Source organism: Pseudomonas yamanorum (assembly GCF_013386765.1).
Taxonomy (GTDB): domain Bacteria; phylum Pseudomonadota; class Gammaproteobacteria; order Pseudomonadales; family Pseudomonadaceae; genus Aquipseudomonas; species Aquipseudomonas yamanorum_A.
Genome location: NZ_JACARE010000007.1, coordinates 1 through 57,671 on the forward strand (window position 1 = coordinate 1; position 57,671 = coordinate 57,671).

47 protein-coding genes (1 of these 47 running past the window's edge) are annotated in these 57,671 nt (G+C 60.2%); 30 read left to right on the forward strand and 17 right to left on the reverse strand.

Features of this window, described 5'->3' with window-relative positions; translation table 11 throughout:
- Window positions 1-189 precede the first annotated feature (189 nt).
- Window positions 190-825, reverse strand: a complete 636-nt coding sequence (locus HX875_RS04380) for a TetR/AcrR family transcriptional regulator (protein ID WP_177041984.1) — start codon at window positions 823-825, stop codon at window positions 190-192.
- Between the two features lie 92 nt (window positions 826-917).
- Here HX875_RS04380 and HX875_RS04385 point away from each other — a divergent pair, with 92 nt between their 5' ends.
- The 3 genes from HX875_RS04385 to HX875_RS04395 all read left to right on the forward strand — a co-directional run bounded on the left by HX875_RS04385 (window position 918) and on the right by HX875_RS04395 (window position 5,914).
- Window positions 918-2,018: an efflux RND transporter periplasmic adaptor subunit gene (locus HX875_RS04385; RefSeq protein WP_177041986.1), complete on the forward strand. Its 1,101-nt coding sequence runs from the start codon at window positions 918-920 to the stop codon at window positions 2,016-2,018.
- A 6-nt stretch (window positions 2,019-2,024) separates the two neighbouring features.
- The gene (locus HX875_RS04390; protein WP_177041988.1) at window positions 2,025-5,090 is read left to right on the forward strand and encodes an efflux RND transporter permease subunit; all 3,066 of its coding nucleotides are present in this window, start codon (window positions 2,025-2,027) and stop codon (window positions 5,088-5,090) included.
- 593 nt (window positions 5,091-5,683) lie between these two features.
- On the forward strand, window positions 5,684-5,914 hold the full coding sequence (locus HX875_RS04395; RefSeq protein WP_177041990.1) for a type III secretion protein: 231 nt from the start codon (window positions 5,684-5,686) through the stop codon (window positions 5,912-5,914).
- 106 nt (window positions 5,915-6,020) lie between these two features.
- Here the strand turns inward: HX875_RS04395 and HX875_RS04400 are convergent, their stop codons facing one another.
- Genes HX875_RS04400 through plsB form a run of 3 tightly spaced genes read right to left on the reverse strand, consistent with a single transcriptional unit; the run spans window position 6,021 to window position 9,696 of the window.
- Window positions 6,021-6,710, reverse strand: coding sequence for a DUF4197 domain-containing protein (locus tag HX875_RS04400; RefSeq protein ID WP_010176773.1), 690 nt, complete (start codon window positions 6,708-6,710; stop codon window positions 6,021-6,023).
- A gap of 28 nt (window positions 6,711-6,738) precedes the next feature.
- Window positions 6,739-7,140, reverse strand: a complete 402-nt coding sequence (locus HX875_RS04405) for a YbaY family lipoprotein (RefSeq protein ID WP_017479432.1) — start codon at window positions 7,138-7,140, stop codon at window positions 6,739-6,741.
- 51 nt (window positions 7,141-7,191) lie between these two features.
- Window positions 7,192-9,696, reverse strand: coding sequence for a glycerol-3-phosphate 1-O-acyltransferase PlsB (gene plsB / locus HX875_RS04410; RefSeq protein WP_177041992.1), 2,505 nt, complete (start codon window positions 9,694-9,696; stop codon window positions 7,192-7,194).
- 193 nt (window positions 9,697-9,889) lie between these two features.
- On the opposite strand from plsB, the gene HX875_RS04415 reads away from it, so the two are divergent.
- Complete coding sequence (locus HX875_RS04415; protein ID WP_003219353.1) at window positions 9,890-10,099, forward strand: cold-shock protein; 210 nt, start codon at window positions 9,890-9,892, stop codon at window positions 10,097-10,099.
- Between the two features lie 172 nt (window positions 10,100-10,271).
- Here the strand turns inward: HX875_RS04415 and HX875_RS04420 are convergent, their stop codons facing one another.
- From HX875_RS04420 to HX875_RS04435, 4 genes are all read right to left on the reverse strand, one after another.
- Window positions 10,272-10,649: a hypothetical protein gene (locus HX875_RS04420; protein ID WP_177041994.1), complete on the reverse strand. Its 378-nt coding sequence runs from the start codon at window positions 10,647-10,649 to the stop codon at window positions 10,272-10,274.
- A 78-nt stretch (window positions 10,650-10,727) separates the two neighbouring features.
- Window positions 10,728-11,537: a putative RNA methyltransferase gene (locus tag HX875_RS04425; protein ID WP_177041996.1), complete on the reverse strand. Its 810-nt coding sequence runs from the start codon at window positions 11,535-11,537 to the stop codon at window positions 10,728-10,730.
- Window positions 11,537-12,688 (reverse strand): succinyl-diaminopimelate desuccinylase, encoded by a 1,152-nt coding sequence (dapE, locus tag HX875_RS04430; protein WP_063032923.1) that lies wholly within the window; start codon window positions 12,686-12,688, stop codon window positions 11,537-11,539. Before dapE ends, HX875_RS04425 begins: the two co-directional genes overlap by 1 nt.
- Before the next feature lie 91 nt (window positions 12,689-12,779).
- Window positions 12,780-15,371 carry a glycosyltransferase gene (locus tag HX875_RS04435; RefSeq protein ID WP_177041998.1) on the reverse strand — a complete coding sequence of 864 codons (2,592 nt, stop codon included), beginning with the start codon at window positions 15,369-15,371 and terminating at the stop codon, window positions 12,780-12,782.
- A gap of 218 nt (window positions 15,372-15,589) precedes the next feature.
- Between HX875_RS04435 and tcdA the strand changes: the two genes are divergently transcribed.
- Entirely contained in the window at window positions 15,590-16,399 is an 810-nt protein-coding gene (tcdA, locus tag HX875_RS04440; RefSeq protein ID WP_177042000.1) for a tRNA cyclic N6-threonylcarbamoyladenosine(37) synthase TcdA, read from the forward strand.
- A 120-nt stretch (window positions 16,400-16,519) separates the two neighbouring features.
- Here the strand turns inward: tcdA and HX875_RS04445 are convergent, their stop codons facing one another.
- The 4 genes from HX875_RS04445 to HX875_RS04460 form a co-directional block, all read right to left on the reverse strand.
- Window positions 16,520-16,930, reverse strand: a complete 411-nt coding sequence (locus HX875_RS04445) for a SufE family protein (RefSeq protein WP_177042002.1) — start codon at window positions 16,928-16,930, stop codon at window positions 16,520-16,522.
- Window positions 16,927-18,132, reverse strand: a complete 1,206-nt coding sequence (locus HX875_RS04450; protein ID WP_177042004.1) for an aminotransferase class V-fold PLP-dependent enzyme — start codon at window positions 18,130-18,132, stop codon at window positions 16,927-16,929. Before HX875_RS04450 ends, HX875_RS04445 begins: the two co-directional genes overlap by 4 nt.
- Before the next feature lie 69 nt (window positions 18,133-18,201).
- Window positions 18,202-19,236: a 2,3,4,5-tetrahydropyridine-2,6-dicarboxylate N-succinyltransferase gene (gene dapD / locus HX875_RS04455; protein ID WP_010176763.1), complete on the reverse strand. Its 1,035-nt coding sequence runs from the start codon at window positions 19,234-19,236 to the stop codon at window positions 18,202-18,204.
- A gap of 33 nt (window positions 19,237-19,269) precedes the next feature.
- On the reverse strand, window positions 19,270-19,632 hold the full coding sequence (locus HX875_RS04460) for an ArsC family reductase (RefSeq protein WP_053137275.1): 363 nt from the start codon (window positions 19,630-19,632) through the stop codon (window positions 19,270-19,272).
- Window positions 19,633-19,845: 213 nt separating this feature from the next.
- Between HX875_RS04460 and HX875_RS04465 the strand changes: the two genes are divergently transcribed.
- On the forward strand, window positions 19,846-21,489 hold the full coding sequence (locus HX875_RS04465) for a Na+/H+ antiporter (RefSeq protein ID WP_177042006.1): 1,644 nt from the start codon (window positions 19,846-19,848) through the stop codon (window positions 21,487-21,489).
- A 158-nt stretch (window positions 21,490-21,647) separates the two neighbouring features.
- On the opposite strand, the gene dapC is transcribed toward HX875_RS04465, so the two are convergent.
- The 3 genes from dapC to map form a co-directional block, all read right to left on the reverse strand.
- Window positions 21,648-22,847, reverse strand: a complete 1,200-nt coding sequence (dapC, locus tag HX875_RS04470; RefSeq protein WP_177042008.1) for a succinyldiaminopimelate transaminase — start codon at window positions 22,845-22,847, stop codon at window positions 21,648-21,650.
- 136 nt (window positions 22,848-22,983) lie between these two features.
- Window positions 22,984-25,686 (reverse strand): [protein-PII] uridylyltransferase, encoded by a 2,703-nt coding sequence (locus tag HX875_RS04475; RefSeq protein ID WP_177042009.1) that lies wholly within the window; start codon window positions 25,684-25,686, stop codon window positions 22,984-22,986.
- 62 nt (window positions 25,687-25,748) lie between these two features.
- A complete protein-coding gene (gene map, locus HX875_RS04480) occupies window positions 25,749-26,531 on the reverse strand; it encodes a type I methionyl aminopeptidase (RefSeq protein ID WP_003219332.1) in 783 nt (260 codons plus the stop codon).
- Between the two features lie 385 nt (window positions 26,532-26,916).
- On the opposite strand from map, the gene rpsB reads away from it, so the two are divergent.
- From rpsB to ispD, 23 genes are all read left to right on the forward strand, one after another.
- Entirely contained in the window at window positions 26,917-27,654 is a 738-nt protein-coding gene (gene rpsB / locus HX875_RS04485) for a 30S ribosomal protein S2 (RefSeq protein ID WP_003219330.1), read from the forward strand.
- 192 nt (window positions 27,655-27,846) lie between these two features.
- Window positions 27,847-28,710 (forward strand): translation elongation factor Ts, encoded by an 864-nt coding sequence (gene tsf, locus HX875_RS04490; RefSeq protein WP_088423000.1) that lies wholly within the window; start codon window positions 27,847-27,849, stop codon window positions 28,708-28,710.
- A gap of 210 nt (window positions 28,711-28,920) precedes the next feature.
- Window positions 28,921-29,664: a UMP kinase gene (pyrH, locus tag HX875_RS04495; protein ID WP_003219327.1), complete on the forward strand. Its 744-nt coding sequence runs from the start codon at window positions 28,921-28,923 to the stop codon at window positions 29,662-29,664.
- On the forward strand, window positions 29,661-30,218 hold the full coding sequence (gene frr / locus HX875_RS04500) for a ribosome recycling factor (RefSeq protein WP_177042011.1): 558 nt from the start codon (window positions 29,661-29,663) through the stop codon (window positions 30,216-30,218). Before pyrH ends, frr begins: the two co-directional genes overlap by 4 nt.
- A 17-nt stretch (window positions 30,219-30,235) precedes the next feature.
- Window positions 30,236-30,991 carry a polyprenyl diphosphate synthase gene (gene uppS, locus HX875_RS04505; protein ID WP_177042013.1) on the forward strand — a complete coding sequence of 252 codons (756 nt, stop codon included), beginning with the start codon at window positions 30,236-30,238 and terminating at the stop codon, window positions 30,989-30,991.
- Window positions 30,991-31,797 carry a phosphatidate cytidylyltransferase gene (locus tag HX875_RS04510; protein WP_177042014.1) on the forward strand — a complete coding sequence of 269 codons (807 nt, stop codon included), beginning with the start codon at window positions 30,991-30,993 and terminating at the stop codon, window positions 31,795-31,797. Before uppS ends, HX875_RS04510 begins: the two co-directional genes overlap by 1 nt.
- The gene (gene ispC, locus HX875_RS04515) at window positions 31,794-32,984 is read left to right on the forward strand and encodes a 1-deoxy-D-xylulose-5-phosphate reductoisomerase (RefSeq protein ID WP_177042017.1); all 1,191 of its coding nucleotides are present in this window, start codon (window positions 31,794-31,796) and stop codon (window positions 32,982-32,984) included. The genes HX875_RS04510 and ispC overlap by 4 nt, the downstream gene beginning before the upstream one ends.
- A gap of 53 nt (window positions 32,985-33,037) precedes the next feature.
- Window positions 33,038-34,390, forward strand: coding sequence for a sigma E protease regulator RseP (rseP, locus tag HX875_RS04520; RefSeq protein WP_177042019.1), 1,353 nt, complete (start codon window positions 33,038-33,040; stop codon window positions 34,388-34,390).
- A gap of 74 nt (window positions 34,391-34,464) precedes the next feature.
- On the forward strand, window positions 34,465-36,852 hold the full coding sequence (gene bamA / locus HX875_RS04525; protein ID WP_177042021.1) for an outer membrane protein assembly factor BamA: 2,388 nt from the start codon (window positions 34,465-34,467) through the stop codon (window positions 36,850-36,852).
- Window positions 36,853-36,897: 45 nt separating this feature from the next.
- Window positions 36,898-37,401 (forward strand): OmpH family outer membrane protein, encoded by a 504-nt coding sequence (locus HX875_RS04530; RefSeq protein WP_003219314.1) that lies wholly within the window; start codon window positions 36,898-36,900, stop codon window positions 37,399-37,401.
- Window positions 37,402-37,404: 3 nt separating this feature from the next.
- Window positions 37,405-38,460 carry a UDP-3-O-(3-hydroxymyristoyl)glucosamine N-acyltransferase gene (gene lpxD / locus HX875_RS04535; RefSeq protein ID WP_177042023.1) on the forward strand — a complete coding sequence of 352 codons (1,056 nt, stop codon included), beginning with the start codon at window positions 37,405-37,407 and terminating at the stop codon, window positions 38,458-38,460.
- Window positions 38,461-38,570: 110 nt separating this feature from the next.
- Window positions 38,571-39,011: a 3-hydroxyacyl-ACP dehydratase FabZ gene (fabZ, locus tag HX875_RS04540; RefSeq protein ID WP_003219309.1), complete on the forward strand. Its 441-nt coding sequence runs from the start codon at window positions 38,571-38,573 to the stop codon at window positions 39,009-39,011.
- Entirely contained in the window at window positions 39,008-39,784 is a 777-nt protein-coding gene (gene lpxA / locus HX875_RS04545) for an acyl-ACP--UDP-N-acetylglucosamine O-acyltransferase (RefSeq protein WP_177042025.1), read from the forward strand. Before fabZ ends, lpxA begins: the two co-directional genes overlap by 4 nt.
- Window positions 39,785-39,786: 2 nt before the next feature.
- Window positions 39,787-40,926, forward strand: coding sequence for a lipid-A-disaccharide synthase (gene lpxB, locus HX875_RS04550; RefSeq protein WP_177042027.1), 1,140 nt, complete (start codon window positions 39,787-39,789; stop codon window positions 40,924-40,926).
- A complete protein-coding gene (gene rnhB / locus HX875_RS04555) occupies window positions 40,923-41,555 on the forward strand; it encodes a ribonuclease HII (RefSeq protein ID WP_177042029.1) in 633 nt (210 codons plus the stop codon). Before lpxB ends, rnhB begins: the two co-directional genes overlap by 4 nt.
- 76 nt (window positions 41,556-41,631) lie before the next feature.
- Window positions 41,632-45,153, forward strand: a complete 3,522-nt coding sequence (dnaE, locus tag HX875_RS04560) for a DNA polymerase III subunit alpha (protein ID WP_177042031.1) — start codon at window positions 41,632-41,634, stop codon at window positions 45,151-45,153.
- A 140-nt stretch (window positions 45,154-45,293) separates the two neighbouring features.
- Entirely contained in the window at window positions 45,294-46,241 is a 948-nt protein-coding gene (locus HX875_RS04565; RefSeq protein WP_177042033.1) for an acetyl-CoA carboxylase carboxyltransferase subunit alpha, read from the forward strand.
- Between the two features lie 190 nt (window positions 46,242-46,431).
- The gene (gene tilS / locus HX875_RS04570; protein ID WP_177042035.1) at window positions 46,432-47,751 is read left to right on the forward strand and encodes a tRNA lysidine(34) synthetase TilS; all 1,320 of its coding nucleotides are present in this window, start codon (window positions 46,432-46,434) and stop codon (window positions 47,749-47,751) included.
- A 273-nt stretch (window positions 47,752-48,024) separates the two neighbouring features.
- Complete coding sequence (locus tag HX875_RS04575) at window positions 48,025-49,656, forward strand: CTP synthase (protein ID WP_076015820.1); 1,632 nt, start codon at window positions 48,025-48,027, stop codon at window positions 49,654-49,656.
- A 5-nt stretch (window positions 49,657-49,661) separates the two neighbouring features.
- Complete coding sequence (gene kdsA, locus HX875_RS04580; protein WP_177042037.1) at window positions 49,662-50,507, forward strand: 3-deoxy-8-phosphooctulonate synthase; 846 nt, start codon at window positions 49,662-49,664, stop codon at window positions 50,505-50,507.
- Window positions 50,508-50,664: 157 nt separating this feature from the next.
- A complete protein-coding gene (gene eno, locus HX875_RS04585; protein ID WP_177042039.1) occupies window positions 50,665-51,954 on the forward strand; it encodes a phosphopyruvate hydratase in 1,290 nt (429 codons plus the stop codon).
- Between the two features lie 171 nt (window positions 51,955-52,125).
- Window positions 52,126-52,404, forward strand: a complete 279-nt coding sequence (gene ftsB, locus HX875_RS04590; RefSeq protein WP_003219292.1) for a cell division protein FtsB — start codon at window positions 52,126-52,128, stop codon at window positions 52,402-52,404.
- A complete protein-coding gene (gene ispD / locus HX875_RS04595; protein WP_177042041.1) occupies window positions 52,401-53,111 on the forward strand; it encodes a 2-C-methyl-D-erythritol 4-phosphate cytidylyltransferase in 711 nt (236 codons plus the stop codon). Before ftsB ends, ispD begins: the two co-directional genes overlap by 4 nt.
- Before the next feature lies 1 nt (window position 53,112).
- Here ispD and HX875_RS04600 read toward each other — a convergent pair whose 3' ends face one another.
- Together HX875_RS04600 and HX875_RS04605 are read right to left on the reverse strand one after the other, a co-directional pair.
- The gene (locus HX875_RS04600) at window positions 53,113-56,160 is read right to left on the reverse strand and encodes a membrane-targeted effector domain-containing toxin (RefSeq protein WP_177042043.1); all 3,048 of its coding nucleotides are present in this window, start codon (window positions 56,158-56,160) and stop codon (window positions 53,113-53,115) included.
- A gap of 66 nt (window positions 56,161-56,226) precedes the next feature.
- Entirely contained in the window at window positions 56,227-57,126 is a 900-nt protein-coding gene (locus tag HX875_RS04605) for a LysR substrate-binding domain-containing protein (RefSeq protein ID WP_177042045.1), read from the reverse strand.
- Window positions 57,127-57,234: 108 nt separating this feature from the next.
- Here HX875_RS04605 and HX875_RS04610 point away from each other — a divergent pair, with 108 nt between their 5' ends.
- Window positions 57,235-57,671 carry the 5' portion of an S-(hydroxymethyl)glutathione dehydrogenase/class III alcohol dehydrogenase gene (locus HX875_RS04610; RefSeq protein ID WP_010176741.1) on the forward strand. The gene runs 676 nt beyond the window's last position, so only the first 437 of its 1,113 coding nucleotides appear in the window; the start codon lies at window positions 57,235-57,237; its stop codon lies beyond the right edge, outside the window.

Sequence of the window (57,671 nt, forward strand, 5' to 3'; positions counted from 1 at the left end):
GCCGCGACGGGGCGTCACTGCCCCGTCGCGGCGGCCCGCTTCGTGCTACCGGAGTGCGGGCACACCGAGCCTAGGCGAGGTGCCGAGTGGTGGGGCAAGAGCGTTTTGCTTACTTTTGCGCTGTTCAAAAGTGAGCCGCTGTAAGAGCGGAACCCTAAGCGGCCGTTACCGCAGCAACGGATATGTACATCAAACCCGATAAGCCCGCATAAACAACCCCACCACCTCCTGCACATGCTCCTCAGCCGCCTCGGCACTCAACTGCCCCCCGCACCCATACAACAAGCAAAAATTCGCCGTACCCTTCAGCAGGCAAAAAAAGTGCTCAGCGGCAGTGAGCGGCTTGGGAATACTCAGCGCGCCACTCTGGTCGATCTTGCTCAGCAGCCGCTCCATCCCCTGCAACATGCGCATCGGCCCCGCCTCGAAAAAGATCTGCGACAACTTCGGATCCTGACTCCCGGAGGTCATCATCAACCGGTGCAGGTTCACCGACTCCTCGCTATTGATCAGCACATGAAACCCACGCGCAATATTGAGCAGCACCTTCTCCACCGGCACATCTGCCGGCAGTTCGAAATACATCACCGGTAACTGCTCTTCGCACTTGGCAACCACCGCCGCCGAGAACAGCGTCTCCTTGTCGGTGAAATGACTGTACACGGTCAGCTTCGATACCCCGGCCTCCACCGCCACCGCATCCATGCTGGTGCTCGCATACCCATTACTCAAGAACAGGATCTTCGCCGCTTCGAGGATCGCCTGGCGTTTTGCCATGTCCTTGGGACGCCCGGGGCTATTGGTGTTCACAGGATTGTCGGACATTTTCACTTTATTACTGGACTGGTGAGTTTGGTATTAATAACATACTGGCCAGTATAATTATTCCTACAACTATTAGCGAAAGGTCCTTCAGCATGCGCAGCTATTTCCTGCCATTCGCGTTGCCTGCCAGCTTGCTGTTCCTGTTGGCTGCCTGTGGCCATGAAGAAGCGGCGCAGACTACCGTCCGCCCGGCCATGGTGGTTCAGCCAGAGCCTTCGGCGCAGGCTTCCGACAGCTACCCGGGTGAGGTGCGTGCCCGCTATGAACCCGACCTGGCCTTTCGCATTGGCGGCAAAGTCAGCCGACGACTGGTCGAGGAGGGCGAGCGCGTCAAGGCCAACCAGCCCCTGGCAGAACTCGATCCGCAGGATGTGCGCCTGCAACTGGAAGCCACCCGCGCCCAGGTCGCCGCCGCCGAAGCCAACCTGAGCCTGGTGCGCGCCGAGCGTGACCGCTACAAGACCCTGATGGACCGTCAGATGGTCAGCCGCTCCCAGTACGACAATTCCGAAAACCTCTACCGTTCAGGTGAAGCCCGTCTCAAGCAGATCAAGGCCGAATTCGACGTGGCCAATAACCAGGCCGGGTATGCCGTGCTGCGCGCGCCCCAGGATGGCGTGGTGGCCAAGCGTGCGGTGGAAGTGGGCCAGGTGGTATCGGCCGGCCAGACCGTATTTACCCTGGCCACCGATGGCGAGCGGGAGGTGCTGATCAGCCTGCCGGAGCAAAGCTTCGGGCGCTTCAAGATTGGCCAGCCGGTGTCCGTGGAACTGTGGAGCCAGCCGGACCAGCGCTTCAACGGCCGCATTCGCGAACTATCACCCGCCGCTGATCCCAAGTCGCGAACCTTTGCCGCCCGCGTCGCTTTCACCGGCGGCAAGGTGCCTGCAGAGCTGGGGCAGAGCGCTCGCGTATTCATACAGGCCGACGGCGTGATTCCCCTGGCGGTGCCACTGTCGGCCCTCAGTGCGGAGAACGGCGCGTCCTACGTCTGGGTGGTGCAGCCCGACAATACCCTCAAGCGCACACCGGTGCGGATCGGTGCCTTTGGCGAGAAAACCGTACCGGTGCTGGAAGGCCTGAGCCCTACCGATTGGGTGATCGCAGCCGGCGTGCATGTACTCCATGAGGGCCAGCAAGTGCGCCCGGTGGATCGCGCCAACCGCGTGGTAAGCCTGGCGGCCAAGGAGTAGTCCCCGATGGGTTTCAATCTTTCCGAATGGGCGTTGCGCAATCGCCAGATCGTACTGTTCCTGATGATCCTGCTGGCAGTGGTAGGCACCTTGTCCTACACCAAGCTGGGACAAAGCGAAGACCCGCCGTTTACTTTCAAGGCCATGGTGATCAAGACCAACTGGCCGGGGGCGACTGCCCAGGAAGTCTCGCGCCAGGTCACCGAGCGTATTGAAAAGAAATTGATGGAGACCGGCGACTACGAGCGCATCGTGTCGTTCTCGCGCCCTGGCGAATCCCAGGTCACCTTCATGGCTCGGGACTCGATGCATTCCGCGCAGATCCCGGACCTCTGGTACCAGGTGCGCAAGAAGATCAGCGATATTCGCCAGACCCTGCCGCCGGATATCCAGGGCCCGTTTTTCAACGATGAGTTCGGCACTACCTTTGGCAATATCTACGCCCTGACCGGCGACGGCTTTGACTATGCCGTGCTCAAGGACTACGCCGACCGCATCCAGATTCAGCTGCAACGGGTGCCGGATGTGGGCAAGGTCGAACTGCAGGGTTTGCAGGACGAGAAGATCTGGATCGAACTGTCCAACCTCAAGCTCGCCACCCTCGGCCTGCCGCTGGCCGCGGTGCAGCAGGCGTTGCAGGAGCAGAACGCGGTATCGACCGCCGGCTTCTTTGAAACCCCGAGCGAGCGCGTGCAGTTACGGGTGTCCGGCAACTTCAAGACCGTTAAGGAAATCCGCGACTTCCCTATCCGCGTTGGTGACCGCACGTTCCGTATCGGTGACGTGGCCGAGATTCACCGCGGCTTCAACGACCCGCCGGCACCGCGCATGCGGTACATGGGCGACGATGCCATCGGCCTGGCCGTGGCCATGCGCGATGGGGGCGACATCCTGGTACTGGGCAAGGCCCTGGAAAGCGAATTCGCACGCCTGCAGAAGAACCTTCCTGCCGGCATGGAGCTGCGCAAGGTGTCGGACCAGCCGGCAGCGGTGAAAACCAGTGTCGGCGAATTCGTCCAGGTGCTGGCGGAAGCCTTGGCGATTGTGTTGCTGGTGAGCTTCTTCTCCCTGGGCGTACGCACCGGCATGGTGGTGGCCCTGGCAATCCCGCTGGTGTTGGCCATGACCTTCGCCACCATGTACTACCTCGGCATCGGCCTGCACAAGATTTCCCTCGGTGCATTGGTGCTCGCACTGGGCTTGCTGGTGGACGACGCGATCATCGCCGTGGAAATGATGGCGATCAAGATGGAGCAGGGCTACGACCGGCTCAAGGCCGCCAGTTTCGCCTGGACCAGCACCGCGTTCCCGATGCTCACCGGTACGCTGATCACGGCGGCGGGTTTCCTGCCGATTGCCACGGCGCAATCGAGCACCGGCGAATACACCCGTTCGATCTTCCAGGTAGTGACCATCGCGCTGCTGGCCTCCTGGGTCGCAGCGGTGGTGTTCGTGCCGTACCTGGGGGAAAAACTCCTGCCGGACCTGGCGAAGATTCATGCGGCCAAGCATGGCGCCGATGGGCCGGATCCCTACGGTACGCCGTTCTATCAGCGTGTAAGACGCCTGGTGGAATGGTGCGTGCGTCGGCGCAAGACGGTGATTGTCCTGACCTTGCTGCTGTTTATCGGCTCGGTGGCGCTGTTCCGCTTTGTGCCCCAGCAGTTCTTCCCGGCTTCCGGGCGGCTGGAGCTGATGGTCGACCTCAAGCTGGCTGAAGGTGCGTCCCTGAGCAACACGGCAGACCAGGTCAAACGCCTTGAAGCGTTGCTCAAGGAACATGCCGGTATTGAGAACTATGTGGCCTACGTCGGCACAGGTTCGCCACGTTTCTACCTGCCCCTGGACCAGCAACTGCCCGCGGCCAGCTTTGCCCAGTTTGTGGTGTTGGCCAAGACCATCGAGGAGCGCGAAAGCCTGCGCACCTGGCTGATCGAGACCCTCAACGAACAGTTCCCGGACCTGCGCTCGCGGGTCACGCGGCTTGAGAACGGCCCGCCCGTTGGCTACCCCGTGCAGTTCCGGGTGACGGGCGAGCACATCGAAGAAGTCCGGGCCCTGGCGCGGAAAGTGGCGGCCAAGGTTCGCGAAAACACCCATGTGGTCAACGTACATCTCGACTGGGAAGAGCCGAGCAAGATCGTCTACCTCAACGTCGATCAGGACCGCGCCCGCGCCCTTGGTGTGAGCACCGCCAACCTGTCGAAATTCCTCCAGAGCTCCCTCACCGGCTCCAGCGTCAGCCAGTACCGCGAGGACAACGAGTTGATCGAAATCCTGCTGCGCGGCACCGTTCACGAGCGTACCGAGCTGTCGTTGCTGCCAAGCCTGGCAGTGCCCACCGACAACGGCAAAAGCGTGGCGCTGTCGCAGATCGCGACCCTGGAATACGGCTTTGAAGAAGGCATCATCTGGCACCGCAACCGCCTGCCGACCGTGACCATCCGCGCCGATATCTATGGCAAGGAACAACCGGCAACCCTGGTGCAGCAGATCCTGCCGACACTGGAAGGCGTGCGCGCTGAATTGCCCGACGGTTACCTGCTGGAAGTTGGCGGCACGGTGGAGGATTCCGCCCGTGGACAGAACTCGGTCAAGGCCGGCGTGCCGCTGTTTATCGTGGTGGTGCTGACGTTGCTGATGCTGCAGCTGCGCAGTTTCTCACGCACGGCCATGGTCTTTCTTACGGCGCCACTGGGGTTGATCGGGGTGACGCTGTTCCTGTTGGTGTTCCGCCAACCCTTTGGGTTCGTGGCGATGCTGGGAACCATCGCCCTGTCGGGGATGATCATGCGCAACTCGGTGATCCTGGTGGACCAGATCGAGCAGGACATCAAGGCCGGGCTGGCGCCCTGGCAGGCGATTATCGAGGCGACGGTGCGACGCTTCCGGCCGATCGTGCTGACAGCGCTGGCGGCGGTGCTGGCGATGATCCCGTTGTCACGCAGCGTGTTCTTCGGGCCGATGGCTGTGGCGATCATGGGCGGGTTGATTGTGGCGACGGCGTTGACGCTGTTGTTCCTGCCGGCGTTGTATGCGGCGTGGTTCAGGGTCAGGAAGGACGCTGTGTAAGTCTGCGAGCGGCAGGGATGTCCTGTAAGGAAGTTCCTTTTGTCATTCACATGTAGACGCAAAGTGCAGTGTTGGCCGGTGGAACGTTTGTACGTGGTGCTCCACTCAGAATTGTCTGATTGACAGGCATGGTTGTCGGAGCCGCAGGCAGCGGCTCCGATGAACAATAATGAGTTCATGGAGCGTCATATGTTTATTTTGTCTGCCATTGCTGGAATTGCTGCGTTCAAAGGAGCCCTCCTGGGATCATTATTCGGCAATATGGTCACCCCGAAAGGCGCTGATAAGGGCCCCCCGCAAAAGCCGGGGCATGGACGCCGCGGCTTTGACCGGCACCGCCCATCACTGCCAACCTTGCGTCCTGTGCTGCAAGACGGGCACCGCCAGTATCTCCCTGCCGTGAGCGAGATCCATCAGCCCTACAGGCCATCCCATGGGCTTCTCCCGCTGAGTCGATGACATCCTGAAGGCCAATGAAATGCTGGTCCTGTCTCAGCCTCGCCGGGCTGGAACCTTTTTTTCACGGGAGCCACATAGAGTTACCTGATAGGCAGGTGTGTTTTTCTGTCGGAAACTTATAGAGGCGACACAAGATGCTTTTACAAGCGTTAGGCAACTTTTACATGGGCGTGGGCATGTTGTTGGGAGGTGGTTCTGCTAGCCAACCAATAAACCAGCATTGCGATAAATCCAAACGCGGCGAGCCTGCAAGCCGGCGCGAGCTTGAAGCAAGACTGGCGAATCTTGAATCCGTTCAATACAGCCATTCGCAGCCGCGAAACAGCATTACGATTAATAACAGCAACACCCTCGTCAGTCGCTGAGTGCGTAGATCGAGCGCGTGTTTGTTTATATTTTATATCGAGTCAATGCAAACGCCCCGCAGATTGCGGGGCGTTTGCATGTTTACGATCAGCCAAAGCCGCGGGTTTACAGCGCCCCGAAGACCTTCTTCGCCAGGCTGGTAGCAGCCGCTGCGGGGTTCTTGCGAATCGTCTCTTCCTGCTGGGCGATCATCTTGAACAACCCGTCCAGCGCCTGCTCGGTCACGTAGCTTTCGACGTTGGCGCTCTTGGCATCAATGGCACCAAAGCTGGCCGCCTTGCCTGCGAGGGCGTTGTACTGCTGGGCAACGCCAACCTTGTCGGTAGCCGCCTTGACGATCGGCAGGAACTTGGCCCGGATCTCGTCACGGCTGCTTTTGTTCAGGTACTGGGTGGCCGAGTCCTGGCCGCCGGTTAGGATGCCCTTGGCGTCGGTCACGCTCATGTTTTTCACGGCGTTTACCAGGATCGGCTGGGCCTGGGTCACGGCAGACTCGGCGGCCTTGTTCATGCTGGCTTCAAGCTGGTTGACCTGGTCACCCATGCCGAACATTTTCAGCTTGTCGGCGACTTTACCCAACTTGCCCGGCAGGCCGATTTTCACTTCCGGGTTGTTACTGAAACCACCGGGAACCCCCAGTTGTTTGACGGCAATCTGCGCGCCTTGGGTCAGTGCGTCCTTGAGGCCGCCGGTGGCGTCGCCCTGGGACAGGCTGCCAAGGGACAAGGCCATGGCGTTGGCACCGAGCAGCAGGCCGGCACACAGGGCAGTGAGGCGAAGGGAGTTGCGGAGCATGGGCGCTTCCTTATGTTCGATATCTTAATCAGTGTGCAACCGCGTCCACGCGTACGCGCAGCGGTTGTGGATCCTGGCCGTTCAACTGCACGGAGTGCCGTTCGGTGGTGATAAACAGTAGCTTGCCATCCAGTTCGATGCGAGCGCTGACCGAGTAACTGTGGCCAGGTTTGACTTGGGCCGGGTCGTAGCTCAAGTGAAACGGCAGCGGCACCTGGCCTTTCACCGGGCCTTTCTGCTCGGCCAGGGTCACGGCCGGGGCGTCCATCAAGGACACGTCTTGCAGGGTCACACTCAAGGTGGCAGCGGGCGGCAGGGCGATGCGTTGCAGGTAGAACACTTCGCCATCAAGGCTGGCTTTGGGGGCGGGGCTCATGGTCTGGCAGGCTCCCAGCAGGGCGGTCAGGCCCAGGAGAATGATTTTTTTCATGGTGCAGCTCCTTGTCAACGGCGCCAGAAACACCCTGGCGCCTTGGTCACTCTAGTGTGTTTCTTCTGGGACGACGGGCTTGTCTGCCGCCTCTTCACTGCGATGCAGGGCCACCTGGCGAATCGACATGCGAATCTCCGCCGGCAACACGCGCTTGGCCGCGCCTTCGGCCAACTCACCCAGCAGTGGGTGATAGCTCAGCTTTCCGGCCTCGTCGCGGCGTAGCACATCTTGCTCCAGCAACGTCTGGATAAAATGTCGGAAAAGGCTCTTGTCGAAGAACTCCGGTGCATTCAAACCATGCAGGATCGACAGGCGCTGGGCCATGACGGTACACAGGTCTTCCAGCTCCTCGGCACTGATGCTGTGCTGGCCGCTGTTGAGCAGCAGCGAGATTGCCATGTAGAAGCGTTGCAGGGTCTGGGCGATGCTTTTGGACAGCAGCGTCAGCAGTACAAAGTGCCGGGAGCTCGGGGCCGGGCGCAGGTACACCTCGTTCTCGAAACGCAGCAGGCCTTGTTCGACGAAGGCTTCCAGCCACTGGTCGACTACCGCGTCCAGCTCGTCCAGGGACCAGCGGATAAACAGCTCTGATTGCAGGTACGGGTAAAGCGCGCGGGTGTAGCGCAGGATCTGTTCGCGGCTCATGCGCGAGCTGCTCTGGAAGAAACTCGCCAGCAGCGCTGGCAAGGCAAAGATGTGCAGCACGTTGTTGCGGTAGTAGGTCATCAGGACGGCATTCTGCTCGTCCAGATAGAGGATCTTGCCCAGGGCGTCACTCTGTTCCGACAGCAGGTCCATGTCCTTGACGTGCTTGATCAGCGCCAGGCCGTCACCTTCGGGCAAGGTGGTGTGGGGCGAGTAGGGCACCTTGCGCAGCAAGGCCAGGTACAGATCAAGCTGGCGTGCCATCGCTTGCTCGTCCAAAGCCAGGCGCGTGGTGGACAGCAGCGCCAGGGCCACCAGGTTCACCGGGTTGATCGCCGCCGCTTCGTTCAGGTGTTGCGCCACCCGCTCGCCGAGGCGATTGGTGGTTTCGTTGAGCCACGCCGGCTTGTAGTTCGGCCCCAGCTCCTGGGAACGCCAGTCGGGCTGCTCGCTGTCGAGAAATTCCGCCAGCTTGATCGGTTCGCCGAAGTTCACCGCCACCTGGCCAAAGCGCTGCTTGAGGGCGCCGACCACTTTGAAAATATCGAAAATCGACTCTTTTTTCTTGCTCGCACCGCGCAGCTCGCCGAGGTAAGTACGGCCTTCCAGCACGCGCTCATAGCCGATGTACACCGGCACAAACACGATGGGCATGCGCGAGGAGCGCAGGAAACTGCGCAGGGTGATTGCCAGCATCCCGGTCTTCGGTTGCAGCATGCGCCCGGTGCGCGAACGTCCGCCTTCGACGAAATACTCCACCGGGAAACCCTTGGTGAACAGGGTGTGCAGGTATTCGTTGAACACCGAGGTGTACAGCGGGTTGCCCTTGAACGTGCGGCGCATGAAAAACGCCCCGCCACGGCGTAGCAGGCTGCCGATCACCGGCATGTTGAGGTTGATCCCGGCGGCGATGTGCGGCGGGGTCAGGCCGTTCTTGAACAGCAGATAGGACAGCAGCAGGTAGTCGATGTGGCTGCGATGGCACGGCACATAGATCACCTCGTAACCCTGGGCGACCTTTTGCACACCTTCGATGTTGTTGACCTTGATGCCGTCGTAGATCTTGTTCCAGAACCAGCTCAGCACCACTTCGAGGAAGCGGATGGCGGTATAGGTGTAGTCCGAAGCAATTTCATTGCCGTAGCGCAGGGCCTGGGCCTTGGCTTTCTCGGGGGTGATTTTCTCGCGTTCGGCTTCGTCGAGAATCGCCTGGCGCACCAGCGGCATGTTCACCAGGCCTTTGACCAGGTTGCGCCGGTGGGACAGGTCGGGGCCGATCACCGCGGTTTTCAGGTTGCGAAAGTGCACCCGCAGGATGCGTTGGGCCATGCGCACGGTGCGTTCGTGGCCTTTATTGTGCTCGATCAATTCACGCAGGTTGATGGGCGCGGAGAATTGCACCCGGGTCTTGCGGCCCAGGATCAGGATGCTCAGCAGCCGGCGCAGGCGGCCGGTCACGGCCCAGCTGTCGGCGAACAGCAGTTTCCACGGGCTGGACTCGCTGTCGGGCGACTGGCCCCAGAACACACTGACTGGAATGATCTGTGCATTCTCTTCGGCGTGTTCGGTGAGCACGTCCACCAGGCGGGTCAGGGTGGGCGGTGCGCCGCGCTTGTCCTGGCGGCCGAGCCAGTCTGGCTCGGGGGTCAGGTAGAAAAAGGCCGCGGGTTCCATCAACGGGCCGACCGATACCGGCAGCACCGGGCGCGGCAGTCCGGCCTTGGTACATTCGGTATCAACCACCGCCAATTCGGTGAGGGACGGGGATTGCAGGACGTAAAACACCGGGCGACTGCGGTCGAGGTTCAGGGTAAGGGACGACTGGTTGATCGTCTCTGAGCGAACCCAGAGGTACAACAGCCGGCGCAAGGTGCCAAATACCAGACGGCGAAAAGGAGAACGGGTCATACGGCTTCTGCTTTGAGTGGGGAATACCGAGCAGATGCTCGGGGCGCTAGTGTGCAGTATTAGCCGAAAATCGGCAAAAAAGCGGCGAAGTAATCTTGAGTTGAAGCTTTTTGAGCCTGTCTTATACTCGGCAGTTCAACTGCGACGACTCAACAATAAACGTACTTATAAAAAGCATGTGGGAGCAAAACAGATGGCAACGCGCGAAACCGGCAATGTGAAGTGGTTCAACGACGCAAAGGGCTACGGCTTTATCCAGCGGGAAGATGGCAAGGACGTGTTTGTGCACTACCGCGCCATTCGCGGTGAGGGGCATCGTTCATTGGCTGAAGGCCAGCAGGTGGAGTACGCCGTGGTGACGGGCGAAAAGGGCTTGCAGGCTGAGGATGTGGTGGGTCTGTAACCCGATAGGCACAACACACCTTTAAATGTGGGAACCCGGCCGAATGTGGGAGCCGGGCTTGCCCGCGATAGCATCGCCGCGGTTTGGCTGAATGACCGAGGTGCGCCCATCGCAGGCAAGCCAGCTCCCACATTTGATTGGGTTTGCACATCGAGGCTTTGTTAGCCTGACTTTATGCCGTTTTCCAGGTGATCTGCTCTTCACCGTCTTCGCTGATACGAATCCAGGTATCCGCGCTTTCTTCACCTTCTTCCTCAACCCAGCTACCGGGCGCGCAACGCACTTCGACGTTCAGCGCGGCAAAGGCCGCACGGGCGCAGGCGATGTCGTCTTCCCACGGGGTCTGGTCGCTTTCCAGGTACAGGCTGTTCCATTTGCCTACGGCTTTGGGCAACCAGGTAACCGGCACGCTGCCGGCGGTGCACTTGTAGGTCTGGCCGCGCTGGACCCAGTCGGTGCACGAGCCCAGGGCGGCGCCCAGCCAGGCGGCGATGGCCTTGTGGTCGACGTCGGCGTCCTTGAGGTAAATCTCGATATCAGGTTGGCGCATGGATGTTCCTCATTGCGGGATTTTGAAAATCCATTCGCGGATTCGGTGCGGGCCCCAAGAGGCCCTCAAAGTAATGGGTTATTGAAGCACGAAATAGTCGTAGCGCATCGACACGGTGACCAGCAGCGGTTCGGCGGCCTCGATCACCTGGGCCCGGCGCTCGGCACTGGCGCGCCAGCCGTGGGGCGTCATGGCCAGCAGATTGGCGCGATCCTGGGGGTCGGCCAGGCTGAGTTTGAACTCCAGGGTTTCGCTGTGTTGCAGGCTCATGCCGTCCGGTACCAGCGCCAGGTGCTTGTCGTCGGTGTACTCGCGCACTTCGTCGTACAAACGCTCGCGCAGCTCCATCAGGTGGCCGCTGGTAGGGCCAACCTTCATCAAGCCGCCGCCCGGGCTGAGCAGGCGCTTGGCCTCAAGCCAATCCATCGGGCTGAAGACGCTGGCCAGGAACTGGCAGCTGGCATCGGCCAACGGCACCCGGGCCATGCTGGCGATCAACCAGGTCACCGTGGGGTTGCGCTTGCAGGCGCGCTTGACCGCTTCCTTGGAAATATCCAGCGCATAGCCATCGGCGCGCAGCAGGGTATCGGCGATTTGCGCGGTGTAGTAACCCTCGCCACAACCGATGTCCAGCCAGCGCTGGGGTTTGCGTTCAGCGGCCAGTTCGGCCAGGCGCCTGGCCACCGGGGCGTAATGCCCGGCGTTGAGGAAGTCGCGGCGCGCTTCCACCATCGCCAGGTTATCCCCCGGGTCGCGGCTGTTCTTGTGCTGCACCGGCAGCAGGTTCAGGTAACCCTGGCGCGCGCGGTCGAAACGGTGCCCGACCGGGCAGGCCACGCCGTTGTCCACTTCATGGAGCGGTGCGCTGCAAATGGGGCAAGCAAGCATCAGGCGAGCAACTTGATCAGGGTCTGGTAGTAGATTTCGGTCAGCACGTCGAGGTCGCTGGCGAGGATGCGCTCGTTGACCTGATGGATCGTCGCGTTGACCGGGCCCAGCTCCACGACCTGGGTACCGAGGGTGGCGATGAAGCGCCCGTCGGAGGTGCCGCCGCTGGTAGAGGCCTTGGTCTCGCGGCCGGTGACGGCCTTGATGCTGGCGGAAACCGCATCGAGCAACGCGCCCGGTTCGGTAAGGAACGGCAGGCCCGACAGCGCCCACTCCACATGCCAGTCCAGGCCATGCTTGTCGAGAATCGCCGCGACCCGCTGCTGCAGGCCTTCGACGGTGGACTCGGTGGAGAAACGGAAGTTGAACACCGCCGTCAGGTCACCCGGGATCACGTTGGTGGCGCCGGTGCCGGAATTGAGGTTGGAAATCTGGAAGCTGGTGGGCGGGAAGAAGGTGTTGCCATCGTCCCAGTGCTCGGCGGCCAGTTCCGCCAGCGCCGGAGCGGCCAGGTGGATCGGGTTCTTTGCCAGGTGCGGGTAGGCCACATGGCCTTGCACGCCGCGCACGGTCAGGGTGGCACCGAGGGAGCCGCGACGGCCGTTCTTGACCACGTCGCCCACCAGAGTGGTGCTCGACGGCTCGCCAACGATGCACCAGTCCAGGCGCTCCTTGCGGGCCGCCAGGCGCTCGATCACGGCCTTGGTGCCGTGGTGCGCCGGGCCTTCTTCATCGCTGGTGATCAGGAAAGCCACCGAACCCTTGTGGTCCGGGTAGTCGGTGACGAAACGCTCGGACGCGACCAGCATCGCCGCCAGGCTGCCTTTCATGTCCGCCGCGCCACGGCCGCAGAGCATGCCGTTTTCGTCGATCAACGCATCAAACGGATCGTTCTGCCAGGCCTTGACCGGGCCGGTCGGCACCACGTCGGTGTGGCCGGCGAAGCACAATACCGGGCCTTCGTGTTTGCCGTGGGTGGCCCAGAAGTTATCCACATCCTCGATGCGCATCGGCTCAAGCGCAAAACCGGCGTCGCCCAGGCGCTGCATCATCAGCTTCTGGCAATCGGCGTCGATCGGCGTCACCGACGGGCGACGGATCAGGTCGATAGCAAGTTGGAGGGTTGGCGAAAGGTCGGCGTGGGCCGTCATGTAAAAACTCCAGTGCAGGGCGCGCAAAATGGCCGTTATCTTATAGCAAAACGGCGGCCAGAGGCCGCCGTTTAGTGCATTGCGCAGGATTTTAAGCTGCGGTTGCGGGCTCTTGCGCCGGCGCCGGTTTCGGCAGCGACGACAGGAACGCCATGATCAGCGCCGCCACATACGGCAGCGACTGCACCAGCAACATCACCACCCAGAAGCGTATGTCATTGCTTGGCAGGCCCTGCACCAGGTAAATCCCCAGTGCCGCGCCCCACAACAGCAGCATGATGAACATCTCTTCCCGGGCTTCGGAAATCGCCACCCAGAAACCGTGGTTATCGGCGTTCTTCGGTGTACGAAAGAACGGAATGCTGGTGGTGAAGAAACCGTACAGCACCGCCTTGGCGATGGTGTGGGACAACGCCAACCCGGCCAATGCCGCGCAGAACGCATCCTTGAGGTTCACACCCACCGCACGACGGTAGAGGAAGATGATCTTGCCGACCTTGAACACGAACAACGCCAGGGGCGGGATCGCGAAAATCAGCAGCGGCGGGTCAACCCGCGTCGGCACGATAATCATCGCCGCCGACCACAACAGGGCGCCCACGGTGAAGAAGATGTTCATGCCGTCCGCCACCCACGGCAACCAGCCTGCGAGGAAGTGATAACGCTGGCCACGGGTCAGCTCGGTGTCCTTGCCGCACAACAGGCTTGCGGTGTGACGCTTGATGATCTGGATTGCACCGTAGGCCCAGCGGAAACGCTGTTTCTTGAAGTCGATAAAGGTATCGGGCATCAGGCCCTTGCCGTAGCTGTCGTGGTAGTACGCCGCCGACAGGCCTTTCTCGAAGACCCGCAGGCCCAGCTCGGCATCTTCACAGATGCACCAGTCGGCCCAGCCCAGTTCTTCCAGGACCGAGCGACGGGTCATGGTCATGGTGCCGTGCTGGATGATTGCGTCACGGTCGTTGCGGGTGACCATGCCGATATGGAAGAAGCCTTTGTATTCTGCGTAGCAGAGCTTCTTGAAGGTGCTTTCGTTCTGGTCGCGATAATCCTGTGGCGACTGCACCACGGCAATTTTCGGGTCGGCGAAGTGCGGCACCATGTGCTTGAGCCAGTTCGGCGAAACGCAGTAATCAGAGTCGATCACGGCGATAACTTCGGCATCCTTGGCGGTATGCGGTATCAAGTAGTTCAGCGCGCCACCCTTGAAACCGGCCAGGGGCGAGACGTGGAAGAACTTGAAGCGCGGGCCCAGGGTTTCGCAGTAGTCGCGCACGGGCTCCCACACGGCCGGGTCCTTGGTGTTGTTGTCGATGATCAGGACTTCGTAGTCCGGATAGTCGAGGGCGGCCAGGGCGTCGAGGGTCTGTTTGACCATCTCCGGCGGCTCGTTGTAGCACGGCACATGGATCGAGACTTTCGGGCGGTAGTCCGAATCCCCCTCAACCGGCAGGAATTCGCGCCGGCGTTTGTGGGTCCAGACCGCTTCCGCCAGTTCGTGGGCTTCGGTGAGCAGCACGATAAACACGCCGAGGGCGCCGAGGGCCAGGAGGATGCCCACGGTGAGGCTGAACCAGGTGCTGTATTGCTGGCTGTAGTCGTAGCCGATCCACACCAGCACCGAACCGCACAGGAACGCGATAAAGGTCAGGAAGGTGCGGCCCCGCTGGCGCAGGGCCGAGCCGTCGATCATCAGCAAGGTCAGGGACAGCAGCGCAAGCACCACCGAACCGATGGCCAGCACGCGCCATTGCGGGATCGCGACAACCGGGCCGTCAAAGTTGAATTTCTGCTGGCGTGCGGCGTTGTACACGCCCCAGTAGGCGCCCGCCGAGCCTTCGTCGCTGACTTTCCAAGGCTGGTCGAAGGCCTCGATCACGAAGTAGTTGTAGCCCTGGCGATTGAGCTTGTTTACCAGTGTGCGCAGGTAAATCGCCTGGTCGGCCGGGGACGTTTCATTGCCACCGCGCATGCGTCCGTTACTCGGCCAGCCAACCTCCGACAGCAGCAGCGGCTTTTTCGGGAACAGTTTCTTCAGGTCCCGGGCACGATCAAGTACGTACTGGCCGGCCTTGTCCATCGGGATAAATTCCCAGAACGGCAGGATGTGCGCGGCGATCAGGTCGACGTGCTTGGCCAGTTGCGGGTTCTTTTCCCAGATGTGCCATTGCTCGGAAGTCGTCACCGGCACTTTCACGGCAGCGCGCACCCGGTCCAGCAGCACAATCAGGGCTTGCGGGGTGATTTCCTCACGGAACAGCGCTTCGTTACCCACCACCACCCGCACGACGCTGCGGGAACTGTTGGCGATCTCGATGGCACGCTGGATTTCGCGCTCGTTGCGCGCAAGGTCCGGGCTGATCCAGATCCCCAGGGTCACCCGCAGGCCAAACTCTTCCGCCAGCTTGGGGATATCCCCCAGGGTGCCGTCGACCGAGTAGGTACGGATGTTGTCCGTCAGCTTGCTCATGATCGCAAGGTCCTGACGCATTTGATCGTCAGTCGGATACTGGTCTTTCTGTGGGAACTGGCCTTGCTGGAACGGCGAGTAGGAAAAACCGGAGATCTGTTCAGGCCAGTTAGGGGCAGTGACCGGGCGGTTGATCAGCGCCCAGAAGCCGGTGAACAGCGCGGCAATTGCCAGCACCACCACCAGGTTGAGTCCAAATTTACGCGATGACATGGCTATTTCGGGTTCCAAAAGGTGTGGAACGAAAAGAGGTGTCGGCCAACGCCGAACGGCGCGCATCCTACACCGGCCTTTCACTGACCGTACAGCAAGCCGAGAAAAACCGGACATTGGGCAGCGAAACTTCACCTAAGTTCTTTACTTGTAGCTGGATGCGTCGAACTTGTCGCGGCAACGCCCTATAATGCGCGCCGGTTTTTGGGGTAATGGTCATGAGTACAGAAGATCCACGGTTTGCCGGCGTCGCCCGCTTGTATGGCATTGAAGGCCTGGAACGCCTGAAGGCGGCCCACGTGGCCATCGTCGGCGTGGGCGGGGTTGGCTCGTGGGCGGCGGAAGCCATCGCCCGTTGTGGCGTGGGCGAGATTTCGCTGTTTGACCTGGACGACGTGTGCGTCAGCAACAGCAACCGCCAGTTACATGCGCTGGACAGCACCGTGGGCAGGGCCAAGGTCGAGGTCATGGCCGAGCGCCTGAAGGGCATCAACCCCGACTGCACCGTGCATGCGGTGGCGGACTTCGTGACCCGCGAGACCATGGCCGAGTACATCACGCCGAATATCGACTGTGTGATCGACTGCATCGACAGCGTAAACGCCAAGGCGGCGCTGATTGCCTGGTGCAAGCGGCGCAAGATCCAGATCATCACCACCGGCGGCGCGGGCGGGCAGATCGATCCGACGCTGATCCAGGTGTGTGACTTGAACCGTACGTTCAATGACCCGCTGGCGTCGAAAGTGCGCTCCACCTTGCGCCGCGACTATGGCTTCTCGCGCACCGTGACCCGCCATTACAGCGTGCCTTGCGTGTTCTCCACCGAACAACTGCGCTATCCGAAGCCGGACGGCAGCATCTGTTTGCAGAAAAGTTTTGTCGGGGATGGCGTGAAGCTGGACTGCGCCGGCGGGTTTGGCGCGGTGATGATGGTCACCGCGACCTTCGGCATGGTGGCGGCGACCAAGGCGGTGGACAAGATTGTGGCCGGGGTGCGCCGGCCTTCGGATCGGGTCAAGGCCCCTTAATTCTGGCACCTTACACAAATCAAAAAATGTGGGAGCTGGCTTGCCTGCGATGGCGGTCTGTCAGTTACTACAACGATGACTGATACACCGCAATCGCAGGCAAGCCAGCTCCCACAGTAGTTATGTGTTTGAGCTCAGGTCGCGCATACGCTGCAAGACTGCATTCAGGCCATTGCTGCGCGACGGTGATAACTGCCGCGATAAGGCCAGTTGGTCAAACCAGTCGGGCAAGTCGACGGAGTGCAGTTCGGCGGCCGATAAACCATTAACCCGCGCCAGCAACAGCGCCACCAACCCGCGAATCAGCCGTGCATCGCTGCTGGCGGCAAACTGCCAGTGGCCGTCCTGCAAACGCCCCACCAGCCACACCAGGCTTTCACAGCCCTGCACCAGGTTGGCGTCGACCTTGTCTTCAGCCGGCAAGGCGGGCAACCGCTCGCCCCATTGCATCAGCAGGCGGGCGCGTTGTTCCCAGCTGCCGACCGCCTGGAACGCTTCCAACGCGACAACCGCGTCCGTCGGCAAGCTCATCGCAACATATCCATGGCCTGATCCAGCGCTTCAAAAAAACGCTCCAGGTCGTCGGAGTCGTTGTACAGCGCCAGCGACACCCGAATCGCCCCGGAGAGCCCCATCTGCTTGAGCAGCGGCATCGCACAGTGATGGCCGGCGCGCACGGCAATCCCCTGTTCGGTCAGCAAGTGGGCGAGGTCGGCGTTGTGCACGCCCTCCACCACAAAGCTGGCCAGGGCGACTTGCGGAGAGCCCAGCAGGCGCACGCCGTTGCGCGCTTGCAGGCCACGCAGCAGGTAGTCGTGCAGGGCGGCTTCGTGGGCCGTCACCGCCTGTTGATCCAGGGAACTCAGGTAATCGAGGGTTGCGCCCAGGCCGATCACGCTGGCGATCGGGGGTGTTCCCGCTTCGAAGCCAAGGGGCGCGGGGCGGAAGCTGGCGCTTTGATAGTCAGCCTGTTGCACCATCTCGCCACCAAACTGCCAGTGACGCAGGTGATGCAGGGCTTCAGTGCGGCCATACAGCACGCCGACCCCGTCCGGCCCGTAGAGCTTGTGGCTGGAAAACACATAGAAGTCGCAGCCCAGGGCCTGCATGTCATGGCGGCCATGGACGATGCCCTGGGCGCCATCGACAACGGTCAGTGCTTGCTGGGCCTTGGCCAGCGCCAGCAATTGCGGCAATGGCTGCCAGGCGCCAAGCACGTTGGACAGTTGGCTCACCGCCAGCAATCGGGTGCGAGGGCCGATCAAACGTGCGGCGGCTTGCAGGTCAATCAAGCCGTCATCGTCAAGCGGCAGTACCACCAGTTCCAGCCCGCGACGTTTGGCCAGTTGCTGCCACGGCAGCAGGTTGGCGTGGTGCTCCAGGGCGCTGATGACAATCTCGTCGCCCGGATTGAATAGGTGCTCAAGGCCATAAGCCAGGAGGTTCAGCGCCGAAGTCGCGCCGTGGGTAAAGATGATTTGCCCGTCGTCACCGACGTTCAGCCACTGTGCCACCTTGCTGCGACTGTCCTCGAAGGCCTGGGTCGCGTGAGCGCCCGGCAGATGCTGGGCACGGTGCACATTGGCTGCGCCATTGGCGTAGTAATGGCTGATGGCGTCCAGCAAGGCTTGAGGTTTTTGCGTGGTAGCGGCGTTGTCCAGATAGGTCTGGTCTTGCCGTTGCAGGGTGGCGATGGCCGGAAAGTCGGCGCGCCAGGGAGAGGGCACAAGCATGGTGATCAAGGCTCGTATAAACGGCCCGCACCGGTCAGGTGAGGGCCGTCAGTGGCATCGAGTCGCTGCTTAGTTGTGAGCGTGCAGCGCTGCGTTCAGTTCGATGGCCGATTTGTGGGTTTTGCACTCCACGGCACCGGTCTCGGAGTTGCGGCGGAACAGCAGGTCCGGTTGGCCGGCCAGCTCACGGGCCTTGACCACTTTGACCAGTTGGTTGGCCTCGTCCAGCAGCGCAACCTTGGTGCCGGCGGTGACGTACAGGCCCGACTCCACGGTGTTGCGGTCGCCCAGCGGGATACCGATACCGGCGTTGGCGCCGATCAGGCAGCCTTCGCCCACCTTGATCACGATGTTGCCGCCGCCCGACAGGGTGCCCATGGTGGAGCAACCGCCGCCCAGGTCGGAACCCTTGCCGACGAATACGCCAGCCGACACACGGCCTTCGATCATGCCCGGGCCTTCGGTGCCGGCGTTGAAGTTGACGAAACCTTCGTGCATCACGGTGGTGCCTTCACCCACGTAGGCGCCCAGGCGGATGCGCGCGGCATCAGCGATACGCACGCCGCTTGGCACTACGTAGTCGGTCATTTTCGGGAACTTGTCCACCGAGAACACTTCCAGCAGCTCGCCACGCAGGCGTGCTTCCAGTTGACGCTCGGCCAGCTCGGCGATGTCGATGGCGCCCTGGCTCGTCCAGGCCACGTTCGGCAGTTGCGGGAACACACCGGCCAGGCTCAGGCCGTGTGGCTTGACCAGGCGATGGGACAGCAAATGCAGCTTGAGGTAGGCCTCGGGGGTGGAGGTCAGCGCGGCGTCTTCGGCCAGCAGCGTGGCGACCAGCGGCGTGTGGCTTTCAGCCAGGCGGCTCAACAGCGCGGCTTGGGCGGCGTCGACACCCTTGAGCGCGTCAGCCAGTTGCAGGGCCTGGGTGACGGTGAAGGTGATCGCCTGGTTGCCTTCGGTGTAACCGAGGATTGGAGCGATGGCTGCGATGATTTCAGCCGATGGATTGAGCAGCGGTTGTGCGTAAAACACTTCCAGCCAAGCACCTTGGCGGTTCTGAGTGCCGACGCCGAAGCCCAGGCTGAACAGGGAATTGGACATGCTATTACCTCTACAAAAATGAAGTGGGCTGGCCTACTTGAGGGCCGCCGAATAACTATCTGGCTTGAAGCCAATCAGGGTTCTGTCACCGAGATCAAGCACCGGGCGCTTGATCATCGAGGGTTGTGCGAGCATCAATTCAATGGCTTTCGACTGATCGAGATCGGCTTTGCGTTCGTCTTCGAGTTTGCGAAAGGTGGTGCCCGCACGGTTCAAAACCACCTGCCAACCGTGCTCATTGCACCATTGGGTCAAGTGTTCGCGGTCGATACCGGCCGTTTTGTAGTCATGAAACTCATAGCTGACAGCGTGTTCATCGAGCCAGGTGCGCGCCTTTTTCATGGTGTCGCAGGCTTTGATGCCGAAAAGGTGCAACGTTTTGCTTGAAGCGGTCAAGGAATTGCCCCCCTTTGGGCTGACGGAGATGAAAGGTCACGGATTATGCCATGGCCAGCAGCTTTCGGCGCCGCTCGTCACAAACGTGTTTTGCCCACGTGCGACTTTTGTGCAAAGGCCATCGCGCAGCATAGGCGGCTAATATGGCACTTCAACGGCGAGTTGTTGCCTGATGTGTGTTGTTGCAAGTTGATTGTCTGGGAATCCCGCTTTATGCAAACCGCCTACACCGTACTTATCCTGCTGATGCTGGTCAGCGTTTCGCGTCTGGTCGGGCGTGTTATCCCACTGCCGTTGCCGCTGGTGCAGATTGCCGCCGGCGCCTTGCTGGCGTGGCCGACCCTGGGGCTGCATGTGGCCCTGGACCCTGAGTTGTTTCTTTTCCTGTTTTTGCCGCCGCTGCTGTTCTCCGATGGCTGGCGTATGCCCAAGCGTGAACTGTGGCGCCTGCGCGGGCCGATCCTGACGCTGGCGGTGGGGCTGGTGTTGTTCACGGTAGTGGGCGCCGGTTACTTCATCCATTGGATATTGCCTACGATCCCGCTGCCGGTGGCCTTCGCCCTGGCGGCGGTATTGTCGCCGACGGATGCCGTGGCGGTGTCGGCGATTTCCCAGAATCGCTTGCCGACGCCGTTGATGCATATGCTCCAGGGCGAGGCGTTGATGAATGACGCGTCGGGTTTGGTGACGTTCAAGTTCGCCCTGGCGGCGGCGCTGACCGGGGTGTTTTCCCTGGCGGATGCCAGCCTGACCTTTGTGCTCGTTGCGGTCGGTGGCCTGGCCATTGGTGTGGCCTTGAGCTGGCTGGTGGGCCGCCTGCGGTCCTGGATGATCGCCCGTGGCTGGGATGACCCGGCGACGCACGTGGTGTTCATGTTGTTGCTGCCGTTTGCCGCCTACGTACTGGCCGAACGTCTTGGCGCATCGGGGATCTTGTCAGCGGTGGCCGCGGGGATGATGCAAAGCTGGCTGGACCTGCTGCCGCGCCAGACCAGCACCCGGCTGCTCAATCGCAGCGTGTGGTCGCTGCTGGAGTTTGCGTTTAACGGGTTGATCTTCCTGCTGCTGGGCCTGCAATTGCCAGACATCATCAAGGCCGTAGTCAGCCATGAGCCAACACTGTGGCCGACGTTGCTGTACCGCTGCCTGGACGTGATCGCGATTTTCCTGGTGCTGGTGGTATTGCGGTTTATCTGGGTGCAGAGCATCTGGCGCCTGTCAGGTTTACTGCGCCGTCTGCGTGGCAAAAGTGAGCTGACGCTGGTGCCCACAGCCCGTTCCTGCTGGTTGTTGACCGTGGGCGGGGTGCGGGGTGCGGTGACGTTGGCGGGTGTGATGTCGGTGCCGTTGCTGTTGGCGCCCGGTGAGGCGTTCCCGGAGCGTGATCTGCTGATCTTTATTGCCGCGGGTGTGATTTTGCTGTCTTTGGTCGCTGCCTGTATTGCCTTGCCGCTTCTGCTGCGGGGAATCGAAAAGAGCCCGGACGACAGGCGCCGCAGCGAGGTGCGTGACGCCTGGAAGAAAACCGCTGAAGCGGCGATCCATGCCCTGGAAGCCGAAGAACCTGCTGAAGCGGCACCCCAGGATGCCGCCCAGGCAGCCTTGGCCACTGAGCTCAAGGCGCGGTTGATGTCGGAATATCGTCATCAGCTGGAAGTGTTCAACGACTCGGCGGAAGCCCAGGCATTGGCGTTTCAGATGGATCAACTGGAGCGCAAGTTACGGCTCAAGGCCCTGAGGGCGCAGCGCTTGGAGTTGTATAGCCTGAGTCGTCACCACCAGATTGGTGATGACGTGCTGCGGGAGGTGTTGGCGGATCTGGATATGAGTGAGGCGAATCTGGGTCACGTCAAATAACACCGCGGTGCTTACTTGTGGCGAGGGAGCTTGCTCCCGCTGGGTGACGAAGTCGCCCCAACGCTGGCGACTTCATTCATGCAGGGAAACAGCGTCAGCCGGTTTACGACTGCTGCGCAGCCGAGCGGGAGCAAGCTCCCTCGCCACGTTCAGAGCAGTTATTTATTGCGGGTGATGAAGTCGCGAATCCGCTCGGCTGCTTCCACGCACTCGGCCAGCGGCGCAACCAGCGCCAGGCGCACACGCCCGGCGCCCGGGTTGACGCCATCGACTTCCCGGGACAGGTACGAACCCGGCACCACGGTCACGTGTTCTTCCACGAACAGGTCGCGGCAGAAGGCGGCGTCATCACCTTTAATATTCGGCCACAGGTAGAAACCGCCGTCGGGGTTTTGCACGTCCAGCACCGGCTTCAGGATCGCCAGCACGGCATCGAACTTTTCCCGGTACAGGTCACGGTTGGCCTGCACGTGGGCTTCGTCCTGCCAGGCGGCAATGCTCGCCAACTGGGTTTGCACCGGCATCGCGCAGCCGTGGTAGGTGCGGTACAGCAGGAAACCCTTGAGGATTTCGGCGTCACCAGCCACAAAGCCCGAACGCAGACCCGGCAGGTTGGAGCGCTTGGACAGGCTGTGGAACACCACGCAGCGCTTGAAGTCCTGGCGGCCCAGTTCCACGCAGGCGCTGAGCAGGCCCGGCGGCGGGGTTTGTTCGTCGAAGTACAGCTCGCTGTAGCACTCATCGGCGGCGATCACGAAGTCGTATTCGTCGGCCAGGGCGATCAGCTTTTTCAGGGTGTCGACGGGAATCAGTGCGCCGGTCGGGTTGCCAGGGGAGCACAGGAACAGGATCTGGCAGCGTTTCCAGATGTCTGGCGACACCGCGTCGAAATCCGGATTGAAGCCGTTTGCATCCAGGCACGGCAGGTAGTGCGGCTTGGCGCCGGCAAGAAAGGCCGCGCCTTCGTAGATTTGATAGAACGGGTTCGGGCTGACCACCAGTGCGTCGTCACCACGGTTGACCACGGTCTGGGTGAAGGCGAACAGCGCTTCACGGGTGCCGTTCACCGGCAGGATATTGCGCGCCGGGTCGAGCCAGCCCTTGGGCACGCTGAAGCGGCGTTCGCACCAGGTGCCAATGGCCTCGCGCAGGGCCGGGATGCCCAGGGTGGTCGGGTACACCGCCATCTGGTCCAGGTTGTTGGCCAGCGCATCGGCGACGAACTGCGGGGATTTGTGCTTCGGCTCGCCGATGGAGAGGGCGATCGGGCGTTTGTCCGGGTTCGGCGTAACACTGCCCAGCAGGACGCGCAGTTTTTCGAACGGGTAAGGCTGCAACTGGTTCAGAGCGTTGTTCATGAAGGCCTCTATCACGGGGCTCCCTGTAGGAGCTGGCTTGCCAGCGATGCAGGCACCGCGGTGTATCAGGTACGCCGAGGTGATGCCATCGCAGGCAAGCCAGCTCCTACAGGAACCGCATTTATACAGTTAAAAATCAAATCGTCAGTCTGGACATCTCGACGCCGGTCTCCTGGTTGACGCTCAACTGCTGGACGATGGCTTCCTGCAAGCGTCGGCACAGTTCAGGGTCGGAAAGCGGCTGGTTGTCGGCATCGGTAATAAAGAACACGTCTTCCACCCGTTCGCCCAGGGTCGCGATCTTGGCGTTCTGCAACGACAGGTCGAATTCCAGGAAGATCGTGCCGATCCGCGCCAACAGGCCCGGGCGGTCCGGCGCGCTGAGCTCCAGTACGGTCACCGGGCGCTGGGCGTCGTTGTGGATCGTCACCTCGGGGGCGAATGCAAAGTGCTTGAGCTGGCGCGGCACCCGGCGCTGGATGATGGTCGGGTAGTCGTCGGGGTTGCGCAGGGCGTCGGTGAGGCCTTTGCGGATCTTTTTCACCCGTTCCGGGTTGTCGCCGATGGACTCGCCTTCCGTGTCGAGCACGATGTAGGTGTCGAGGGTGAACTGGCTGCTGGAGGTGATGACCCGGGCGTCGTGAATGTTCAGGTTGAGCTGGTCCATCGCGGCCACGGTCACGGCGAAGAAGTCGTGCTGGTCGGGTGCGTAGATGAAGATCTGCGTGCCGCCCTCGAACTCGCGCTGGGTGGTTTCCTTGATCAGCACCAGCGGCCCGCCATCGGCCGGCTGCTGCAGGATCGCGTCGCTGTGCCAGGCCACGTCGCCGGCGGTGTGGCGCAGGAAGTAGTCGTCCCCCAGTTGCGACCAGAGCTGCTCGACGTCGTCCGGGTCGTTGCCGCCACGCACCAGGATATCCAGGGCTGCGCTTTGGGTGCGACGGATCTGCTCCTCGCGGTCCACCGGGTTCTCCAGGCCGCGACGCAAGGCGCGCTTGGTCTCGGTGTAGAGCTGGCGCAACAGGCTGGCGCGCCAGGAGTTCCATAGTGTCGGGTTGGTGGCGTTGATGTCGGACACCGTGAGCACGTACAGGTAGTCGAGACGGGTTTCGTCGCCGACGGCCTGGGCGAAATCATGAATCACCTGCGGGTCGGACAAGTCCTTGCGCTGGGCGGTGGTGGACATCACCAGGTGGTTTTGCACCAGCCATACGATCAGGCGGCTGTCCCACAGCGGCAACTGGTGACGCTGGCAGAACGCTTCGGCATCCACGGCGCCAATTTCCGAGTGATCGCCGTGACGGCCCTTGCCGATGTCGTGGTACAGGCCGGCGAGGTAGATCAATTCAGGCTTGGGCAAGCGCGCCATGAGCTTACTGGCCAGCGGGAATTTCTCTGACACCTGGGTGTACTGCAACTTACGCAGGTGTTTGATCAGGTTCAGGGTGTGGGCATCCACGGTATAGATGTGGAACAGGTCGTGTTGCATCTGCCCGACGATAAAGCCGAACTCCGGCAGGTAACGCCCCAGGATCCCGTAACGGTTCATGCGCCGCAGGTTGCGGTGGATACCGATCTTGCACTTGAACAGTTCGATAAACAGGCTGGTGTTGCGGATGTCGTGGCGGAAATCGTCGTCGATCAGGTGACGATTTTCCCGCAGCAGGCGAATGGTGTCGGCGCGCACACCCTTGATTTCCGGCTGTTGGGCCATCAGCACGAAGATTTCCAGCATGGCGAACGGCGTGCGTTTGAACACGTTGTCGTTGCGGGCTTCGATGTAGCCATCGTGCAACTGGAAGCGCGAGTTGATCGGCTGCGGCGGTGCTTCGTCTTCCGGGGCCAGGATCACTTCTTCGAAGTGCTGGATGATCAGGTCGCTGAGCTGGGCAATGCTCATCACCACCCGGTAATACTGCTGCATGAAGCTTTCGATGCTGGTCTTCGCGTCTTCACCTTCAAACCCCAGCAAGGTCGCGATGGAGCGCTGGTGATCGAACAGCAGGCGGTCTTCGGAGCGGCCGGCCAGCATGTGCAGCGCGTAGCGCACTTTCCAGAGGAATTCCTGGGAGGAGGCCAGCAGGGCGTTTTCGCTCTCTACCAGAAAGCCTTCCCCGGCCAGGGCCCGCAGGTTCAGGGTGCCGTACTGGCGACGGGCAACCCAGAGGATCGTCTGGATATCCCGCAGGCCGCCCGGGGAACCTTTGACGTTGGGTTCCAGGTTGTATTCGGTGTCGTTGTACTTGTGGTGCCGGGCCTTCTGCTCGGCGCGCTTGGCCAGGAAGAATTCCTTGCTCGGCCACATGTGCGCGGTGCTGGTGACTTCCAGCATGCGCTGGCGCAGGTGCTCGGGGCCGGCGATGGTGCGGCTTTCCATCAGGTTGGTGATCACCGTCAGGTCGGCGCGGGCTTCCTGGGCGCATTCGTCCACCGAGCGCACGCTTTGGCCGACCTCCAGGCCGATGTCCCACAACAGCGTCAGAAAACGCTCGATGGAGTCGCGAAAGATCTCGTGGTCGGCGCTGTCCAGCAAAATCAGCAGGTCAATGTCGGAGTAGGGGTGCAGTTCGCCCCGGCCATAGCCGCCGACGGCCACCAGGGCGATATCGGCGTCTTCGCTCCAGCTGAACTGTTCCCAGGCCTTTTGCAGGATGTTGTCGACGAACCAGGCGCGGTCCTCGATCAGCCGGCGAATGTCCCGGCCAGTGCGAAAGCGCTCGTCGAGCACCTCGCGGGCCTGACGGATGGCCTTCTTGAAGGCGGCGATGGGGCTTGCCTTCAGCGCCAGCTCCGCCTGGAACTGGCCGCGGTCAAACAGTTCGGGATCCACCTGGGGCATCGATCGGTTTTCCTATCTATCTATGGGGCACAGCGTTGCTAATCAGAAAACCGGTGCAAACATTACGCCGAAACGCGAGGAATCGTGTCGTCGGCGCGCAGGGTGAAGATCTCGTAGCCGGTGTCGGTCACCAGCAGGGTGTGTTCCCACTGGGCCGAGAGCTTGCGGTCCTTGGTGATGGCGGTCCAGCCGTCGCCCAGCACCTTGGTGTCGGCCTTGCCCTGGTTGATCATCGGCTCGATGGTGAAGGTCATGCCTGCCTTGAGCTCCATGCCGGTGCCGGCGCGGCCGTAGTGCAGGATCTGTGGCTCTTCATGGAACACCTTGCCGATGCCGTGGCCGCAGAACTCACGGACCACCGAGAAGCCGTTCTTTTCGGCGTGCTTCTGGATGATTTCACCGATGTCGCCCAGGCGGCAGCCGGGCTTGACGATTTCGATGGCCTTGTACATGCATTCCTGGGTCACTTGCGACAGGCGCTCAGCCCACACTGGCACGGTGCCGACGTGGAACATGCGGCTGGTGTCGCCGTGGTAGCCGTCCTTGATCACAGTAACGTCGATGTTCAGGGTGTCACCGTCTTTCAGGGGCTTGTCGCCGGGAATGCCGTGGCACACCACGTGGTTGATCGAGGTGCAGATCGACTTGGGGAAGCCCTTGTAGTTCAGTGGCGCCGGGATGGCTTTTTGCACATCGACAATATAGTCATGGCAGATGCGGTCCAGCGCTTCGGTGGTGACGCCGGGCTTGACGTGTTCGGCAATCATTTCCAGCACGTCGGCAGCCAGTTTGCCGGCAACGCGCATGCCTGCGATGTCTTCGGCGGTTTTGAGGGTGACGGTCATACAGGCTCTCTCTAGCGCGACGCGCTGAAATCAATACGGTTTACGGGTGTGCGACAAAAGGTTGCAGAATTCGCACAAGCCCAAAAAACGCGATTCTAGCAGACGCAGGGGTGAAACCATGAGCGTCTGGCGATCGCTTCTGTCTATAAGGATGGGGGCATTCTGGCTTTATTCAAAGGCTTAGGCAAAAGCGACAGGCGGCAAATGTGATTGCGGGTTTCGTTTTTGCAAGCTGTGTGGTATAAAATGCGCCGCTTTCCGGGGATACCCCGCAAAGCTTAAATCCACACACGTGTCGACACGATGACCTGGGTGCCGGAGGCGAATGCCGCTGGTTGGTCATTGGGATACGTGGAGGCCAAACCCGACTTATTAAGGAACTATCATGTCCCAAGTCAACATGCGCGATATGCTGAAGGCCGGTGTGCACTTCGGTCACCAGACCCGTTACTGGAACCCGAAAATGGGTAAATACATTTTCGGCGCGCGTAACAAGATCCACATCATCAACCTTGAAAAAACCCTGCCAATGTTCAACGAAGCTCTGACTTTCGTAGAGCGCCTGGCCCAGGGCAAAAACAAGATTCTGTTCGTCGGCACCAAGCGTTCCGCTGGCAAGATCGTTGCTGAAGAAGCAGCACGTTGCGGTTCGCCGTACGTCGATCACCGCTGGTTGGGCGGCATGCTGACCAACTTCAAAACCATCCGTGCTTCCATCAAGCGTCTGCGTGACCTTGAAGTGCAAGCCGAAGACGGTACTTTCGCCAAGCTGACCAAGAAAGAGGCGCTGATGCGCACTCGCGACCTGGAAAAGCTCGATCGTTCCCTGGGTGGTATCAAGGACATGGGCGGTCTGCCTGACGCACTGTTCGTTATCGACGTTGATCACGAGCGCATCGCGATCACCGAAGCCAACAAGCTGGGCATCCCGGTTATCGGCGTAGTCGATACCAACAGCAGCCCGGAAGGCGTTGACTACATCATCCCAGGCAACGATGACGCAATCCGCGCTATCCAGCTGTACATGGGTTCGATGGCTGACGCTGTAATCCGTGGCCGCAACCACGTTGCTGGCGGCACCGAGCAGTTCGTTGAAGAAGCTCCGGTAGCAGCAGCTGAGTAACTGACGCCTTGGCGTTGACTCAGTAAGCAAAAAGGGGGCTTGGCCCCCTTTTTGCCACCTCGAAAACCATTTGTCTGCAGCGCAGCTACAACATCTGTAACGTGCAGCGGCCTACAAGGGTGGTTCGGGAAGAATTGATCGCCCGTTCAATCGGGTGGAATGGTTGAAAACCTATCCAAGAGGATTTTGAAAATGGCAGAGATTACTGCAGCGTTGGTTAAAGAACTGCGTGAGCGTACCGGCGAAGGCATGATGGATTGCAAAAAGGCCTTGACCAAGGCCGGCGGCGACATCGAAAAAGCCATTGATGACATGCGTGCTTCGGGCGCCATCAAGGCTGCCAAGAAAGCAGGCAACGTTGCTGCTGAAGGCGCTATCGCTCTTAAAGAAGACGGTAAGACCGCCGTTCTGCTGGAAGTGAACTCGCAGACCGACTTCCTGGCTCTGCAGGACGACTTCAAGGCATTTGTTGCTGCAAGCGTTGAAAAAGCGTTCGCTGACAAGCTGACTGACGTCGCTCCGCTGATCGAAGCTCAAGAAGCTGCTCGCCTGGTGCTGGTCGGCAAGGTTGGCGAAAACGTCAACATCCGTCGCCTGGCTCGCGTTGAAGGTGATGTTGTCGGTGGTTACCTGCACGGTAACAAGATCGGCGTTGTGGTTGCCCTTAAAGGCGGCAACGTTGAACTGGCCAAAGACATCGCTATGCACGTAGCGGCCAGCAACCCTGAATTCCTGCTGCCATCGGAAGTGTCCGCTGAAGCAATCGAACGCGAAAAAGCCGTGTTCCTGAGCCTCAACGCTGACAAAATCGCCGGCAAGCCGGAAAACATCGTTGAAAACATGATCAAGGGCCGTATCAGCAAGTTCCTGGCTGAGGCTTCCCTGGTTGAGCAGGCGTTCGTCAAGAACCCTGAAATCAAGGTTGGCGAGCTGGCCAAGAAAGCCGGTGCTGAGATCGTTTCCTTCACCTACTACAAAGTAGGCGACGGTATCGAGAAGCCGGTCGACAACTTTGCTGAAGAAGTTGCCGCCCAGCTGGCTGCCGCCAAGCAGTAAGACAGTTTTCAACTGTCGCCCAAAAGAGGCTGCCCGCTTACGCGCGCAGCCTCTTTTCAAATGGGGTGATCAATTTTTATTGGTTTCCCTTTGGAACTGGCTTACAAAGCCGTGTTCCGATGGCGCTGTGACAGCGTCAAGCTAGAGTGAACGCAGGCCGTAAACGGCTTGCCAAGAATTTTCAAAAATACGCCGCAGGAGAGATTCGCAATGGCTCAGCAGGGCAGTGGTCATCAGGCTCGCTATAAACGCATTCTACTCAAGCTTAGCGGCGAGGCCCTGATGGGGTCGGAAGAGTTTGGGATTGATCCCAAAGTACTCGACCGCATGGCACTGGAAGTCGGCCAACTGGTCGGTATCGGTGTTCAGGTCGGTCTGGTGATCGGCGGCGGCAACCTGTTCCGTGGTGCGGCACTGAGCGCCGCTGGCATGGATCGGGTGACAGGCGACCACATGGGCATGCTGGCCACTGTGATGAACGCCCTGGCCATGCGTGACGCCCTGGAGCGCGCCAATATCACCGCGATCGTGATGTCGGCTATTTCCATGGTTGGCGTAACCGATCACTATGATCGTCGCAAAGCCATGCGTCATCTGGATGCCAAAGAGGTAGTGATTTTTGCTGCCGGTACCGGTAATCCGTTCTTCACCACCGATTCGGCTGCGTGCCTGCGTGGTATCGAGATCAACGCGGACGTGGTGCTCAAGGCCACCAAGGTTGACGGTGTTTACACTGCAGACCCATTCAAAGACCCGCATGCCGAGAAGTTCGATCATCTGACTTATGATGAAGTACTGGATCGCAAGCTGGGCGTGATGGACCTGACGGCAATTTGCTTGTGCCGCGACCACAAGATGCCGTTGCGCGTATTTAACATGAACAAGCCCGGCGCCCTGCTGAACATCGTACACGGCGGCGCGGAAGGGACTCTGATCGAGGAAATCGAACAATGATCAACGAAATCAAAAAAGACGCTCAAGAGCGCATGCACAAATCCCTGGAGTCTCTGAACCATGCATTTGGCCAGATTCGTACCGGCAAGGCCCACCCAAGCATTCTGGGCAGTGTGATGGTGCCGTACTACGGTACTGATACCTCCATCACCCAAGTGGCCAACATCACCGTAAAAGACTCCCGTACCCTGCAGGTCGTGGCGTTCGAGCGCAACATGCTCGGCGCTGTCGACAAGGCCATCCAGAGCGCCGGCTTGAACCTCAATCCGACCAACCTGGGCGAATTGCTGCTGATCTCCATGCCGGCCCTGACTGAGGAGACCCGCAAGGGCTTCACCAAGCAGGCCCGCAGCGCCGCTGAAGATGCACGTGTTGCCGTGCGCAACATCCGTCGTGATGCCTTGGGTGACCTGAAGAAACTGGTCAAGGACAAGGAAATCAGCGAAGACGAAGAGCGCCGTGCCGTTGCTGATATCGACAAGCTGACGAAAGACGCCGAGGCCCAGATCACCAAGGCCACGGAAGATAAAGAAAAGGACCTGATGGCCGTATAAAGGGTCAGGACGCCTTCATGGAAAAGACCAAGCAGACTGTGCCCTCCGTGGTGCCGCGCCATGTCGCGATCATCATGGATGGGAATAATCGCTGGGCGAAGAAGCGCTTTATGCCGGGTGTTGCCGGGCATAAAGCGGGTGTCGATGCTGTGCGTGCCGTGATCGAGGTGTGTGCCGAGGCCAAGGTCGAAGTGTTGACCTTGTTCGCGTTCTCCAGTGAAAACTGGCAGCGCCCGGCCGAGGAAGTCAGTGCCTTGATGGACCTGTTCTTCAAAGCCCTGCGTCGTGAGGCCAAGCGCCTGAACGAGAACAACATCAGCCTGCGCATCATCGGCGACCGCTCGCGGTTCCATCCAGAGTTGCAGGCGGCGATGCGCGAAGCCGAGGCAATCACTGCCGGCAGTGACCGTTTTGTGCTGCAGATTGCAGCCAACTACGGCGGCCAGTGGGATATCGCCCAGGCTGCGCAGCGTCTGGCGCGCGAAGTGCAGGCCGGCCATTTGCGTCCGGAAGACATCACGCCCGAACTGTTGCAAACCTGTCTGGTGACCGGCGACCTGCCGCTGCCCGATCTGTGCATTCGTACCGGTGGCGACCACCGCATCAGCAACTTCCTGTTGTGGCAGTTGGCCTATACCGAATTGTACTTCTCCGACCTGTTCTGGCCGGACTTCAAACACGATGCCATGCGCAACGCGCTGGCCGATTTCGCTTCCCGTCAGCGTCGCTTCGGTAAAACGAGCGAGCAGATCGAAGCTGGAGCCCGGGTTTAATGCTTAAACAACGAATCATCACGGCGCTGATCCTGCTGCCTATTGCCCTGTGCGGGTTTTTCCTGCTTGAAGGGGCGAATTTCGCGCTGTTCATCGGCCTGGTTGTGACGCTGGGTGCATGGGAGTGGGCGCGCCTGGCGGGTTTCGCCGCGCAGTTGCCTCGTGTGGTGTACGCCGCTGTCGTGGCGCTGTTGATGTTCCTGATGTACATCCTGCCGGGCGTGGCACCTTGGGTGCTGGGTGCGGCGGTGTTGTGGTGGGCGTTGGCGACGTATCTGGTGCTGACCTATCCAGGCACCAGCAGTCACTGGTCCAGTGTCGCCTGCAAGCTGGTGATCGGCCTTTTGATTCTGCTGCCTGCCTGGCAAGGCCTGGTCTACATCAAGCACATGCAGTTGGGTAACTGGCTGATCATGGCGGTGATGGTGCTGGTGTGGGGCGCCGATATCGGTGCCTACTTCTCCGGCCGTGCTTTCGGCAAGCGCAAGCTGGCGCCGGCTGTCAGCCCGGGCAAAAGCTGGGAAGGCGTGTATGGCGGCCTGGCATTGACCCTGGTGATTACGATTGTGGTCGGTGTGGTGCGCGGCTGGACCGTCAAGGAAATGCTCCTGGCCCTGGTGGGTGCGGCGGTGGTCGTGTTCATCTCGGTGGTCGGTGACCTCACCGAAAGCATGTTCAAGCGTCAGGCCGGGATCAAGGACAGCAGTAACCTGCTGCCGGGTCACGGTGGTGTGCTTGACCGTATCGACAGCCTGACGGCTGCGATCCCGATTTTTGCCGTTCTGTTGTGGATGGCTGCCTCGTGAGCCGCCTGCAACAGGTCACCGTGCTGGGGGCTACCGGCTCGGTGGGGCTCAGCACACTCGATGTGATTGCTCGTCATCCCGAGCGTTATCAAGTATTCGCATTGACCGGCTTCAGTCGCCTGAGCGAGCTGTTGGCGCTGTGTGTGCGGCACACGCCGCAATACGCAGTCGTGCCGGAAGCGGCAGCTGCGCGTGGTTTGCAGGATGACCTGCGCGCGGCGGGCCTGGCGACCCGGGTGTTGGTAGGGGAGGAGGGGTTGTGCCAGGTTTCGGCTGATCCTGATGTCGACACCGTGGTCGCCGCGATTGTCGGCGCTGCCGGTTTGCGTCCGACCCTGGCCGCCGTTGATGCAGGCAAGAAGATTCTGCTGGCCAATAAAGAAGCCCTGGTGATGTCCGGCGCGCTCTTTATGCAGGCCGTGCGCAAGAGCGGCGCCGTGCTGTTGCCGCTGGACAGCGAACACAACGCGATTTTCCAGTGCATGCCCGCTGACTTCGCCCGTGGGCTGAGCCAGGTGGGTGTGCGTCGGATTCTGCTGACAGCCTCTGGCGGTCCGTTCCGGCAGACGCCGCTGGCCGAGATGGAGCATGTTTCCCCTGACCAGGCCTGTGCTCATCCGAACTGGTCCATGGGGCGCAAGATCTCGGTGGACTCGGCAAGCATGATGAACAAGGGCCTGGAGTTGATCGAGGCCTGCTGGCTGTTTGACGCCCGGCCGGATCAGGTCGAGGTGGTGATTCACCCGCAAAGTGTGATTCATTCCCTGGTGGATTACGTGGACGGTTCGGTCTTGGCCCAGTTGGGCAACCCGGACATGCGCACGCCGATCGCCAATGCACTGGCCTGGCCGGAGCGCATTGACTCGGGTGTTGCACCCCTGGATCTGTTTGCCATTGCCCGCCTGGATTTCGAAGCGCCTGACGAGCAGCGCTTCCCTTGCCTGCGTCTTGCGCGGCAAGCTGCGGATGCGGGTAATAGTGCGCCGGCGATGCTGAATGCGGCCAACGAAGTGGCCGTGGCGGCGTTTCTTGATCGGCGCGTCCGCTTTCCGCAGATCGCGAGTATCATCGAGGACGTTTTAAGCGTTGAGCCCGTCGTCGCCGTGAATGACCTTGGCGCGGTGTTCGAGGCGGATGCCAAGGCCCGGGCCTTGGCCGAGCAATGGTTGAACCGCAATACGCGTTAGCCTTTTGGCGTGTTTGAGCCTTCAGGCACTGGATTGAAATGCGGAGAAATTAGATGAGTGCGCTCTACATGATTGTCGGCACCCTGGTTGCTCTGGGTGTGCTGGTCACCTTCCACGAGTTCGGCCATTTCTGGGTCGCGCGTCGTTGCGGCGTCAAGGTACTGCGCTTTTCCGTAGGCTTCGGCATGCCCTTGCTGCGTTGGCACGACCGTCGCGGTACCGAGTTTGTGATTGCTGCCATTCCGCTGGGCGGCTACGTCAAGATGCTCGATGAGCGTGAAGGCGAAGTGCCGGCTGATCAGTTGGACCAATCCTTTAATCGCAAGACCGTTCGTCAGCGTATTGCCATTGTGGCGGCAGGCCCGATCGCCAACTTTCTGTTGGCCATGGTGTTTTTCTGGGTCCTGGCCATGTTGGGCAGCCAGCAGGTGCGCCCGGTCATTGGTGCCGTCGAGGCGGACAGCATGGCGGCCAAGGCTGGCCTGACTGCCGGTCAAGAAATTGTCGCAGTTGATGGCGAGCCAACCACGGGTTGGGGGGCGGTCAATTTGCAGTTGGTGCGTCGCCTGGGTGAAAGCGGCATCGTCAAGTTGGTGGTGCGCGAGCCGGACTCCACGGCTGAAACGCCGCGCGAGCTGACCCTGGACCACTGGCTGAAGGGCTCCGATGAGCCTGATCCGATCAAGTCCCTGGGTATTCGCCCATGGCGCCCGGCCTTGCCGCCGGTACTCGCAGAGCTGGATCCGAAGGGGCCGGCCCAGGCCGCGGGTCTGAAAACCGGTGATCGCCTGCTGGCGCTGGATGGCCAGGCGCTCAACGATTGGCAGCAAGTGGTCGACCTGGTGCGTGTACGCCCTGATACCAAAATTGTGCTGAAAGTTGAGCGCGAGGGTGCTCAAATCGACATCCCTGTGACCCTGGCGGTTCGCGGGGAAGCCAAGGCAGCCGGGGGTTACCTGGGTGCCGGGGTCAAGGGTGTCGAGTGGCCACCTTCGATGGTGCGAGAGGTCAGTTTCGGGCCGTTGGCGGCAATTGGCGAGGGCGCGAGACGCACCTGGACCATGAGTGTGCTGACCCTCGATTCCCTCAAGAAAATGTTGTTCGGCGAGCTCTCGGTAAAAAACTTGAGTGGACCGATAACCATTGCTAAAGTGGCGGGCGCTTCTGCCCAGTCGGGCGTTGTAGATTTCCTGAATTTCCTGGCTTATCTGAGTATTAGCCTTGGGGTTCTGAATTTGTTGCCCATTCCAGTATTGGATGGGGGGCATCTGTTGTTTTATCTGGTCGAGTGGGTGCGTGGTCGCCCCTTGTCGGATCGGGTGCAGGGTTGGGGGATACAGATCGGTATCAGTTTGGTGGTCGGGGTGATGTTGTTAGCCTTGGTCAACGATCTGGGACGACTGTAACGCTTCGCTGAATTGCGAATCTGCCGCATTTTGCGGCAGTTTGTTTATTGCCAGTTGGAATAAGAAAGGACTTCATGAAACGTCTGCTGCTAACTGCGGTTCTCACCGTATTGATGATCGCCGAAGTTCACGCCGAGTCCTTCACCATCTCCGATATTCGCGTCAACGGCCTCCAGCGGGTTTCCGCGGGTAGCGTCTTTGGTGCCTTGCCGTTGAACGTCGGGGAACAGGCTGATGACCGTCGCCTGGTGGAATCCACTCGTGCGCTGTTCAAAACCGGGTTCTTTCAAGATATCCAACTGGGTCGCGAAGGTAACGTCCTCGTCATCACTGTCGTCGAGCGGCCGTCTGTCGCCAGTATCGAGATCGAAGGCAACAAGGCGATCTCCACTGAAGACTTGATGAAAGGCCTGAAGCAATCGGGCCTTGCCGAAGGCGAGATCTTCCAGCGTGCCACCCTCGAAGGCGTACGTAACGAGCTGCAACGCCAGTACGTCGCGCAGGGCCGTTACTCGGCTACTGTCGAGACCGAGGTCGTGCCGCAGCCGCGTAACCGCGTCGGCCTGAAGGTGAACATCAACGAAGGCACCGTGGCGGCCATCCAGCACATCAACGTGGTGGGTAACACCAAGTTCTCCGATGATGACCTGATCGACCTGTTCGAGCTCAAGACCACCAACTGGCTGTCGTTCTTCAAGAACGATGACAAGTACGCTCGTGAAAAACTGTCCGGTGACTTGGAGCGCCTGCGTTCCTACTACCTGGACCGTGGCTATATCAACATGGATATTGCTTCGACCCAGGTGTCCATCACCCCGGACAAGAAGCACGTCTATATCACTGTCAACGTCAACGAAGGCGAGAAGTACAAGGTTCGTGACGTCAAGCTCAGCGGCGACTTGAAAGTGCCTGAAGACCAGGTCAAGTCCCTGTTGCTGGTGCAGAAAGACCAGGTGTTCTCGCGCAAGCTGATGACCACCACGTCTGAACTGATCACCCGTCGCCTGGGTAACGAAGGCTATACCTTCGCCAACGTCAACGGCGTACCGACCCCGCATGATGAAGACCACACTGTGGACATCACCTTCGTCGTCGATCCGGGCAAGCGCGCCTACGTGAACCGCATCAACTTCCGTGGCAACACCAAGTCTGCCGACGAAGTGCTGCGCCGTGAAATGCGTCAGATGGAAGGTGGCTGGGCGTCGACTTACCTGATCGACCAGTCCAAGGTTCGCCTTGAGCGTCTGGGCTTCTTTAAAGAAGTCAACGTCGAAACCCCGGCTGTACCGGGTGTGGATGACCAGGTTGACGTGAACTACGCCGTAGAAGAGCAGGCTTCCGGTTCGATTACCGCCAGTGTCGGTTTCGCCCAGAGTGCCGGCCTGATCCTCGGTGGTTCGATCACCCAGAACAACTTCCTCGGTACCGGTAACAAGGTTTCCATCGGCCTGACCCGAAGCGAATACCAGAGCCGCTATAACTTCGGTTATGTCGACCCCTACTGGACTGCTGACGGTGTGAGCCTGGGCTACAACGCCTTCTACCGCACAACCGACTACAAAGACCTCGACGTCGACGTTGCAAGCTATGCAATCGACAGCCTGGGTGTTGGCGCCAACATTGGTTACCCGATCAGTGAGACCTCGCGTCTGACCTTCGGCCTGACTGCGCAACAAGACAAGATCAAGACCGGTGTGTACACCGTGGATGAGATCTTCAACTTCGTGCGTAAAGAAGGCGACCAGTTCCTGAACTTCAAGGCTTCGGCCGGCTGGTCGGAATCGACCCTGAACAAAGGTGTACTGGCAACCCGTGGCCATTCCCAGAGCCTGACTCTGGAAGCAACCACGCCGGGCAGCGACCTGTCGTTCTTCAAGCTCGACTACCGTGGTCAGTTGTTCCAGCCATTGAGCGAAAACTACACCATGCGCCTGCACACCGAGCTGGGTTATGGCGATGGTTATGGTTCGACCAGCGGCTTGCCGTTCTATGAGAACTACTATGCTGGTGGTTTCAACTCGGTACGTGGCTTCAAGGACAGCACCCTGGGTCCTCGTGGTACTCCAAGCCGTGGCGTGGGTGTGACCGGTAACCAAGGTACTGTGGCTGACTCGGACAACGACCCGCTGCCATTCGGTGGTAACGTTCTGATCCAGGGTGGTGCGGAGATCCTGTTCCCGCTGCCATTCGTGAAAGATCAACGTTCCCTGCGTACTTCGGTCTTCTGGGATGTGGGTAACGTGTTCGACTCCAAGTGCGAACAGGTCACCAACCCGAATGGCTCGAAGTCCAACACGCAGTGCAACGACGTAAGTCTGAGCAACCTGGCGAGTTCTGTCGGTGTGGGCGTGACCTGGGTGACGGCGCTGGGCCCGTTGAGCTTTGCTCTGGCCATGCCGATCAAGAAACCGGATAACGCTGAAACCCAGATTTTCCAATTCTCCCTCGGCCAGACGTTCTAAGCGTCTGACCCAAGATAACGACAACGGATTCTGTAGGAGTGCATCGTGCGTAAGTTGACTCAATTGGTTCTCCTGGCGACTGTCCTGGTAGCGACCCCGGCCTTTGCCGAAATGAAGATTGCTGTTCTGAACTATCAGATGGCTTTGCTGGAATCCGATGCGGCCAAGAAATACGCCGTGGATGCCGAGAAGAAATTCGGTCCGCAACTGACCAAGCTGAAAACTCTGGAAAGCAGCGCCAAGGGCATCCAGGACCGTCTGGTAGCCGGTGGCGACAAGATGCAGCAAGGCGAGCGCGAGCGTCTGGAGCTTGAATTCAAGCAAAAGGCCCGTGACTACCAGTTCCAGTCCAAGGAGCTGAACGAAGCCAAAGCTGTTGCTGACCGTGAAATGCTCAAGCAGCTCAAGCCGAAACTCGACAGCGCTGTGGAAGAAGTCATCAAGAAAGGTGCCTTTGACCTGGTATTCGAACGCGGTGCCGTCATCGACGTTAAACCTCAGTACGACATCACCCGTCAGGTGATCGAGCGCATGAATCAGCTGAAGTAAGCCATGACTGCGACTATCAAGCTCGGTCAATTGGCCGAGTTCCTGGGGGCCACCTTGCGTGGCTCCCCGGAGAAGGAAATCACTGGGCTAGCCACCTTGCAGGAGGCTGGCCCAGCTCAGTTGAGCTTCCTGGCAAACCCCCAATACCGTAAATACCTGGGCGACAGCCGTGCCGCAGCCGTGTTGCTGAAGGCCGCTGATGCCGAAGGGTTTGTAGGGGATGCGTTGGTTGTTGCCGACCCGTACCTGGCGTATGCCCGGGTTTCGCACCTGTTCGATCCAAAACCCAAGGCTGCTGCCGGTATCCATCCTACGGCGGTGATCGCCGATGACGCGCAGGTCGATCCTGCCGCGAGCATCGGTGCTTTTGTGGTGATCGAAAGTGGTGCGCGCATCGGGGCGGACGTGACGATCGGCGCGCAAAGCTTTATCGGTGCCCGTAGCGAGATTGGTGCCGGTGGCTGGCTGGCCCCGCGTGTGACTTTGTACCACGACGTACGCATTGGCGAACGTGTAGTGATTCAGTCGGGTGCCGTGATCGGTGGCGAGGGCTTCGGCTTCGCCAATTCGAAAGGTGTATGGAACAAGATTGCCCAGGTGGGCGGCGTGTTGATCGGCGATGACGTTGAAATTGGCGTCAATACCGCTGTTGACCGCGGCGCCTTGGCCGATACCGTCATAGGTAACGGCGTGAAACTGGATAACCAGATTCAGATCGCTCACAACGTGCAGATTGGCGATCACACTGCCATGGCAGCCTGCGTAGGGATTTCCGGTAGCACCAAGATTGGCAAGCATTGCATGCTCGCCGGCGGTGTTGGCCTGGTAGGTCATATCGAAGTGTGCGACAACGTATTCATCACCGGCATGACCATGGTGACCCATTCGATTACCGAACCTGGGGCCTATTCATCCGGTACGGCCATGCAGCCTGCGGCCGAATGGCGCAAGAGCGCGGCGCGTCTGAGGCAGCTCGACGACATCGCTCGGCGCCTGAAACATCTGGAAAAGCGTGTTGGGGACGTGACCCCTGGCGGTAATGCTTCATCAGATGGCTGATACCATTTCCATATCAAGTGTGCACAGCCGCTAGACTGCCTCCTTGATTTGCTAGAGGGGCGTGCCTTAGTCCGCACGCTCCCAATCTTTATTACAGGCTTCCCCCCGAAATGATGGACATCAACGAGATTCGCGAATACCTGCCTCACCGTTATCCGTTCCTGCTGGTGGACCGGGTGACGGACCTCAATGTTGAGGAAAAGCGCATTCGTGCCTACAAGAATGTCAGCATCAACGAACCGTTCTTCAACGGTCACTTCCCTGCGCATCCCATCATGCCAGGCGTCTTGATCATCGAAGCAATGGCCCAGGCTGCCGGTATCCTTGGTTTCAAAATGCTCGACCTGAAGCCTGCCGATGGCACGCTTTACTATTTCGTGGGCTCCGACAAACTGCGCTTCCGCAACCCGGTCACCCCGGGCGATCAGTTGATCCTGGAAGCCAAGTTCATCAGCTGCAAGCGCCAGATCTGGAAGTTCGAATGCCAGGCCTCGGTCGACGGCAAGCCGGTGTGCTCGGCTGAAATCATCTGTGCGGAACGCAAACTATGAGTTTGATTGACCCTCGCGCAATCATCGATCCGACGGCCGTGTTGGCCGCCGACGTTGAGGTCGGCCCTTGGTCGATCGTCGGCGCAGGTGTGGAAATCGGCGAGGGGACAGTCATCGGGCCGCACGTGATCCTCAAAGGCCCGACGCGGATTGGCAAACACAACCGCATCTATCAGTTTTCATCGATAGGCGAAGACACCCCGGACATGAAGTACAAGGGTGAAGAAACGCGCCTGGTAATCGGTGATCACAACATCATCCGTGAAGGCGTGACCATTCACCGCGGCACCGTCCAGGACCGCGCAGAGACCACCCTGGGCGATCACAACCTGGTGATGGCCTATGCGCACATCGGCCATGACAGCGTGATCGGCAACCACTGCATCCTGGTCAACAACACTGCGTTGGCTGGCCACGTGCACGTTGATGACTGGGCGATCCTGTCCGGCTTCACCCTGGTGCATCAGTACTGCCATATCGGCGCCCATAGTTTTTCAGGCATGGGTACCGCGATTGGCAAGGACGTTCCGGCGTTTGTCACGGTATTCGGCAACCCGGCAGAAGCCCGCAGCATGAACTTCGAAGGCATGCGCCGTCGTGGCTTCAGCGAAGACGCGATCCATGCCCTGCGCCGTGCCTACAAAGTGGTTTACCGCCAGGGGCTGACGGTGGACCAGGCCTTGACCGAACTGACGGAGCCGGCCGCGCTGTTTCCCGAAGTTGCGACATTCCGTGACTCGATCCAGTCGTCGACTCGCGGCATCACCCGCTGATCATGGCCAAGCTGCGTATAGCGTTGGTGGCCGGAGAAGCTTCCGGCGATATTCTCGGTGCAGGCCTGATGCGAGCCCTCAAGGCCCAGCATCCTGCGGTTGAATTCATCGGTGTCGGCGGTCCGCTGATGCAGGCTGAAGGCCTGACGTCCTACTTTCCCATGGAACGCTTGTCGGTCATGGGGCTGGTGGAGGTACTGGGCCGCTTGCGCGAGCTGCTGGCCCGCCGCAAGAAACTGATCCAGACCCTGATCGAAGAAAAGCCCGACGTCTTTATCGGAATCGACGCTCCGGACTTCACCCTCAATATCGAACTCAAGTTGCGTCAGGCCGGGATCAAGACCGTGCATTACGTCAGCCCGTCCGTGTGGGCGTGGCGGCAAAAGCGCGTGCTGAAGATCCGCGAAGGCTGCGACCTGATGCTGACCCTGCTGCCGTTCGAGGCCCGGTTCTACGAAGAGAAGGGCGTACCGGTGCGGTTTGTCGGCCATACCCTGGCCGACACCATTCCGCTCCAGGCCGACCGCGCTGCCGCTCGCGCCGAGCTGGGCTTGCCTGACGGGCCGTTGGTGGCCTTGATGCCGGGTAGCCGTGGCGGTGAAGTCGGTCGTCTTGGCGCACTGTTTTTTGATGCCGCCGAACGCCTGCAAGCCTTGAAGCCGGGCGTACGCTTCGTATTGCCGTGCGCGAGCCCTCAGCGCCGTGTGCAAATTGAAGAATTGTTGGTAGGGCGCAACTTGCCGTTGACCCTGCTCGACGGCGGCTCGCACCTGGCCCTGGCGGCGTGCGATGCAGTGTTGATCGCCTCCGGCACCGCGACCCTGGAGGCCTTGCTCTACAAGCGCCCGATGGTCGTGGCCTATCGCCTGGCGCCGCTGACCTACTGGATTCTCAAGCGTATGGTCAAAAGCCCCTACATCTCCCTGCCCAATTTGCTGGCCCAGCGTCTGCTGGTACCCGAATTGCTGCAGGACGATGCGACGCCTGAAGCCCTGGCACAAACCCTTTTCCCGCTGATCGACGGCGGCGAAGAACAGACCCGTGGTTTCGACGAGATTCACCGTACCTTGCGCCGCGATGCGTCGAACCAGGCGGCGGATGCGGTGCTGACCTTGATCGGCCATAAACAGGAAGCCCTATGAAGACGCAGATGGGCCTGGATTTCAGCCTAGTAGCCGATGCCCTTGATCTGGTGGCCGGTGTTGACGAAGTCGGTCGTGGCCCGCTGTGTGGCGCGGTCGTCACGGCCGCGGTGATTCTCGATCCGAACCGCCCGATCCTCGGCCTCAACGACTCGAAGAAACTCACCGAAGCCCGTCGCGAAAAGCTCTTTGACGAGATCTGTGAGAAAGCCCTGAGCTGGCACATCGCCCGGGCTGAAGTCGAAGAAATCGACAAATTGAATATCCTGCACGCCACCATGCTGGCCATGCAGCGCGCCATTGAGGGCCTGCACATCACGCCAAAAATGGCGATGATCGACGGCAACCGCTGCCCCAAGCTGACCATGCCGGCGGAAGCGGTGGTCAAGGGTGACAGCAAGGTGCCGGCGATTGCCGCCGCCTCGATCCTCGCCAAAGTCAGCCGTGATCGTGAAATGGCAGCGTTCGAATTGATCTATCCCGGCTACGGGATGGGTGGACATAAGGGCTACCCGACGCCCGTTCATCTGGAAGCTCTGGCTCGTCTTGGCCCGACCCCGATCCACCGACGCTCGTTCGCCCCGGTTCGCCAGGCTTACGAGGCGCGGGAAAGCCTGATCGAGGTTTAGCAGCAAGGCTGATGTTTTTGCCAAGGCCCGGTACAATCCGGGCCTTGTTGTCTCCACGTTTTTAGACAGGATCACTATGCCGGCTTCATTCGTTCACCTGCGCCTGCACACTGAATACTCCCTGGTCGACGGCCTGGTACGGATCAAACCCCTGGTCAAGACCCTGGTGGGCATGAACATGCCCGCCGTGGCGGTGACCGACCAGAACAACATGTGTTCCCTGGTCAAGTTCTACAAGGCCGCCATGGGCGCCGGCATCAAGCCGATCTGCGGCGCCGACCTGTGGCTGTCCAACAAAGACCCCGATAACCCACTGAGCCGCATCAGCCTGCTGGCGATGAACGGCGTTGGTTATCGCAACCTCACCGAACTGATTTCCCGCGGTTTTATCGACGGCCAGCGCAACGGCTCGATCATCATCGAGCGTGAATGGGTGGCCGAAGCCAGCGAAGGGCTGATCATGCTCTCGGCGGCCAAAGAGGGTGAAATCGGTATCGCGTTGTTGGGCGGCAATCCTCACGAGGCCGAAGTGCTCGCCCGTGAATGGATGGACGTGTTCCCCGACCGCTTCTACCTGGAAATCCAGCGCACCAATCGCCCCAATGATGAAGAGCAGTTGCACGCCGCCGTGGCCCTGGCTGAAAAGCTCGGCGCGCCGCTGGTGGCGACCAACGATGTGCGCTTTATCAAGAAGGAAGACTTCGAGGCCCACGAAACTCGCGTCTGTATTGGCGAAGGCCGGGCGCTGGACGATCCGCGCCGCTCGAAAAACTACAGCGAAGAGCAGTACCTCAAAAGCGCCGATGAAATGGCCGAGTTGTTCAGCGACCTCCCCGAGGCCCTGGAAAACTCCGTCGAAATCGCCAAGCGCTGCAATATTGAAGTGAAGCTGGGCAAGCACTTTCTGCCCAACTTCCCGATTCCCGATGGCATGACCATCGACGAGTATTTCCGCAAGGTATCCTTCGACGGTCTGGAGGAGCGCCTGAGCGTCCTGCTGCCCAAGGACACCACTGAAGATTATGAAGCCAAGCGCCAGGTCTACGTCGATCGGCTGAATTTCGAGCTGGATATCATCATCCAGATGGGGTTCCCCGGTTACTTCCTGATCGTAATGGACTTTATCCAGTGGGCCAAAAGCAACGGCGTGCCGGTGGGCCCAGGCCGTGGATCGGGTGCCGGGTCGCTGGTGGCCTATGTGCAGAAGATCACCGACCTCGACCCGCTGGAATATGACCTGCTGTTCGAACGGTTCCTTAACCCGGAACGGGTATCGATGCCCGACTTCGACGTCGACTTCTGCATGGACGGTCGCGACCGGGTAATCGAATACGTAGCCGAGAAGTACGGTCGCAACGCTGTAAGCCAGATCATCACCTTCGGTTCCATGGCGGCCAAAGCGGTAATCCGCGACGTGGCCCGGGTGCAGGGCAAGTCCTACGGCCTGGCTGACCGCCTGTCGAAGATGATCCCGTTTGAAGTCGGCATGACCCTGGAAAAAGCCTACGAGCAAGAAGAAATCCTGCGGGACTTCATCAAGGTCGATGAAGAAGCGGCTGAAATCTGGGACATGGCGCGCAAACTTGAAGGCGTGGTGCGGAACGTCGGTAAACACGCCGGTGGTGTAGTAATCGCTCCTACCAAGCTGACGGACTTTTCGCCGATCTATTGCGATGAAGAAGGCGACGGCCTGGTAACCCAGTTCGACAAGGACGACGTGGAGGCGGCCGGCCTGGTGAAGTTCGACTTCCTCGGCCTGCGTACCCTGACGATCATCGACTGGGCGCTGAAGACCATCAACCGCGAGCGCGCCAAGATCGATGAGCCGCCGCTGGATATCGCGTTTATCCCGCTGGACGACAAGCCGACGTACCAGTTGCTGCAAAAAGCCGAAACCACGGCCGTGTTCCAGCTTGAATCCCGCGGCATGAAAGAGCTGATCAAAAAGCTCAAGCCCGACTGCCTGGAAGACTTGATCGCACTGGTGGCCCTGTTCCGTCCGGGCCCGCTGCAATCGGGCATGGTGGATGACTTCATCAACCGTAAGCACGGGCGTGCCGAACTGGCTTACCCGCACTCCGATTACCAGTACGAAGGGCTCAAGCCCGTACTGGCACCGACCTACGGCATCATCCTGTATCAAGAACAGGTGATGCAGATTGCCCAGGTGATGGCCGGCTACACCCTGGGTGGCGCCGACATGCTGCGTCGGGCCATGGGTAAGAAAAAACCCGAGGAAATGGCCAAGCAGCGCGGCGGTTTCATTGAAGGTTGCGCCACCAACAATATCGACGCTGACCTTGCCGGTAACATCTTCGACCTGGTGGAGAAATTCGCCGGTTACGGCTTCAACAAGTCCCACTCCGCCGCCTATGGCCTGGTTTCCTACCAGACCGCGTGGCTGAAGGCTCACTACCCGGCGCCGTTCATGGCCGCGGTACTGTCTGCGGATATGCACAACACCGACAAGGTCGTGACCTTGATCGAGGAAGTGCGCACCATGAAGCTGCGCCTCGACGCGCCGGACGTGAACACCTCCGAGTTCAAGTTCACGGTGAACGACGAAGGCCGCATCATTTATGGCCTCGGCGCGATCAAGGGCGTGGGCGAAGGCCCGGTGGAGGCGATTACCGAAGCGCGCCAGGACGGGCCGTTCAAGGACCTGTTCGACTTCTGCGCCCGGGTCGACCTCAAGCGCATCAACAAACGTACCCTGGACGGCCTGATTCGCAGCGGCGCCCTGGATCGCCTGGGCCCGTACTTCCATGATGAGCCGAAGGCATACCAGGCCAACATCGACCGCAACCGCGCGGTGTTGCTGACTGCCATGGAAGAAGCGATCAAGGCTGCCGAGCAGACTGCCCGCACCCACGACAGTGGCCACGCCGACCTGTTTGGCGGGCTGTTCGTCGAAGCAGACGCCGACGTCTACGCCAACCATCGCAAGGCCAAGGACCTGACCCTCAAGGAACGCCTCAAGGGCGAGAAAGACACCCTGGGCCTGTACCTCACCGGTCACCCGATTGATGAGTACGAAGGTGAGATCCGGCGGTTCGCCCGTCAGCGCATCATCGACCTGAAGCCGGCGCGGGATACCCAGACCGTCGCGGGTATGATCATCGCCCTGCGGGTGATGAAGAACAAAAAGGGCGACAAGATGGGGTTCATCACCCTTGACGACCGCTCGGGCCGGATCGAAGCTTCGTTGTTCGCCGATGCGTTCCACTCCGCCCAGTCGCTGCTGCAGACCGACGCCATGGTGGTGGTGGAAGGGGAGGTCAGCAACGACGACTTCTCCGGCGGCCTGCGCCTGCGGATCAAACGCGTGATGAGCATGGAAGATGCCCGCACCAACCTGGCCGAAAGCCTGCGCCTGAAGGTCAAGACCGATGCGCTCAAAGGCGATCAGCTACGCTGGTTGGGCGACTTGCTTAAACGCCACCGTGGCGCCTGCCCGGTGACCATGGAATACACCCGCGACGATGCCAAGGCGATGTTGCAGTTTGGTGAGACGTGGCGAATTGATCCCGCTGATGGCTTGATTCAAGCATTGCGTGACCAGTTCGGGCGTGACAACGTCTTCCTCCAATACCGTTGATGGGTCAGGCGGTACCAAGAACGCCTGATCTCGACCCAATATTTAATCTCGACCTAAACACGCCTCTCCCTTAAGGTAGGGCGCGAATAGACAACCGGCTGGCCAGGCACTCCCTGGCCGTCGACCCAAGACGGACGCTTATGAACCCGAATTTTCTTGATTTCGAACAGCCGATCGCTGACCTGCAAGCCAAGATCGAAGAACTGCGCCTGGTCGGCAATGACAATTCGCTGAATATCGGCGATGAAATCGCTCGCCTGCAAGACAAGAGCAGCACGCTCACCGAAGACATCTTCGGCAAGCTGACCAGCTGGCAGATCGCGCGCCTGGCCCGCCACCCGCGCCGTCCGTACACCCTGGACTACATCGAACACATCTTCACCGAGTTCGATGAGCTGCACGGCGACCGTCATTTCTCCGACGACGCGGCCATCGTGGGCGGTATCGCCCGCCTGGACGACCAGCCGGTGATGGTGATCGGTCACCAGAAAGGCCGTGAAGTGCGCGAGAAGGTTCGCCGCAACTTCGGCATGCCGCGCCCCGAAGGCTACCGCAAGGCTTGCCGCCTGATGGAAATGGCCGAGCGCTTCAAGATGCCGATCCTGACCTTCATCGACACCCCGGGCGCCTACCCAGGTATCGACGCTGAAGAGCGCAACCAGAGCGAGGCGATTGCCTGGAACCTGCGGGTGATGGCGCGTCTGAAGACGCCGATCATCGCGACCGTGATCGGTGAAGGCGGTTCCGGCGGCGCACTGGCCATTGGCGTCTGCGACCAGCTGAACATGCTGCAATATTCGACCTATGCGGTGATCTCGCCGGAAGGTTGCGCCTCGATCCTGTGGAAAACCGCCGAGAAAGCACCGGACGCTGCCGAAGCCATGGGCATCACCGCTGATCGCCTGAAAGGCCTGGGCATCGTGGACAAAGTGATCGCCGAGCCATTGGGCGGCGCCCACCGTGACCCGGCTGCCGCGGCCGCGACCATTCGTGCCGAACTCGGCTCGCAACTGGCGATGCTCAAGAAGTTCGACAACGAGGCGCTGCTGGCCCGTCGTTACGAGCGACTGATGAGCTACGGTCTCTAAGTCGACGCCGTATTAAATGTGGGAGCGGGCTTGTGTGGGAGCTGGCTTGCCTGCGATGGCATCAACTCGGTGCAATAGATAAACCTAGTTGTTTGCATCGCGGGCAAGCCCGGCTCCCACACAAGCCAGCTCCCACATTTGCTTTGTGTATGCTGGGTTGTCGCATTCCAGATTGATGGCGTTCTTTGCTATGAAGCCCACCTTAACCGCCAAACTTCTGCAAACCCTTCCCCCCTGGCGCAACGCCCCGGCCTGGCATATCGCGTTCTCCGGCGGTCTCGACTCCACCGTCCTGCTGCACCTTCTGGCCACTCTGGCCAAAACTGACAAACTTCCGCCACTCAGTGCGCTGCATGTTCATCATGGGCTGCAAGCTGCGGCTGACGCGTGGCCGGCTCATTGCCAGGCCGTGTGTGACGCCCTGGGCGTGCCCCTGCGGGTGATCCGTGTGCAGGTGCAACAAGGCGCAAGCCTGGAGCGTGCCGCCCGTGAGGCGCGGTATCAGGCGTTTGCCGAGGTCACCGGGGCAGGGGAGTTGCTGATCACCGGCCAGCACCGCGACGATCAGGCCGAAACCTTGCTGTTTCGCTTGTTACGTGGGGCTGGTGTACGTGGGCTGGCGGCAATGCCCGCGCAACGTCCGTTGGCGGGCGGATATCTGGTTCGCCCCTTGCTGGCGGTATCCCGCGCCGATCTGGAAGCCTACGCCCGCGAGCAGGACTTAACCTGGATCGAAGACCCGTCCAACGCCGATCCGCGTTTCTCGCGCAATTACCTGCGCCACCATGTTTTCCCGCAGCTTGCCAAGCGTTGGCCTCAGGCCGTCAGCACCATGGCCCGCAGCGCCGAACACTTGAGCGAAGCCCAGGGCCTGCTCGACGAACTGGCACAAATGGACCTGCTTGCCGCGAGCCGACTCTCGGCGTTTCCCTGGCTGGCGTTGCCCTCGCTGACCCTTGAGCCGCTTGCCGCGCTCTCCGAGGCCCGCCAGCGCAACGCACTCATGCACTGGCTGACACCGCTGACACGCTTGCCCGACAGCGAACACTGGGCCGGTTGGTCGACCTTGCGCGACGCCAGGGAAGACGCACAGCCCCTGTGGCGCCTGGCCGACGGTGAATTGCACCGCTGTGCCGGGCAGATCTGGTGGTTACCCGCCAGTTGGTCGGAATTTTCTGACGCGCCGGTGAACTGGTCACACCCGCAAAACCCACTACAGTTACCCGGTAACGGCCAACTGCATTTCAGTGGCAGCGCACCTGAGAGCCCCTTGAGCATCCGTTATCGCCAGGGCGGCGAAATCATGGAATTGCCAGGCCGGGGCCGGCGAGACCTGAAGCGGTTGCTTAACGAAAGTGCAATACCAGGCTTCATCCGTGGCAGATTGCCGCTGCTGTATCAGGGCCAACAATTGCTGGCTGTGGCCAACCTGCCGGGGCTTGCGACAGGTGGCGGTACCGGCTGGCAATTACATTGGATACCACCAACCTGCGATCAAGGTTTGAGCTGATAGAGCCTTTCCGGTAGACTACGCTCCCTTCTTGATACAACTTCTGTGGATTCGCCTGAATCGCAGGAGTTGCCGATTACCAAGCAGTCTTTGCTGGGCGATTCCAAAAAATGTGTAGCGATCAACGTACCGGTGTTTCATTGCTGGTCTGTCACAACGCGGCGGTTTTTTTGAAAGGTGCACTGTGATTAATGCAGGTGATCGGGGGCTTCGGCCTTCCTTCGCTTTCCCCGGCGGCTCGGACCGCTTTAACGCAGACTTCTAGGGTTTTTCATGACGCGCTACATATTCGTCACGGGCGGTGTTGTTTCTTCATTGGGGAAAGGCATTGCCTCCGCTTCATTGGCGGCCATCCTGGAGGCGCGGGGACTTAAGGTCACCATGCTCAAGCTGGACCCGTACATCAACGTTGACCCGGGCACCATGAGCCCGTTCCAGCACGGTGAAGTGTTCGTCACCCACGACGGCGCCGAGACCGACCTGGACCTGGGCCACTACGAGCGGTTCATCCGCACGACCATGACCCAGAACAACAACTTCACCACCGGCCGTGTCTACGAGCACGTGCTGCGCAAGGAGCGCCGTGGTGACTACCTGGGTGCAACCATCCAGGTGATCCCGCACATCACCGACGAAATCAAGCGCCGCATCATCAAGGGTGCAGGCGATGCCGACGTGGCAATGGTCGAGATCGGTGGCACCGTGGGTGACATCGAATCCCAGCCGTTCCTCGAAGCCATCCGCCAGTTGCGTTTCGAAGTCGGAGCCAAGCGCGCGATGCTGATGCACCTGACACTGGTGCCGTACATCGCCACCGCCGGCGAAACCAAAACCAAGCCTACCCAGCACTCGGTCAAGGAACTGCGTTCCATCGGCCTGCAGCCGGACGTGCTGGTATGCCGCTCCGACCACGCGATCGACATCGCGTCCCGTCGCAAGATCGCCCAGTTCACCAACGTTGAAGAACGTGCGGTGATCGCCCTGGAAGACGCCGACACCATCTACAAGATCCCGGGCATCCTGCATTCCCAGGGCCTGGATGACTTTGTTGTCGAGCGTTTCGGCCTGCAGTGTGGCGGCGCCGATCTGTCCGAGTGGGAAGCCGTGGTCGACGCCAAGCTCAACCCTGAGCATGAAGTCACCATCGCCATGGTCGGCAAGTACATGGAACTGCTGGACGCCTACAAGTCGCTGATCGAAGCGATGAGCCACGCGGGCATCAGCAACCGTACCAAGGTCAACCTGCGCTACATCGACTCCGAAGACATCGAGAACCAGGGCACTGCGCTGCTGGAAGGCGTTGACGCCATCCTGGTTCCGGGCGGCTTCGGCCTGCGTGGCGTGGAAGGCAAGATCACTGCCGTCCAGTACGCTCGTGAGAACAAGGTGCCGTACCTGGGCATCTGCCTGGGCATGCAAGTGGCGGTCATCGAGTTCGCCCGTAACGTGATGGGCTGGAAAGACGCCAACTCCACCGAGTTCGATCGCACCAGCGGCCACCCGGTCGTGGGCCTGATCACCGAGTGGGAAGATGCCACCGGCGCCGTCGAAACCCGTACCGAAACCTCCGACCTGGGCGGCACCATGCGCCTCGGCGCGCAGGATTGCCTGCTGGAGCCGGGCTCGCTGGTTCACGATTGCTACGGCAAGGACGTGATCGTCGAGCGTCACCGTCACCGCTATGAAGTGAACAACAACCTGCTGCCGAAAATCATGGAAGCCGGCCTGAAAATCTCCGGTCGTTCAGGTGATGGCGCGCTGGTTGAAGTGGTTGAAGCACCGGATCATCCATGGTTCGTGGCGTGCCAGTTCCACCCGGAGTTCACATCGACCCCGCGCGACGGTCACCCGTTGTTCAGCGGCTTCGTCAAAGCAGCACTGACGCAACATCAGAAGAAGGCGTAAACCTGATGGCCCAGAAGATCATTCGCGTAGGCGACATCGAGATTGCCAACGACAAGCCCATGGTGCTGTTCGGCGGCATGAACGTGCTGGAAAGCCGCGACATGGCGATGCAGGTCTGCGAAGAGTACGTGAAGGTGACCGAGAAACTCGGTATCCCTTACGTGTTCAAGGCCAGCTTCGACAAGGCCAACCGTTCGTCCGTGACCTCCTACCGCGGCCCGGGCCTTGAAGAAGGCATGCGGATCTTCCAGGACATCAAGCAAGCCTTCGGCGTGCCGATCATCACCGACGTCCACGAGCCGGAACAGGCTGCCGTGGTCGCCGAGGTGTGCGACATCATCCAGCTGCCGGCCTTCCTGTCGCGCCAGACCGACCTCGTGGTCGCCATGGCCAAGACCGGCGCTGTGATCAATATCAAGAAGGCCCAGTTCCTCGCGCCCCAGGAAATGAAACACATCCTGAACAAGTGCGTGGAAGCGGGTAACGACCAGTTGATCCTCTGCGAGCGTGGTTCGAGCTTCGGCTACAACAACCTCGTGGTGGACATGCTCGGTTTCGGCATCATGAAACAGTTCGAATACCCGGTGTTCTTCGACGTGACCCACGCGCTGCAAATGCCCGGTGGTCGTGCCGATTCCGCTGGCGGGCGCCGTGCCCAGGTACTGGACCTGGCCAAGGCCGGCATCAGCCAGTCCCTGGCGGGCCTGTTCCTGGAAGCCCACCCGGATCCGGACAACGCCAAGTGCGACGGCCCATGCGCCCTGCGCCTGGACAAGCTTGAGCCATTCCTGGCCCAGTTGAAGCAGTTGGACGACCTGGTCAAGAGTTTTCCAGTCGTCGAAACCGCGTAATATCGGCGAACCTAATTCTGTAGGAGCCGGCTTGCCGGCGATGGCATCCTCAAAAACGCCATCGCCGGCAAGCCGGCTCCTACAAAGCAGCAATGTGCGCGACAAGTTAAATCGAGCGGTATAGAGCGTTTTCGTCAACTTTGGAGTGTTTACAACAATGGCAAAAATCGTCGACATCAAAGGTCGTGAAGTTCTCGACTCCCGTGGCAACCCTACCGTCGAAGCCGACGTGCTTCTCGATAACGGCATCATCGGCAGCGCCTGCGCGCCGTCCGGTGCTTCCACAGGTTCCCGCGAAGCGCTGGAACTGCGTGATGGCGACAAGAGCCGTTACCTGGGCAAGGGTGTACTCAAGGCAGTCGCCAACATCAATGGCCCGATCCGTGACCTGCTGCTGGGCAAGGACCCGCTTGACCAGAAAGCCCTCGATCACGCGATGATCAAGCTCGACGGTACCGAAAACAAAGGCAGCCTGGGCGCCAACGCCATCCTCGCCGTGTCCCTGGCCGCTGCCAAGGCCGCTGCACAGGACCAGGACCTGCCGCTGTACGCCCACATCGCCAACCTGAACGGCACTCCGGGTGTCTACTCGATGCCGGTGCCGATGATGAACATCATCAACGGTGGCGAGCACGCCGATAACAACGTCGACATCCAGGAATTCATGGTGCAGCCGGTTGGCGCCAAGACCTTCTCCGAAGGCCTGCGCATGGGCACCGAGATTTTCCACCACCTCAAGGCTGTGCTGAAGGCCCGTGGCCTGAGCACTGCGGTGGGTGACGAAGGTGGTTTCGCACCGAACCTGGCGTCCAACGAAGATGCACTGAAAGTGATCTCCGAAGCCGTGGCCAACGCTGGCTACAAGCTGGGCACCGACGTGACCCTGGCCCTGGACTGCGCGGCCAGCGAATTCTACGAAGACGGCAAGTACAACCTGTCCGGTGAAGGCCACGTGTTCACCTCCGAAGGTTTTGCCGACTACCTGAAGGGCCTGACTGAACGCTACCCGATCATCTCCGTTGAAGATGGCCTGGACGAGTCCGACTGGGCTGGCTGGAAAATCCTCACCGACAAGATCGGCGAGAAAATCCAACTGGTGGGCGACGACCTGTTCGTGACCAACACCAAGATCCTGAAAGAAGGCATCGACAAAAAGATCGCCAACTCGATCCTGATCAAGTTCAACCAGATCGGCACCCTGACCGAAACCCTGGAAGCCATCCAGATGGCCAAGGCAGCGGGCTACACCGCCGTGATCTCCCACCGCTCCGGCGAAACCGAAGATTCGACCATTGCCGACCTGGCCGTGGGCACTTCGGCCGGGCAGATCAAGACCGGTTCCCTGTGCCGTTCCGATCGCGTTTCCAAGTACAACCAATTGCTGCGTATCGAAGAGCAACTGGGCGGCAAAGCCAAATACAACGGTCGCAGCGAGTTTCGCGGCTGATTGTTAAATGGTAAAAGGTCAGCGGATTACGTCGGAAAAATCACGACAGCGTGAATTTCGACGCTAATCTCATGACTAACAAGCACGAGCCTGGTTTTTCCAGGCTTCGTGCTATCAGTTGCTGCAAAAGTTTTGCATGGCTGTCTTTTTTCACTGGATACCCGATATTCGATGCGCAGTCCCAATTGGTTGTTCCTCGTCTTGCTCTTGCTGCTGGCTGGCCTGCAGTACCGCCTTTGGGTGGGGAATGGCAGCTTGGCGCAGGTCACCGAACTGACCCAGCAAATTGCCGCACAGCACGCCGAAAACGAGGTGCTGCTGGAGCGCAATCGCGTGCTCGATGCCGAAGTACTTGAACTGAAGAAAGGCATGGAGACCGTTGAAGAACGGGCTCGTCACGAGTTGGGCATGGTCAAGGAGGGCGAGACCCTCTACCAGTTGGCCCAATGAGTATTTCGTCACCGGCCTTCTGGGCCGTGATTCCTGCCGCGGGCGTTGGTGCCCGTATGGCTGCGGACCGTCCCAAGCAGTACCTGCAACTGGGCGGCCGGACTATTCTTGAACACAGCCTTGGCTGTTTCCTCGACCACCCTGACCTCAAGGGGCTGGTGGTCAGTGTTGCTGTCGACGACCCTTACTGGCCAACCCTGGCCTGCGCCACCGACCCGCGCATCGTGCGTGTGGACGGCGGTGAAGAGCGCTCGGGTTCTGTACTTAACGCCTTGCTGTACCTGCATGGCCAGGGCGCCGGCGATGATGACTGGGTGCTGGTGCACGATGCGGCCCGGCCCAACCTCAATCGCGACGACCTCGACAAACTGCTGTTTGAGCTCGCCAACGATCCCGTCGGCGGTCTGCTGGCGGTGCCTGCGCGGGATACCCTCAAGCGTGCCGACAAGCATGGCCGGGTGCTGGAAACCGTTGATCGCAGCGAAATCTGGCAGGCCTACACACCGCAGATGTTTCGCCTGGGCGCCCTGCATCGGGCCCTGGCCGACAGCCTGGTGTCGGACGTGGTCATCACCGACGAAGCCTCCGCCATGGAATGGGCCGGGCACGCGCCGCGCCTGATCGAAGGCCGTTCCGACAATATCAAGGTCACTCGCCCCGAGGACCTTGAATGGCTGCGCCAGCGCCGAGCCAGCCAGCCCAGATGATTCAGCCGGCTACCTGCTCCACACCGGGCCGGGCTTTCAGTGCATCAACCAAGGCCTGCACACTGCGGAAATGTTTCTGATCGATCGACCAGCCCGGCACGCTGATTGAAAAGAGCGCGCCGGTTTGATTGATCGTGATGGTCTGGATGTTGCCCCGCCGGGACCGGTAGAGAATCTGCGCCGACGTTGTGGGCGTGGCCGCCGAGAGCAGGAACTGCGCTGGTTTTGTCAGTTGTGTCTCAGGTGTCTTCAGCACCAGGCTGTGTGACGGCCCCGGCGTTTCTTGGGCTGGCCTGCGCAATGACGCGGTATCAACCCGCAATACAAAATTCGCCTTGACCGTCGCCTCGCCCCGGCCGATTCCCATGCTGGAGGTCTGCCCCGGATCAGCCATAATCCCCTGCTGTAGCCCGGGCCGGACATCCTCTATCCGCAGACCGATGCTGCCCGTCAACTCTGCCAGCCCCGGGACTCCCCGATAATTGTTGGTATGGCTGTCACCCACGAATGCGATCCACTTTCCCGGATGGCGCTTGGTGGTCTGGATCCATTGAATCACTTCGGTTGCGTAGAAATTCATCATTCGCTGACGAAGTGTGCCAGCGGTATCTGGCATGTCCCGGATCATGTAACTGACGGTGCAATCGATGGGTTGTACCTTGATGCCGGCCTCCCTGGCTTTGATTACGATATTTTGAAACGTGTAATAGCTATCGCGCAAAGGTGGGTAGATGCCCTTCAGGTAATTTTTCAGCTCATCGGGCATGCGCGCCGACCGGGAACGGTAGAACAGCTTGAGCAACGGCGTATGAATGTCCGTCAGCAAATGCTCGAAATAGATCCGCTTTACCCCGACTCGCGCCAGCTCCTGCATGTTATCGACCAGAAACGCCTTGCTTGACACCGCGCCGTGGGTTTCGCCCACCACCAGGCCATCGCTTGCACCGAACAGTTTGTGGATGATGCTGGTCTGGGATTCGTCGAGGCTGAACGTCGGTAGTACCGGCCGGAGAGGGGAGAGCGTTCGGTTATTAAAAAACTCGGTGGAGTCCTGGGCCAATTTACCTCTCTTTTCAAAGAACAGGTTGCGGGTATCCCGTAGCGCTTGTTGCCGGCTTCCAAGGGGTTCGAAGTCTGCGGAGAACGAATTGTTGTCGCTCATCATGTTCGCCACGGCATCGCGCAACGGTGCCGGCATTTCATAGGCGTTGAAAAAGGTGGAATGGTCGGGGCCGCCAAAAAACCGGTAGATACGTTGCCAGCCATTGCGAAACGCACCGCCTCCGCTCAGTCCGACGCGCCGCCATCGCCGGTCGGCACTTTGTATGGCGTAGAGCCCGGTCGCCTGGATTTTTCCGGGGAGCACAGGATCGGTCATGAACAGTTCGAAAAAACCGCCCTCATTGGGAGTGCTGTAGGTCAAGAACGGGTCGCCGTTGATCTTTACGGTCTGCAGGCCTGTGGGCGCCGGCGGGGGCAGTTTGGCCGGTGCCCATCCCTCATCTGTTGCAGGCGTTGAGCCGGTGGTGGTGATACTGACTTTGATGTTGCCGTTGCTCTCTCTGGACGCCTTGCCCAGTTGCCTGCGCAGGCTGTTGAGGCTGGCTGCCTGGGTCGTGAGGCCGTGAATCGTCACCGGCATCGCATTCAGGGCGCCGAAGATGATGCGTTCCGTACCTTTTGGTTTGTCTCTGAGCACGTCGTCGGCGCCAATCGCCATCTCGGTGAGGCCTTGGGTCAGAAAGCAGAATTCCGCCAACAGTGCCGAGCGCATTGCCAGTGCCAGGGGGAGTGCCAGCAGGCAGCCTTTTTCCAGGCTGTCGAGGGTGTTGGCCTTGCGGGTGTCGAGGGGGGACACGATGGTGCTCGCCATCAGCTTGCTGATGCGTGCTTTCACCTGGCGAGTCACGTAGTCGAACGGGTCGCCGCTGAGTGGCGGGTACATGGGGTTGTTGATGTATTGCGCGGGATCCCAATAGGCGTCCGGCAGCAGTTTGTTGAACAGCCCGGACGCCGGGGCCGGGCCGGGAAAAGCGCTCATGCCGATCAACGCTTCCTCGACACCGCTGTAGATCAGGCCGGAGTCGACGGTGTCGGGGTCGAAATGGTTGGTCAGGGCTTTGCGCTGAGTGGCATCTTTGGCCACGCTCACCACCTTTGCGCGCATGGAGGCCGGATTGGTATAGCCGTGGAAGGGCGACGAGTTGCCCGGAATGTAGAGCAGGGTGATTTGGCTCTGGTTGTCGGTGATGGTGAGGATGTCGGTGGCTTCGCTGTTGTGAATACGCAGCAGCCGCAGAGAGATGCCGGCGTCCGGGACGTAGGGCGCCTGCATGTCCTCGAGGGTCAGGTTGCTGAAGTCTTTCTCGACCGCTACGCCGGCCGCCCGTGCTGCCAGTTGGCGCTCTTCAACGGTAAGGCTGAACTCTTCGAACTGAATCAGGTAGGCCTCGATAAAGGCGATGCGCATCAGGGTTTTATAGTTTTCCTGATGCTTGTCCCAGAAAGCCAGGATGGCATTGTTGTAAGCCTCTTCAAAATTGCTCGATTGCACGGCGACGCGAAAGGTTTGAGGCGAGATGTCCAGCTGTGTATCCGGGCCATACACCTGCGGCAGGCTGCGCAGGTAAATGGCTTCATAACGTTGCGGGGGGATCCAGCCGCTGGTGATGAACTCGTCGTTGAATACCGCCGGGATCCGGTTATCCATCAGGCGCGGCAACTCGGGAACGATGTTGAAATACGGCGCGGTCATGGAGTACTCGGTGATGTTGACCAGCCCGCCGGGGGCCACTGGCGCATTGGTGATCAGCGCCTCGGTCAACGTCATTGACTGCACAATCGCGCCGGTGAATGGCGCGTCGGGGTTGTCGGTGTTGTATTCGATTGTGGTCAGCAGGGTGTTGTCCGGGTCCAGTTCTTCGCTGCAGAACGGCTGGGCCCGTTCGCGAATCAGGTTGGCGGCAATTTCGCCGGGAACCGGGAAGTCGGCCAGTACTTTGTGAATAAAGTGGTTGGTGCGTTGGATCTGCGGGGTGTTAGTGCTCATCTGCTTGCCTTGTGGCAGTGGAAACTGCGGGTATTTGCAGGCAAGCGGGTACTGGTCGGGTGTTACTTATCTGGGGGTGTACACCGGGTTTTTAGCAAGCCCGTCCTTAAGGAAATCCACTAGCTTTCGCACTTTTGGCGACAGATGACGCTGTTGCGGATACAGCGCCCACACGGCGGTATTCGGCGGCTGGTGAGCCTCAAGCAACGACACCAGGGCGCCGCTGTTCAGATGCTCCAGCACGTAGTAGTCGGGCAACTGACACAACCCCACACCTTGTAACGCGGCATCGAGCACCGCTTGCCCACTGTTGCAGCGCCAATTGCCCTGTACGCGTTGGGAAAATTCCCGCCCGTCCTGCTCCAGTTGCCAGATGTCGGAGCTGCCGATCAGGCAGTTATGCCGGCTCAATTCCGACAGGCTGTGTGGGCGACCATACCGTTCAAGGTAGGAGGGCGATGCGCAGAGGTACATGCGTCGTGGCGCCAGGCGGCTGGCCACCATGCGTGAGTCGGAAAGCCGCCCCAGGCGGATGGCCAGGTCCAGGCCTTCATGCACCAGGTCCAGTTGGCGGTTGCTCAGTTCCACGTCCACCCGCAGTTGCGGATACAGCCCCATGAAGCGCGTTACCAGCGGCACGATAAACCGTTCGCCATATGCCACTGCGCAGGTCATGCGCAGCATGCCTTTGGGCTCGCTTGCCAGGTCGCCCACGGCGCGCAGGGCCTCCTCGCGGCCATCCTGCAGGCGCTGGCAGTGCTGCAAAAACGTCTGGCCGGCCTCCGTCAGCGTCACCCGACGGGTACTGCGATACAGCAGTCGCGTTTGCAGTCGCTCTTCCAGCCGTGCCACCTGGCGGCTGATATGGGAGGACGAAACCCCGAGACGCTCCGCTGCCGCCGTGAATTGGCAGCATTCAGCCACGGCGACGAATTCGTCGATGCCTTCCCAGCGGTTTTCCAGCATGAGGATTATCCCTGTACGGCAATAATGTTTTGCTTTGGTCTGGATTATTAATCAACCAGCCATGTTTTACACTGTCGGTCTTACGTTTTTAATCCATGGAGAAACCGGATGATCAAGTCCCGCGCGGCCGTAGCCTTCGAAGCCAAGAAGCCCCTTGAGATCGTTGAAGTGGATGTGGCCATGCCCAAGGCTGGCGAAGTGTTGCTGCGGGTGGTGGCCTCCGGTGTCTGCCATACCGACGCCTACACCCTGTCGGGCGCCGACCCGGAAGGCATCTTCCCGTCGATCCTCGGCCATGAAGGTGGTGCGGTGGTGGAAGCCATCGGTGAAGGCGTGACCTCGGTGGCGGTGGGCGACCATGTGATCCCGCTGTACACCCCGGAATGCGGCAAATGCAAATTCTGCCTGTCGGGCAAGACCAACCTCTGCCAGGCGATTCGCGCCACCCAGGGCAAAGGCCTGATGCCCGACGGTACTTCGCGCTTTTCCTACAAGGGCCAGCCGATTTTCCACTACATGGGCACCTCGACCTTCTCCGAATACAC

Bases quoted from the DNA above. Each gene is read 5' to 3' on its own strand.
- dapE (WP_063032923.1), bottom strand. From the start codon at position 12,688: ATGACGGCCCACGCCGACCTTTCGCCAACCCTCCAACTTGCTATCGAC.
- dnaE (WP_177042031.1), top strand. From the start codon at position 41,632: ATGCCGGCTTCATTCGTTCACCTGCGCCTGCACACTGAATACTCCCTG.
- eno (WP_177042039.1), top strand. From the start codon at position 50,665: ATGGCAAAAATCGTCGACATCAAAGGTCGTGAAGTTCTCGACTCCCGT.
- HX875_RS04400 (WP_010176773.1), bottom strand. From the start codon at position 6,710: ATGCTCCGCAACTCCCTTCGCCTCACTGCCCTGTGTGCCGGCCTGCTG.
- tilS (WP_177042035.1), top strand. From the start codon at position 46,432: ATGAAGCCCACCTTAACCGCCAAACTTCTGCAAACCCTTCCCCCCTGG.
- HX875_RS04605 (WP_177042045.1), bottom strand. From the start codon at position 57,126: ATGCTGGAAAACCGCTGGGAAGGCATCGACGAATTCGTCGCCGTGGCT.
- rseP (WP_177042019.1), top strand. From the start codon at position 33,038: ATGAGTGCGCTCTACATGATTGTCGGCACCCTGGTTGCTCTGGGTGTG.
- HX875_RS04415 (WP_003219353.1), top strand. From the start codon at position 9,890: ATGGCAACGCGCGAAACCGGCAATGTGAAGTGGTTCAACGACGCAAAG.
- HX875_RS04395 (WP_177041990.1), top strand. From the start codon at position 5,684: ATGCTTTTACAAGCGTTAGGCAACTTTTACATGGGCGTGGGCATGTTG.
- HX875_RS04405 (WP_017479432.1), bottom strand. From the start codon at position 7,140: ATGAAAAAAATCATTCTCCTGGGCCTGACCGCCCTGCTGGGAGCCTGC.
- HX875_RS04565 (WP_177042033.1), top strand. From the start codon at position 45,294: ATGAACCCGAATTTTCTTGATTTCGAACAGCCGATCGCTGACCTGCAA.
- HX875_RS04510 (WP_177042014.1), top strand. From the start codon at position 30,991: ATGCTTAAACAACGAATCATCACGGCGCTGATCCTGCTGCCTATTGCC.
- HX875_RS04575 (WP_076015820.1), top strand. From the start codon at position 48,025: ATGACGCGCTACATATTCGTCACGGGCGGTGTTGTTTCTTCATTGGGG.
- map (WP_003219332.1), bottom strand. From the start codon at position 26,531: ATGACCGTCACCCTCAAAACCGCCGAAGACATCGCAGGCATGCGCGTT.
- plsB (WP_177041992.1), bottom strand. From the start codon at position 9,696: ATGACCCGTTCTCCTTTTCGCCGTCTGGTATTTGGCACCTTGCGCCGG.
- fabZ (WP_003219309.1), top strand. From the start codon at position 38,571: ATGATGGACATCAACGAGATTCGCGAATACCTGCCTCACCGTTATCCG.
- frr (WP_177042011.1), top strand. From the start codon at position 29,661: ATGATCAACGAAATCAAAAAAGACGCTCAAGAGCGCATGCACAAATCC.
- HX875_RS04475 (WP_177042009.1), bottom strand. From the start codon at position 25,686: ATGCCCCAGGTGGATCCCGAACTGTTTGACCGCGGCCAGTTCCAGGCG.
- lpxD (WP_177042023.1), top strand. From the start codon at position 37,405: ATGACTGCGACTATCAAGCTCGGTCAATTGGCCGAGTTCCTGGGGGCC.
- ftsB (WP_003219292.1), top strand. From the start codon at position 52,126: ATGCGCAGTCCCAATTGGTTGTTCCTCGTCTTGCTCTTGCTGCTGGCT.
- HX875_RS04600 (WP_177042043.1), bottom strand. From the start codon at position 56,160: ATGAGCACTAACACCCCGCAGATCCAACGCACCAACCACTTTATTCAC.
- HX875_RS04450 (WP_177042004.1), bottom strand. From the start codon at position 18,132: ATGCTTGTGCCCTCTCCCTGGCGCGCCGACTTTCCGGCCATCGCCACC.
- lpxB (WP_177042027.1), top strand. From the start codon at position 39,787: ATGGCCAAGCTGCGTATAGCGTTGGTGGCCGGAGAAGCTTCCGGCGAT.
- kdsA (WP_177042037.1), top strand. From the start codon at position 49,662: ATGGCCCAGAAGATCATTCGCGTAGGCGACATCGAGATTGCCAACGAC.
- tcdA (WP_177042000.1), top strand. From the start codon at position 15,590: ATGAGTACAGAAGATCCACGGTTTGCCGGCGTCGCCCGCTTGTATGGC.
- tsf (WP_088423000.1), top strand. From the start codon at position 27,847: ATGGCAGAGATTACTGCAGCGTTGGTTAAAGAACTGCGTGAGCGTACC.
- HX875_RS04445 (WP_177042002.1), bottom strand. From the start codon at position 16,930: ATGAGCTTGCCGACGGACGCGGTTGTCGCGTTGGAAGCGTTCCAGGCG.
- ispD (WP_177042041.1), top strand. From the start codon at position 52,401: ATGAGTATTTCGTCACCGGCCTTCTGGGCCGTGATTCCTGCCGCGGGC.
- HX875_RS04425 (WP_177041996.1), bottom strand. From the start codon at position 11,537: ATGCTTGCTTGCCCCATTTGCAGCGCACCGCTCCATGAAGTGGACAAC.
- HX875_RS04385 (WP_177041986.1), top strand. From the start codon at position 918: ATGCGCAGCTATTTCCTGCCATTCGCGTTGCCTGCCAGCTTGCTGTTC.
- HX875_RS04420 (WP_177041994.1), bottom strand. From the start codon at position 10,649: ATGCGCCAACCTGATATCGAGATTTACCTCAAGGACGCCGACGTCGAC.
- HX875_RS04465 (WP_177042006.1), top strand. From the start codon at position 19,846: ATGCAAACCGCCTACACCGTACTTATCCTGCTGATGCTGGTCAGCGTT.
- dapC (WP_177042008.1), bottom strand. From the start codon at position 22,847: ATGAACAACGCTCTGAACCAGTTGCAGCCTTACCCGTTCGAAAAACTG.
- pyrH (WP_003219327.1), top strand. From the start codon at position 28,921: ATGGCTCAGCAGGGCAGTGGTCATCAGGCTCGCTATAAACGCATTCTA.
- uppS (WP_177042013.1), top strand. From the start codon at position 30,236: ATGGAAAAGACCAAGCAGACTGTGCCCTCCGTGGTGCCGCGCCATGTC.
- lpxA (WP_177042025.1), top strand. From the start codon at position 39,008: ATGAGTTTGATTGACCCTCGCGCAATCATCGATCCGACGGCCGTGTTG.
- rpsB (WP_003219330.1), top strand. From the start codon at position 26,917: ATGTCCCAAGTCAACATGCGCGATATGCTGAAGGCCGGTGTGCACTTC.
- HX875_RS04380 (WP_177041984.1), bottom strand. From the start codon at position 825: ATGTCCGACAATCCTGTGAACACCAATAGCCCCGGGCGTCCCAAGGAC.
- HX875_RS04390 (WP_177041988.1), top strand. From the start codon at position 2,025: ATGGGTTTCAATCTTTCCGAATGGGCGTTGCGCAATCGCCAGATCGTA.
- rnhB (WP_177042029.1), top strand. From the start codon at position 40,923: ATGAAGACGCAGATGGGCCTGGATTTCAGCCTAGTAGCCGATGCCCTT.
- HX875_RS04435 (WP_177041998.1), bottom strand. From the start codon at position 15,371: ATGTCATCGCGTAAATTTGGACTCAACCTGGTGGTGGTGCTGGCAATT.
- bamA (WP_177042021.1), top strand. From the start codon at position 34,465: ATGAAACGTCTGCTGCTAACTGCGGTTCTCACCGTATTGATGATCGCC.
- dapD (WP_010176763.1), bottom strand. From the start codon at position 19,236: ATGTCCAATTCCCTGTTCAGCCTGGGCTTCGGCGTCGGCACTCAGAAC.